Source organism: Kitasatospora sp. NPDC002965 (assembly GCF_040611255.1).
Lineage (GTDB): Bacteria > Actinomycetota > Actinomycetes > Streptomycetales > Streptomycetaceae > Kitasatospora.
In genome coordinates, this window is record NZ_JBEXNT010000067.1 from 1 (window position 1) to 50,105 (window position 50,105).

Annotated in this window: 36 protein-coding genes and 1 pseudogene; 23 read left to right on the top strand and 14 right to left on the bottom strand. The window is 73.8% G+C overall.

Going from position 1 to position 50,105, the window contains the following annotated elements; genetic code table 11:
* Positions 1-380 precede the first annotated feature (380 nt).
* A complete protein-coding gene (locus ABZY91_RS24260) occupies positions 381-1,598 on the top strand; it encodes an acetyl-CoA C-acyltransferase (protein ID WP_329882069.1) in 1,218 nt (405 codons plus the stop codon).
* 2 nt (positions 1,599-1,600) lie between these two features.
* Complete coding sequence (locus ABZY91_RS24265) at positions 1,601-3,730, top strand: 3-hydroxyacyl-CoA dehydrogenase NAD-binding domain-containing protein (RefSeq protein ID WP_355405207.1); 2,130 nt, start codon at positions 1,601-1,603, stop codon at positions 3,728-3,730.
* A gap of 168 nt (positions 3,731-3,898) precedes the next feature.
* On the opposite strand, the gene ABZY91_RS24270 is transcribed toward ABZY91_RS24265, so the two are convergent.
* From ABZY91_RS24270 to ABZY91_RS24280, 3 genes are all read right to left on the bottom strand, one after another.
* Entirely contained in the window at positions 3,899-5,440 is a 1,542-nt protein-coding gene (locus tag ABZY91_RS24270) for a glycosyltransferase family 39 protein (protein ID WP_329882067.1), read from the bottom strand.
* Between the two features lie 216 nt (positions 5,441-5,656).
* Positions 5,657-7,576 (bottom strand): 1-deoxy-D-xylulose-5-phosphate synthase, encoded by a 1,920-nt coding sequence (gene dxs / locus ABZY91_RS24275; protein WP_355405208.1) that lies wholly within the window; start codon positions 7,574-7,576, stop codon positions 5,657-5,659.
* Positions 7,577-7,959: 383 nt separating this feature from the next.
* Positions 7,960-9,162 (bottom strand): ROK family transcriptional regulator, encoded by a 1,203-nt coding sequence (locus tag ABZY91_RS24280; RefSeq protein ID WP_329882065.1) that lies wholly within the window; start codon positions 9,160-9,162, stop codon positions 7,960-7,962.
* Between the two features lie 420 nt (positions 9,163-9,582).
* Between ABZY91_RS24280 and ABZY91_RS24285 the strand changes: the two genes are divergently transcribed.
* Positions 9,583-11,433 carry a PQQ-binding-like beta-propeller repeat protein gene (locus ABZY91_RS24285; RefSeq protein WP_355405209.1) on the top strand — a complete coding sequence of 617 codons (1,851 nt, stop codon included), beginning with the start codon at positions 9,583-9,585 and terminating at the stop codon, positions 11,431-11,433.
* A 308-nt stretch (positions 11,434-11,741) separates the two neighbouring features.
* Complete coding sequence (pepN, locus tag ABZY91_RS24290; protein WP_355405210.1) at positions 11,742-14,324, top strand: aminopeptidase N; 2,583 nt, start codon at positions 11,742-11,744, stop codon at positions 14,322-14,324.
* A 253-nt stretch (positions 14,325-14,577) separates the two neighbouring features.
* Here pepN and ABZY91_RS24295 read toward each other — a convergent pair whose 3' ends face one another.
* Together ABZY91_RS24295 and malQ are read right to left on the bottom strand one after the other, a co-directional pair.
* On the bottom strand, positions 14,578-14,808 hold the full coding sequence (locus ABZY91_RS24295) for a hypothetical protein (RefSeq protein WP_329948611.1): 231 nt from the start codon (positions 14,806-14,808) through the stop codon (positions 14,578-14,580).
* Between the two features lie 20 nt (positions 14,809-14,828).
* Positions 14,829-16,919, bottom strand: a complete 2,091-nt coding sequence (gene malQ, locus ABZY91_RS24300) for a 4-alpha-glucanotransferase (protein ID WP_329882071.1) — start codon at positions 16,917-16,919, stop codon at positions 14,829-14,831.
* 428 nt (positions 16,920-17,347) lie between these two features.
* Here malQ and ABZY91_RS24305 point away from each other — a divergent pair, with 428 nt between their 5' ends.
* Positions 17,348-21,460, top strand: coding sequence for a beta-N-acetylglucosaminidase domain-containing protein (locus ABZY91_RS24305; RefSeq protein ID WP_355405211.1), 4,113 nt, complete (start codon positions 17,348-17,350; stop codon positions 21,458-21,460).
* Between the two features lie 398 nt (positions 21,461-21,858).
* On the opposite strand, the pseudogene ABZY91_RS24310 reads toward ABZY91_RS24305, so the two are convergent.
* Positions 21,859-22,353, bottom strand: a pseudogene (locus tag ABZY91_RS24310) (HNH endonuclease); the annotation flags it as partial.
* A 599-nt stretch (positions 22,354-22,952) separates the two neighbouring features.
* On the opposite strand from ABZY91_RS24310, the gene ABZY91_RS24315 reads away from it, so the two are divergent.
* The 12 genes from ABZY91_RS24315 (at position 22,953) to ABZY91_RS24370 (ending at position 37,450) form a co-directional block, all read left to right on the top strand.
* Positions 22,953-24,179 (top strand): mechanosensitive ion channel family protein, encoded by a 1,227-nt coding sequence (locus ABZY91_RS24315; protein WP_329948609.1) that lies wholly within the window; start codon positions 22,953-22,955, stop codon positions 24,177-24,179.
* A 244-nt stretch (positions 24,180-24,423) separates the two neighbouring features.
* Positions 24,424-25,614: an ROK family transcriptional regulator gene (locus tag ABZY91_RS24320; RefSeq protein WP_329882059.1), complete on the top strand. Its 1,191-nt coding sequence runs from the start codon at positions 24,424-24,426 to the stop codon at positions 25,612-25,614.
* Positions 25,615-25,912: 298 nt separating this feature from the next.
* Complete coding sequence (locus ABZY91_RS24325; RefSeq protein ID WP_355405212.1) at positions 25,913-27,268, top strand: ABC transporter substrate-binding protein; 1,356 nt, start codon at positions 25,913-25,915, stop codon at positions 27,266-27,268.
* Between the two features lie 24 nt (positions 27,269-27,292).
* Positions 27,293-28,291: a sugar ABC transporter permease gene (locus tag ABZY91_RS24330; RefSeq protein WP_329948607.1), complete on the top strand. Its 999-nt coding sequence runs from the start codon at positions 27,293-27,295 to the stop codon at positions 28,289-28,291.
* Positions 28,292-28,312: 21 nt separating this feature from the next.
* Complete coding sequence (locus tag ABZY91_RS24335) at positions 28,313-29,227, top strand: carbohydrate ABC transporter permease (RefSeq protein WP_329948606.1); 915 nt, start codon at positions 28,313-28,315, stop codon at positions 29,225-29,227.
* The gene (locus tag ABZY91_RS24340) at positions 29,227-30,516 is read left to right on the top strand and encodes a 6-phospho-beta-glucosidase (protein ID WP_355405213.1); all 1,290 of its coding nucleotides are present in this window, start codon (positions 29,227-29,229) and stop codon (positions 30,514-30,516) included. Before ABZY91_RS24335 ends, ABZY91_RS24340 begins: the two co-directional genes overlap by 1 nt.
* Positions 30,517-30,668: 152 nt before the next feature.
* Positions 30,669-31,688 carry a BadF/BadG/BcrA/BcrD ATPase family protein gene (locus ABZY91_RS24345; protein WP_355405214.1) on the top strand — a complete coding sequence of 340 codons (1,020 nt, stop codon included), beginning with the start codon at positions 30,669-30,671 and terminating at the stop codon, positions 31,686-31,688.
* A gap of 438 nt (positions 31,689-32,126) precedes the next feature.
* On the top strand, positions 32,127-33,575 hold the full coding sequence (locus ABZY91_RS24350) for a DNRLRE domain-containing protein (protein ID WP_355405215.1): 1,449 nt from the start codon (positions 32,127-32,129) through the stop codon (positions 33,573-33,575).
* A gap of 198 nt (positions 33,576-33,773) precedes the next feature.
* Entirely contained in the window at positions 33,774-35,090 is a 1,317-nt protein-coding gene (locus ABZY91_RS24355; RefSeq protein ID WP_355405216.1) for an MFS transporter, read from the top strand.
* Positions 35,087-36,112 (top strand): hypothetical protein, encoded by a 1,026-nt coding sequence (locus tag ABZY91_RS24360; protein ID WP_355405217.1) that lies wholly within the window; start codon positions 35,087-35,089, stop codon positions 36,110-36,112. Before ABZY91_RS24355 ends, ABZY91_RS24360 begins: the two co-directional genes overlap by 4 nt.
* Before the next feature lie 136 nt (positions 36,113-36,248).
* A complete protein-coding gene (locus tag ABZY91_RS24365) occupies positions 36,249-36,845 on the top strand; it encodes a hypothetical protein (protein ID WP_355405218.1) in 597 nt (198 codons plus the stop codon).
* Positions 36,846-37,015: 170 nt separating this feature from the next.
* Positions 37,016-37,450: an SgcJ/EcaC family oxidoreductase gene (locus ABZY91_RS24370; RefSeq protein ID WP_355405219.1), complete on the top strand. Its 435-nt coding sequence runs from the start codon at positions 37,016-37,018 to the stop codon at positions 37,448-37,450.
* A gap of 78 nt (positions 37,451-37,528) precedes the next feature.
* Here ABZY91_RS24370 and tuf read toward each other — a convergent pair whose 3' ends face one another.
* The 4 genes from tuf to ABZY91_RS24390 all read right to left on the bottom strand — a co-directional run bounded on the left by tuf (position 37,529) and on the right by ABZY91_RS24390 (position 41,734).
* On the bottom strand, positions 37,529-38,722 hold the full coding sequence (gene tuf / locus ABZY91_RS24375; protein WP_329948598.1) for an elongation factor Tu: 1,194 nt from the start codon (positions 38,720-38,722) through the stop codon (positions 37,529-37,531).
* A gap of 298 nt (positions 38,723-39,020) precedes the next feature.
* Positions 39,021-39,944 carry a zinc-binding dehydrogenase gene (locus ABZY91_RS24380; protein ID WP_355405220.1) on the bottom strand — a complete coding sequence of 308 codons (924 nt, stop codon included), beginning with the start codon at positions 39,942-39,944 and terminating at the stop codon, positions 39,021-39,023.
* Positions 39,945-40,054: 110 nt separating this feature from the next.
* Entirely contained in the window at positions 40,055-40,492 is a 438-nt protein-coding gene (locus tag ABZY91_RS24385) for a RidA family protein (protein WP_329882047.1), read from the bottom strand.
* Between the two features lie 201 nt (positions 40,493-40,693).
* The gene (locus ABZY91_RS24390) at positions 40,694-41,734 is read right to left on the bottom strand and encodes an NADP-dependent oxidoreductase (RefSeq protein ID WP_355405221.1); all 1,041 of its coding nucleotides are present in this window, start codon (positions 41,732-41,734) and stop codon (positions 40,694-40,696) included.
* Positions 41,735-42,032: 298 nt separating this feature from the next.
* Here ABZY91_RS24390 and ABZY91_RS24395 point away from each other — a divergent pair, with 298 nt between their 5' ends.
* Positions 42,033-42,968 (top strand): GNAT family N-acetyltransferase, encoded by a 936-nt coding sequence (locus ABZY91_RS24395; RefSeq protein ID WP_355405222.1) that lies wholly within the window; start codon positions 42,033-42,035, stop codon positions 42,966-42,968.
* Positions 42,969-43,210: 242 nt separating this feature from the next.
* Here the strand turns inward: ABZY91_RS24395 and ABZY91_RS24400 are convergent, their stop codons facing one another.
* Positions 43,211-43,576, bottom strand: a complete 366-nt coding sequence (locus tag ABZY91_RS24400) for a hypothetical protein (protein WP_329882044.1) — start codon at positions 43,574-43,576, stop codon at positions 43,211-43,213.
* Between the two features lie 142 nt (positions 43,577-43,718).
* Between ABZY91_RS24400 and ABZY91_RS24405 the strand changes: the two genes are divergently transcribed.
* From ABZY91_RS24405 to ABZY91_RS24415, 3 genes are read left to right on the top strand one after another with little or no spacing between them, the layout of a single operon-like run.
* Positions 43,719-44,078 carry a hypothetical protein gene (locus ABZY91_RS24405; RefSeq protein ID WP_329882043.1) on the top strand — a complete coding sequence of 120 codons (360 nt, stop codon included), beginning with the start codon at positions 43,719-43,721 and terminating at the stop codon, positions 44,076-44,078.
* Positions 44,075-45,112, top strand: coding sequence for a DUF4388 domain-containing protein (locus tag ABZY91_RS24410; RefSeq protein ID WP_355405223.1), 1,038 nt, complete (start codon positions 44,075-44,077; stop codon positions 45,110-45,112). Before ABZY91_RS24405 ends, ABZY91_RS24410 begins: the two co-directional genes overlap by 4 nt.
* Positions 45,109-45,498, top strand: a complete 390-nt coding sequence (locus ABZY91_RS24415) for a roadblock/LC7 domain-containing protein (protein WP_329882041.1) — start codon at positions 45,109-45,111, stop codon at positions 45,496-45,498. The genes ABZY91_RS24410 and ABZY91_RS24415 overlap by 4 nt, the downstream gene beginning before the upstream one ends.
* Before the next feature lie 99 nt (positions 45,499-45,597).
* Here ABZY91_RS24415 and ABZY91_RS24420 read toward each other — a convergent pair whose 3' ends face one another.
* Both ABZY91_RS24420 and ABZY91_RS24425 read right to left on the bottom strand, forming a co-directional pair.
* Positions 45,598-46,062 (bottom strand): hypothetical protein, encoded by a 465-nt coding sequence (locus tag ABZY91_RS24420; RefSeq protein ID WP_355405224.1) that lies wholly within the window; start codon positions 46,060-46,062, stop codon positions 45,598-45,600.
* 379 nt (positions 46,063-46,441) lie between these two features.
* A complete protein-coding gene (locus ABZY91_RS24425) occupies positions 46,442-46,837 on the bottom strand; it encodes a VOC family protein (RefSeq protein ID WP_355405228.1) in 396 nt (131 codons plus the stop codon).
* A 236-nt stretch (positions 46,838-47,073) separates the two neighbouring features.
* Between ABZY91_RS24425 and ABZY91_RS24430 the strand changes: the two genes are divergently transcribed.
* Complete coding sequence (locus ABZY91_RS24430; RefSeq protein ID WP_355405225.1) at positions 47,074-47,655, top strand: TetR/AcrR family transcriptional regulator; 582 nt, start codon at positions 47,074-47,076, stop codon at positions 47,653-47,655.
* Positions 47,656-47,859: 204 nt separating this feature from the next.
* Here ABZY91_RS24430 and ABZY91_RS24435 read toward each other — a convergent pair whose 3' ends face one another.
* On the bottom strand, positions 47,860-49,167 hold the full coding sequence (locus ABZY91_RS24435; RefSeq protein WP_355405226.1) for an alpha/beta fold hydrolase: 1,308 nt from the start codon (positions 49,165-49,167) through the stop codon (positions 47,860-47,862).
* Between the two features lie 438 nt (positions 49,168-49,605).
* Between ABZY91_RS24435 and ABZY91_RS24440 the strand changes: the two genes are divergently transcribed.
* Positions 49,606-50,055, top strand: coding sequence for a hypothetical protein (locus ABZY91_RS24440; protein WP_355405227.1), 450 nt, complete (start codon positions 49,606-49,608; stop codon positions 50,053-50,055).
* Positions 50,056-50,105 lie beyond the last annotated feature (50 nt).

The window sequence follows — 50,105 nt, forward strand, 5'->3', positions numbered from 1 at the left end:
GGTGCCGAGAGGGAGAAGCGAGGAAGCGACGAAGGAGCGCGGGAGCGCCGACCGTCGGCACCGGACCGAAGCGGCCCGGAGGCGAGCGGGCGACACCCGCCCCGAGCCGAAGGACCGCGCCGGTGCCGAGAGGGAGAAGCGAGGAAGCGACGAAGGAGCGCGGGAGCGCCGACCGTCGGCACCGGACCGAAGCGGCCCGGAGGCGAGCGGGCGACAGCACGTGTTGCGGGACACACGGGGAGATGCACCCGTCGGGCCTGGGCAGGCTGGTTACCGGCGGGTAGCATGACGGTGAAGCAGCGCCGCTCACGTCCCCTCGTGCGACGGACGGCGGCAGCCTGCCCACCTCAACCTGTTGGTCCCTGGGAGGAGAAGCCCCCGTGCCTCGTACCGCGAGGGACGTCGTCTTCGTCGATGGCGTCCGCACCCCGTTCGGCAAGGCCGGCCCGAAGGGCATCTACCACGAGACGCGCGCCGACGACCTGGTCGTCAAGTGCATCCGGGAGCTCGTGCGCCGGAACCCGAACCTGCCCGTCGAGCGCATCGACGAGGTCGCCGTCGCGGCCACCACGCAGATCGGCGACCAGGGTCTGACGATCGGCCGCACCGCCGCGCTGCTGGCCGGCCTGCCGAAGTCCGTCCCCGGCTACTCGATCGACCGCATGTGTGCCGGCGCGCTGACCGCCGTCACCGCGACCGCCGGCGGTATCGCCTTCGGCGCGTACGACATCGTCGTGGCCGGTGGCGTCGAGCACATGGGCCGCCACCCCATGGGCGAGGGCGTCGACCCGAACCCGCGCTTCGTCTCCGAGAAGCTCGTCGACGAGTCCGCCCTGTTCATGGGGATGACCGCGGAGAACCTGCACGACCGGTTCCCGCACATCACCAAGGAGCGCTGCGACGCCTACGCCGTGCGCTCGCAGGAGAAGGCCGCCAAGGCGTACGCCAACGGCGACATCCAGCCCGACCTGGTGCCGATCTCGATCCGCAACACCAACCCCGAGGTCGGCGAGACCGGCTGGGGCCTGGCCACCGTGGACGAGCCGCTGCGCCCGGGCACCACGATGGAGAGCCTGGCGGGTCTGAAGACCCCGTTCCGCCCGCACGGCAACATCACCGCGGGCAACTCGGCCGGTCTGAACGACGGCGCCACCGCCTCGCTGCTGGCCGCCGAGGACGTGGCCGAGGAGCTCGGCCTGCCGGTCAAGATGCGTATGGTCTCCTACGCCTTCGCGGGCGTCGAGCCCGAGGTGATGGGCATCGGCCCGGTGCCGGCCACCGAGAAGGCGCTGGCCAAGGCCGGTCTGACCATCGACGACATCCAGGCCTTCGAGGTCAACGAGGCCTTCGCCGTCCAGGTGCTGGCCTTCCTGGACCACTACGGGATCGCGGACGACGACGAGCGGGTCAACCCGTACGGCGGCGCGATCGCCTTCGGCCACCCGCTGGCCTCCTCCGGCGTGCGCCTGATGAACCAGCTGGCCCGCCGCTTCGAGCAGCGCCCGGACGTCCGTTACGGCCTCACCACGATGTGCATCGGCTTCGGCATGGGCGGCACCATCATCTGGGAGAACCCGCACTTCGAGGGTGGTAAGTGACCATGAGCACCACGACTGAGCTGCTGACCCGCGGCGCCGAACTCTTCCCCGGCGAGGTCGTCACCACCGCGCACGTCCGCCACCTGGACCTGCCGCTGCAGGCCGGCCGGCTGGCCCTGATCACCCTGGACAACGGCTTCGACCACACCAAGCCGACCACCTTCGGCCCGGGCTCGCTGCTCAAGCTGAGTGCGGCGCTGGACCAGGTCGAGGCGGAGGCCGCCGAGGGCACCGTCGTCGGTGCGGCGATCACCGGCAAGCCGTTCATCTTCGCGGTCGGCGCCGACCTCAAGGGCGTCGAGCTGCTCAAGGAGCACGCGGACGCGCTGGCCATCGGCAAGGGCGGCCACGAGGTCTTCAAGCGGATCGCCGCACTGCCCGTCCCGACCTTCGCGTTCTACAACGGCGCGGCGATGGGCGGCGGCGTCGAGGTCGGCCTGCACTGCGACTACCGCACGGTGTCCGCGGGCGTCCCGGCGTTCTCGCTGCCGGAGGTCTTCCTCGGCCTCGTCCCCGGCTGGGGCGGCTGTACCGTCCTGCCGAACCTGATCGGCCCGGCGAAGGCCGTCAAGGTCATCATCGAGAACTCGATGGCGCAGAACAAGCAGCTCAAGGGCAAGGACGTGTTCGAGCTGGGGATCGCCGACGCGATCTTCGAGCCGGCCGACTTCCTGGAGCAGTCGCTGCTCTGGGCGGCCCGTGTCCTCAAGGGCGACGTGACCGTCGAGCGCGAGGAGATCGACCGCGGCAAGGCCTGGGACGACGCCGTCGCCTGGGGCCGTCTGGTCGCCGACGCCAAGGTCCACGGTGCGGCCCCCGCCGCCTACCGGGCGCTGGACATCATCGCCCAGGTGAAGGACCAGGACCTCCAGGCCGGTTTCGACGCCGAGGACGCGGCCCTGGCCGACCTCATCATGGGCGGCGAGCTGCGCAGCGGCATCTACGCCTTCAACCTGGTGCAGCGCCGGGCCAAGCGCCCCGTCGGCGCGCCGGACAAGTCGCTGGCCCGCCCGGTCACCAAGGTCGGCGTCGTCGGCGCCGGTCTGATGGCCTCGCAGCTGGCGCTGCTGTTCGCCCGCCGTCTGGAGGTGCCGGTGGTCCTCACCGACATCGACCAGGAGCGCATCGACAAGGGCGTCGGCTACGTCCACGCCGAGATCGACAAGCTGCTCGGCAAGGGCCGGATCGGCCAGGACAAGGCCAACCGTCTCAAGGGCCTGGTCACCGGCTCGCTCGACAAGGCCGCCGGCTTCGCCGACGCGGACTTCGTGATCGAGGCCGTGTTCGAGGAGATGGGCGTCAAGCAGACCGTCTTCGCGGACCTGGAGAACGTGGTCTCGCCGACCTGCGTGCTGGCGACCAACACCTCCTCCCTGTCGGTCACCGAGATGGCCTCGAAGCTGAAGCACCCCGAGCGGGTCGTCGGCTTCCACTTCTTCAACCCGGTCGCGATCCTGCCGCTGCTGGAGATCGTCCGCGGCGAGCAGACCGACGACGTCGCGCTGGCCACGGCCTTCGGCGTCTCGAAGAAGCTGCGGAAGACCTCGGTGCTGGTCAAGGACGCCCCGGCGTTCGTGGTGAACCGGATCCTGACCCGCTTCATGGGCGAGATCCAGAACATCATCGACGAGGGCACCCCGATCGCCACCGTCGAGAAGGGCGTCGAGCCGCTCGGCCTGCCGATGTCCCCGATCGTGCTGCTGGAGCTGGTCGGCCCGGCCATCGCGCTGCACGTCTCGGAGACCCTGCACGGGGCCTTCCCGGAGCGCTTCACCGTCTCCGAGAACCTCGGCAAGGTGGTGAAGGCCGGCAAGCGCGGCTTCTACACCTGGGTCGACGGCAAGCAGATCCTCGACCCCGAGGTGCTGGAGCTGCTCTCCTTCGGCGACAGCGTGCTGACCGAGGAGCAGGTGCTCTCGCGGTCGCTGGAGGCCGTCGCGCAGGAGATCGGCCTGATGCTGGAGGAGGGTGTCGTCGCCGAGGCGCAGGACATCGACCTCTGCATGATCACCGGCGCCGGCTGGCCCTTCCACCTGGGCGGGATCACCCCGTACCTGGACCGTGAGGGCATCTCGGAGCGCGTGAACGGCAAGCCCTTCCTCGCCCCCGGTGTGGCCTCGGTGCCCGCCTGAGGAGTGCACGACGGAGCCCCGGTGACCGACGGATCGGTCACCGGGGCTCTTCCGCGTGCCGGGGCTCCTCCGCGTGCCGGGGCTCCTCCGCGTGCCGGCGCTCCTTCCCGTGCCGGGACTGCCGGACCGGGCGGCTGCCGGGCGGGCCCCGCCCCGACCGCCGGGGCGTCAGCGCTTGAGGCGGTAGACCACCGTGTCGGCGAAGACGCCGACCATCTCGTAGTGGGTGTCCAGCAGCGCCTCGATCTTCGGGATCATGCCGGGCTGGTACGGCGCGAGGCCGGAGTCGTCGACCACGACCTCGGGCAGGCCCTTGGCGATCTCCTGGTCGAAGGTCTGCCAGGCGTTGTCCACGGAGAACTGCTCGCCGACGTTGAGGCTGCTGTCCTTGCCGCCGCTGTAGTTGGTGAGGAATCCGGCGGTCAGGTACCGGGTGGCGGGCTTGCGGTCCGCGAGCCAGTACAGCTCCGGGTGCATGCCCCAGACCAGCACGGTGTCCTTGGGCGAGGTCTGGGCGGCGACCGCCGTGGCGACCTCGGTGGTGCGGCTGAGCCGCTCCCCCGGCCAGGCCAGCGCCAGGCCCCAGAAGACCGTGGCGGCGGCCGTGGTGTACACCAGGACCGGCTTCCAGCGGACCGCCGAGGTGGCGACCGCCCCGGTGCCCAGCAGCACCAGCGGGGGCATCAGCTGCAGGTAGTAGTGGCCGAAGAAGTGGAAGCCGACGCTGACCGCGATCACCGAGGACAGCAGCCAGACCCAGAGGTCCGTGGTGGAGCCGTGCTCCTCCCCGGCGACGGGTAGCGGGCGGTGGCGGTACTTCAGCCAGAGCCGTCGGCCGACCGGCAGCAGGAAGCCGAGCCCGGCCCCGAGCAGGATCGCCGAGTTGCCGAGCGCCCGGCCGACCATCTGCAGCAGGGCGCCGCCCGCCGAGGCGTAGTCGCCGCTGCCGGTGACCACCCAGAAGAGGAAGCCCTTGGGCTTGGTGAGGATGACCGCGACCAGCGCTATCGGCAGCGTGAAGCCGAACCCGATCTTGAACAGGGCGGGCGGCCACCGGACGCCGCGCCGGCGGGCGTCCTGGTAGAGCATCCAGAGCACGGCCAGCAGCACCGCGCCGCCGGTCTGCTTGGTCAGCGAGCAGAGCGCCACCGCGATGCCCGCCGCCAGCCAGCGGCGCCGCTCGGCGTACCGGAAGGCGGCCACCATGGCGGGCAGCATGAAGACCTCGAAGGTCGCCGCCTGGGTGTCCTCCGGGGAGAGCCCGATGGAGACCAGCAGGTAGAGCAGCCCGGCGCCGGCGCCGGCCCGGTTGCCCCAGCGGCCGCGGGCGATCGAGGCCAGCAGGATCGCGGTGACCAGGTGGGCGCCCACCGCCAGCGTGCGCAGCGGCCAGAGCGAGGCGGAGCCGAAGACCGCGAACGAGGCCTGGTAGAGCCAGGGCAGGAGCGGCGGCTTGCGGTCGACCACGGTGTCGTACAGGACGCCGCCGTCGGCGAGCATCCGGGCCTGGGTGGCCAGGAAGCCCTCGTCGGGGCTCCAGACCGGCCGGACGAAGGACGGGATGTGGGTGACGAGCGCGACCAGGGCCAGCAACGGCACCAGCCGCGTCCAGTAGCCGACGCGGACGCGCTCCCAGCCCTCGGCCGGGGGTACCCCCAAGGGCAGGCGCTCGGCGAGCGCGGTCAGGCGGGATCGGGTGGGGGTCGGCACGGATGACAACCTACCGGGCGGGATCGGCGCCGGAAGCGCCGGTCCCGCCTTTCGGTGCGATTATCAGCCCGATCCGTACCCGATCCGTGCCTGATCCGTACCGAACTGTTGCCGAGCCGTCGACGTCGGACGGCCGGGACGGCCCCGGAGGGCCCGGCCGACCCGCACCGCCCCGATCGGCCGGGCGGGTGACCCGGCCGGGTCGGCGGAGGTCGGTCAGGCCTCGACGGCGGCCACGTCCAGCTTGGAGACCAGCGCCGTCACCTGACGGGCGACGTCCGGGGCGGTGAGACCGATCTCGGCGAGGATCTCCGGCCGCGAGGCGTGGTCCAGGAACTGCTGCGGAATGCCGAAGTCGCGCAGCGGCAGGTCCACGCCGGCGTCGCGCAGCGCCTGGGCGATCGCGGCGCCGACACCGCCGACCCGGCCGTTGTCCTCGACCGTGACGACCACCCGGTGCTCGGCGGCCAGGCCCGGCAGGGCCGGGTCGACCGGCTTGACCCAGCGCGGGTCCACCACGGTGGCGGTGACGCCCTGGGCGGCCAGCAGGTCGGCCACCTCCAGGCACATCGGGGCCAGCGCGCCGACCGAGACGATCAGCACGTCGGCGCGTCGGCCGTCGGCCGTCGGCCCGGCGGCGTCCGGCGCCGCCTCGCGCAGCACGTCCATGCCGCCGATCCGGCCGACCGCCGGGACGGCCGGACCGACCGAGCCCTTCGAGTAGCGGACCACGGTCGGGGCGTCCTTGACGTCGACCGCCTCGCGCAGCTGGGCGCGCACCTGGTCGGCGTCGCGCGGCGCGGCGAGCCGCAGGCCGGGGACGACCTGGAGGATCGACATGTCCCACATGCCGTTGTGCGAGGCGCCGTCGGTGCCGGTGACGCCGGCCCGGTCCAGCACGAAGGTGACGCCCAGCTTGTGCAGCGCGACGTCCATCAGCACCTGGTCGAAGGCACGGTTCAGGAAGGTCGCGTACACCGCGAAGACCGGGTGCAGGCCGCCGGTGGCCAGGCCGGCGGCGCTGGTGACGGCGTGCTGCTCGGCGATGCCGACGTCGAAGATCCGGTCCGGGAACGCCTGCGCGAACGGGGCCAGGCCGACCGGGTGGAGCATCGCGGCGGTGATGCCGACGATGTCCTCGCGCTCGTGCCCGAGCGCCACCATCTCCTCGGCGAAGACCGAGGTCCAGTCCTTGCCCGCGCTCTTGATCGGCAGGCCGGTCTCCGGGTGGATCACGCCGACCGCGTGGAAGCGGTCCTCGTCGTTGTTCTCGGCGGCGTGGTAGCCGCGGCCCTTCTCGGTGAGGCAGTGCACGATCACCGGGCCGCCGAAGCCGCGCGCCTTGGTCAGCGCGGACTCCAGGGCGGTGAGGTCGTGGCCGTCGATCGGGCCGATGTACTTGAGGCCGAGGTCCTCGAACATGCCCTGCGGCGCGATGAAGTCCTTCAGGCCCTTCTTGGCGCCGTGCAGGGTCTCGAACAGCTGCTGGCCGACCACCGGGGTGCGCTGCAGCGCGTCCTTGCCCCAGGAGAGGAACCGCTCGTAGCCCTGGGTGGTGCGCAGGGTGGCGAGGTGGTTGGCCAGGCCGCCGATGGTCGGCGAGTAGGAGCGCTCGTTGTCGTTGACGACGATGACGACCGGGCGGTCCTTGGAGTCGGCGATGTTGTTGAGCGCCTCCCAGGCCATGCCGCCGGTGAGCGCGCCGTCACCGATCACGGCCACCACCGGGTCGTGCTTGCCCAGCAGCTCGTTGGCCTTCGCCAGGCCGTCGGCGTAGGAGAGCACGGTGGAGGCGTGCGAGTTCTCGATCACGTCGTGCTCGGACTCGGCGCGGGAGGGGTAGCCGGAGAGGCCGCCCTTGATCCGCAGCTGCGAGAAGTCCTGGCGGCCGGTGAGCAGCTTGTGGACGTAGCTCTGGTGGCCGGTGTCGAAGAGGATGCGGTCGCGTGGCGAGTCGAAGACCCGGTGCAGCGCGATGGTGAGTTCCACCACGCCGAGGTTGGGGCCGAGGTGGCCGCCCGTCTTGGAGACCTCCGTCACCAGGAAGGTCCGGATCTCCTGGGCCAGGGTGGCCAGCTGTCCGGGCGTGAGCCGGTCGAGATCGCGCGGTCCCCGAATGCGGGTCAGCAGGGCCACCCGTTCCTCCTCGTTCAGTGTTCGCGGACCGCGAGGTCCGACGGGCGTCGCTGCCCGGTGCGGCGGCACTCCCCGCCGCCTCGCGGTCGGTGCCGACCGGTCGAGTCTAATCTCCGGCCGCCGGACACCGGGCGGGGCGTCCGGTGCCACCGGCCGGTACACGCCAGTCACCTCGACGGTCACTCTTTCGGGTGAATCGCAGAAACCGGCGTGTCGGCGCGCCCGGACGGGCCCGGGGCGCACCGCGCCCGGGACGGCCGTGACCCGGCCGCCGACGGGGAGGGGCGGGCCCGGGGGCGGCCGTCCGCGGCCCGAGGGCTCCGGGGCTCAGGGGCTCCGGGGCTCAGGGGCTCCGGGGCTCAGGGGCTCAGGGGCTCCGGGGCTCAGGGGCGGGCGGTGGCGGCCGGGGTCGGGCGGCCGAGTGCGCCGGACTCCCCCATCTCGCTCATCACCAGCGCGAGCGCGCCCAGCACCTCGGCGCGGCCGCCCAGGGTGCCGGGGACGACCGAGAGCTGGCGGGCGGCGCTGGGGATGGCGTAGCGGGCCACCGAGTCGCGGATCGGGGCGAGCACCAGCTCACCGGCCTCCGCGAGGTCACCGCCGAGGATCACGCGGCGCGGGTTGAGCAGGTTGCAGAGGGTCGCCACACCGGTGCCGATCTGCCGGCCGGCGTCGGCGATCACCCGGCGGCACCCGAGGTCGCCCTGGTGGGCCAGCTCGACCACCCGGGGCAGCGAGAGCTCCGGGCCGAGGGTCGGCACGAGCAGGTTGAGCAGGTAGCGCGAACCGACGAAGGTCTCCAGACAGCCCCGGTTGCCGCAGCGGCAGACCGGGCCGGCCTCGTCCAGGGTGATGTGACCGATCTCGCCCGCGGTGCCGCCCGGGCCGCGGTAGATCTGCCCGTTGACCACCAGCCCGGCGCCGACGCCGCTCGCCACCTTGATATAGGCGAGGTCGCTCAGCCCGCGTCCCGCGCCCCAGACCAGCTCGCCGAGCGCGCCGAGGTTGGCGTCGTTGTCGACGTGCACCGGCATGCCGAGCCGCTGGGCCAGCTCGCGCCCGGGGGCGATCCCGGTCCAGCCGGGCAGGATCGCGGTCGAACCCAGCGCGCCGGTCTCCACGTCGATCGGGCCGGGGACGCCCAGGCCCACGCCGATCACCTTCTCCGGCCGGAACCCGGCCTCGGCGAGGAGCCGTTCGACCAGGGCCTCGGCCCGGTCGAAGCCCTGCGCGGCCGAGACGTCGACGTCGATCGGGGCGCTCTCCTCGGCGAGCACCCGGTGCGCGAGGTTGCCGACCGCGACCCTCAGGTGGGTGTGGCCGAAATCGATCCCCACCACGATGCCCGCGTCCCCGCTGAGCGAGACGCTGCGGGCGCGCCGCCCGCCGGAGGAGGTGTCGGCGACCACGACGGTGCCGCTCTCCTTCAGTTCCCGGACGATGTTGGACACGGTGGCCGCCGAGAGACCGGTGCCGCGGGCGATCTCGGCCTGCGTCAGCGAGCCGGCCATCCGCACCGCGCGGAGCACCCGTTCCAGGTTGGCCCGGTGCAGTGAGGACTGCGAGCCCGGTGTGTCCGTGGACATGATCCACCCTCCCAAGGGCGCGGGGACCCCTCCGCCGGGCGTCCCCTTTCAAGTCCTGAAGCCTAGGGCCTGCGGCGAGGGGAGGGCGCGGTCATCCGTGAACGGGAGGAGCGGCGCCGGGGCGGTGGCGGCCCGGGGACGGGTGAGGACTCCGGACAGAAACCGGAGCGGGACCGGGGAGAGGCTGGGGAGAGAGCGGGGAGAACGGGGGCGCAGGGCGCCCCGGCACCGGCCCGCCGGGCCCTGCGGGCGGGCAACCGGCCGGTCCGACCCCAGGTCAGGGCCGCGGTGCACGGCGATACGGGCGCCAGGGACCGTCCGAAAACCGTCCCCCCGTACGATGGTGCCCAATCTCACCCGTCCCACCGGCCGCGGACGTGAACCGGCCGGGGGACGCTTCCAGACATGACGGGGCATCAGATGGCAGGGGATCACCCTACGCCGGGGGCGGGCGACACGCCCGGCGGCGGTCAGGACAACCGGGGCGTCTCGCTCGGGCGCAAGCCCGGTGGCGTGGACCCGGCGGCCGTGGCGGACCAGCAGACACAGCTCGACGGGTCGGCGGTGCCCGGGCAGGCGGCGCCGCCCGCACCGGCCGGCTCACCCCCGGCACCGGGCACGCCGCCGGCCCAGCCCCCGGCCGCGGGCCAGGGCTACGCCTACGCGCCCACCGCCCCCGCCTTCCCCGCGCAGGGTCCGCCCCCGGGCGCCCCGGTCGGCCCGTACGACCCGAACGCGGGCCAGCAGTTCGGCGCCCCGAACGCGGGCCAGCCCTACGGCTACGCGGCCCCGCCGCCCGCCGACGGCGGCGCCGGGTACGGCTACCCGCAGCAGGGCGGCTACGGCTTCCCCGGTGCGCCGGTGCCGGCCGCGCCCAAGCAGCGCAACCCCGTGATGATCTGGGGCGGCATCATCGGCGGTGTGCTGGCGATCGCCATCGTCGCCGCGCTGATCGTGCTGTTCACCGACGACAAGAAGAAGAACGACGACCCGCCGGCCGCGACCGGCGGCACCAGCGGCGAGGTCACCGGCGGTTCCACCAGCGGCACGACCACCGCACCCACCACCGGGGCCACCAGCAGCCCGACCACGGGCGGCGGCGGTGGCAAGGCCGGTGCCTACAACCTCGCGTGGGCCGCCGAGAAGCCGGCCGCCGGGGGCAGCAGCTCGCGGCTGCTCGCCATCTGGGGCGCCGAGAAGACCGCGGTGCGCGTCGACACCACCAGCGTCCGGGGCATCAGCACGGTCGACGGCAAGGAGGCCTGGAACATCCCGGTGCCGGCCGGCACCAAGGAGTTCTGCTCCGCCTCGTACAGCACCAACGCCAAGCACATCGCCGCGATCTCGCTGAACACCGGTGACAGCGACTGCTCCACCATCGCCGCGGTCGACGTCGCCGCCGGCAAGCTGCTCTGGACGGTCAAGGTCGGCCAGCAGCGGATGTCCTCCCCGTCGCTGACCGTCACCGACAAGGTCGTCGGCATCGGCGCCAACACGGCCGCCGCGATCAACATCACGGACGGCACCCCGGTCTGGGCGTTCCAGCCGCGCGAGAAGGACTGCAGCGTCTACGGCACCGCCGCCGGCGCCCAGATCGTCGTCACCGACCGCTGCTACGGCCTCAACACCACCGTCAAGTCGCAGCTGGTGGTCGTGGAGACGGACAGCGGCAAGGTCACCTCGCCCGCGCCGATCACGCTCGGCGGCACCATCGAGCGGGTCGACAAGGTCCTCTCGGACCAGCCGCTGGTGCTGCTGGTGACGAACGGTCCGAACGGCGACTACATCCTGCCGTTCGACAAGACCAACAAGGCCGGCAACCAGATGTCGGTCAAGGAGCCCGGCTACGACAGCCTGCGGCTCAGCGGCCAGGCCGACGCGTTCAGCCTGAACGTGATCAGCGGCACGACGCTGTACGTGCAGACCAACCCGACCAAGCCGGCGATCAACGCGTACGACCTGAACACCGGCAAGCGGCTCTGGTCGACCACCGGTGACGCCAAGGACGGGCTGCGGCTGGTCTCCGGCACCGACAAGGACGGCAAGGTCCGGGCCATCCTGGACATGGGCTACGGCAAGGACGCCAAGCTGGTGACCCTCTCGCCGACCGACGGTGCGGCGACCGAGCTCGGCGCCATCATCGAGAGCAAGAACGTCGACCTCAACATCGGCCTCAGCCTCACCGAGTTCGTGATGCAGTCGGACGGGTCGCTGTACGGCTTCGGGCGCAGCAGCTCCGACGCGCCGGTGGCCAAGTACGTCAAGAAGTGACGCCGCAACGGTGATCCCGCCGGACACCCGGCGGGACGGGCGGGGCGGGGGGGGGGGGACCCCCCCCCCCCCCCCCCCCCCCCCCCCCCCCCCCCCCCCCCCCCCCCCCCCCCCCCCCCCCCCCCCGCACCCCCGGGGGCCGGGGGGGGGGGGGGGGGGTCCCCGGACCACCCCCGCCCCGCCTTCGTCGTCCCCCCCCTCCGGCCCGGCCCGCCCCTCCCGTCCGACGGCCGCGGGCATATTCCTCCGGACCCGGCGGGCGGGCATGGCAGGATGCCAGGCATCAGCCTGACGAAGGAGTCCAGCGAGTGCCCGGCACCAACCTGACCCGTGACGAGGCCCGCACCCGGGCCGACCTCCTGCACGTGGACGCGTACGAGATCGAGCTCGACCTGAGCTCCGCCCGAGAGGGGGGCACGTTCCGGTCCACCACCGTGGTCCGGTTCACCGCCCGCACCCCCGGCGCGGCCACCTTCATCGACCTGGTCGCGCCGAGCGTGGAGGAGATCGTCCTCAACGGCGAGCGGCTCGACAACGCCAACTTCGCCGACAGCCGGATCGCTCTCCCGGGGCTCGCCGCCGAGAACGAGCTGCGGATCGTCGCCGACTGCGCCTACACCAACACGGGTGAGGGCCTGCACCGGTTCGTCGACCCCGTCGACGGCGAGACCTACCTGTACACCCAGTTCGAGGTGCCGGACGCCCGCCGGGTCTTCGCCTCCTTCGAGCAGCCCGACCTCAAGGCCGCCTTCACGTTCACCGTGACCGCGCCCACCGGCTGGGTGGTGGTCTCCAACTCGCCCCCCCCGACGCCTGAGGGCGAGGGCGACAGCCAGGTCTGGCGGTTCGAGCCGACCGGCCGGATCTCCACCTACATCACCGCGCTGATCGCCGGCCCGTACGTCGGTGTCTTCGACGCGTACCGGAACGGCGACCAGGAGGTGCCGCTGGGCATCTACTGCCGTCCCTCGCTGCGCGAGTTCCTGGACGCCGAGGCGATCTTCGAGGTCACCCGGCAGGGCTTCGACTACTTCCAGGAGAAGTTCGACTTCCCCTACCCCTTCGCCAAGTACGACCAGCTGTTCGTCCCGGAGTTCAACGCCGGCGCGATGGAGAACGCGGGCGCCGTCACCCTGCGCGACCAGTACGTGTTCCGGTCCAAGGTGACCGACGCCGCGTACGAGGCACGCGCCGCGACGATCCTGCACGAGCTCGCCCACATGTGGTTCGGCGACCTCGTCACCATGGAGTGGTGGAACGACCTCTGGCTCAACGAGTCGTTCGCGACCTTCGCCGAGGCCGTCTGCCAGGCCGAGGCCCCCGGCTCCAAGTGGCCCAACTCCTGGACCACCTTCGCCAACCAGATGAAGACCTGGGCGTACCGGCAGGACCAGCTGCCGTCCACCCACCCGATCATGGCCGACATCAACGACCTGGAGGACGTCCAGGTCAACTTCGACGGCATCACCTACGCCAAGGGCGCCTCGGTGCTCAAGCAGCTGGTGGCGTACGTCGGCCAGGACGCGTTCTTCGAGGGCGTGCGGGCCTACTTCAAGCGGCACGCCTGGGGCAACACCCGGCTCAGCGACCTGCTCGGCGCCCTGGAGGAGGCCAGCGGCCGCGACCTCAAGGCCTGGTCCACCGCCTGGCTGGAGACCGCCGGCATCAACGTGCTCCGCCCCGCCCTCACGCTCAACACCGACGGCGAGATCGAGTCCTTCGCCGTCCTCCAGGAGGCCCCCGCGCTGCCCGCCGGCGCCAAGGGCCACGCCGTGCTCCGCCCGCACCGGATCGCCGTGGGCCTCTACGAGCTGAACGACGGCGCCCTGATCCGCACCGACCGGATCGAGCTGGACGTCGACGGCCCGCGCACCGAGGTGCCCGAGCTCACCGGCCGGCACCGCCCGGCCGTCATCCTGCTCAACGACGACGACCTCTCCTACGCCAAGGTCCGGCTCGACGAGGACTCGCTGGCCGTCGTCACCGAGCACCTCGGCGGCTTCCCCGACTCGCTGCCGCGCGCCCTGTGCTGGGCCTCCGCCTGGGACATGACGCGGGACGGCGAGCTGGCCGCCCGCGACTACCTGACGCTGGCCCTCTCCGGCCTGCGGCGGGAGTCCGACATCGGTGTCGTCCAGTCGGTGCAGCGCCAGGTGCGGCTCGCCCTCGACGCCTACGCCGACCCGGCCTGGCGCGAGCAGGGCCTGTCCCGCTGGGCCGAGGCCGCCGAGGACCGGCTGCGCACCGCCGAGGCGGGCAGCGACCACCAGCTGGCCTGGGCCCGCGTCCTGGCCTCCGTCGCCCGGACCGACGGTCAGCTCGGCCTGATCGCCGGCCTGCTGGACGGCTCCGTCGAGATCGCCGGCCTGGCCGTCGACACCGAGCTGCGCTGGACCCTGCTGGGCCGGCTCGCCGCCACCGGGCGCGCCGACGAGGCCGCGATCGCGGCCGAGCTCGCCCGCGACAACACCGCGGCCGGCCAGGAGCACGCCGCCAGCTGCCGGGCCGCCCGGCCGACCGCCGAGGCCAAGGCGGAGGCCTGGGCCTCGGTCGTCGAGTCGGACACGCTCACCAACTACGTGCAGGCGGCGGTGATCGGCGGCTTCCAGCAGACCGACCAGCGCGAGCTGCTGGCGCCGTACGTGGCGAAGTACTTCGCGGCGGTCAAGGACGTCTGGGAGTCCCGCAGCCACGAGATCTCGCAGCAGATCATCGGCGGGCTCTACCCGGGCCTGCTGGTCGAGCAGGCCACGCTGGACGCCACCGACGCGTGGCTGGACTCGGCCGACCCGGCGCCGTCGCTGCGGCGTCAGGTCGTCGAGGCGCGGGCCGGGATCGAGCGGGCGCTCAAGGCGCAGGCCGCCGACCGGGCGGCGGGCGCACGGGGCTGAGGTCCCGGCGCGGCCGACCGCCGTCCCCCTGCCTCCCGCCGCCGGGACTTCCCGGTGGCGGGAAGCGGGGGGCGGGGCCGGGGCGGGAATGCCCGAGGGGGGGGCGGGCGGGGGGCGGCGCCCCCCGCGGGGGGGGGGGGGGGGGGGGGGGGGGGGGGGGGGGGGGCCCGGGGGCCCGGGGGGGGGGGGGGCCCGCCCCCCCCCCCCCCCCTCGGGGTCTTGCTGGGCTCTGTGGCCGGAAGGCCTGCGGCCGCTACTTCTTCTCCTTGCCGCCGCCGTACGGCAGCGCGGCCAGAGCGGCGATGATCACGAAGGACGCGATCGGGAGCACCACGAACAGACCGAGGGTCTGGGCGACGCTCAGGCCGCTACCCGGGTCGTCGCCGTCGTCCCTGGTGAGGGCCATGGCGGGCGACGACAGCAGCATCATCAGCGTGACCGTTGCGGTGACCGCGCCGGCTCGCAAAGCGTTCCTCTTGTCCACGATGCCAACTTACCCGCCACTTACGAGGGGCCGCTCGGCGGGGTCGGCCTTTCGGGCCGGGGCCCGGTCTGCTGCCCGACGGTCCGCAGCAGGTCAGCCAGGGCACCCGCGGCCGGAGCGGCGGCCAGCGCGTCCAGCGTGACCGGCCGGCCGGAGCCGTCCGCGACCGGAAGCCGCCAGTTCGGGTACTGGTCCCAGGTGCCCGGCAGGTTCTGCGGGCGCGGATCGCCCACCACGTCCGGCAGCCAGACCCCGACCAGCTCGGCCGGGGTGTCCGCCAGGAAGCGGTACAGCGCGGTCGCCGAGAGCGGCTCGTCCTCCCCCAGCAGGCCCAGCCGGGCCAGCTCGGCCCGCCAGTCGGCCAGCTCGGCCGCCGCCTCCGCCTGCTCGTCGCCGAGCGCCCTGGCCAGCAGGCCGAGCCGGTGCCGCAGCTCCACGTGCTCGCCCGACAGCCGGGCGGCCGTCGACGGCAGGTCGTGCGTGGTCAGCGTCGCCAGGCTGCCCGGGCGCCAGCGCCCGGGCGGCAGGATCTCGCCCTTCGCCTGCCAGTCCCGTTCGAACCAGAGCACCGAGGTGCCCAGCACCCCGCGGGCCGCCAGTTCCTCGCGCACACCCGGCTCCACCGTGCCCAGGTCCTCGCCGATCACCGCCGTGCCGGCCCGGTGCGCCTCCAGCGCCAGCACCCCGAGCATCGCCTCGGCGTCGTAGCGGACGTAGGCGCCCTCGATCGGCGCGTGCCCGGCCGGCACCCACCAGAGCCGGAACAGGCCCATGACGTGGTCGATCCGGATCGCGCCGGCGTGCCGGGCGGCGGCGCGGATCAGCTCGGCGAACGGCGCGTAGCCGGCCTCCGCCAGCGCGTCCGGGCGCCAGGGCGGCAGGCCCCAGTCCTGGCCGTGCGCGTTGAAGGCGTCCGGGGGCGCGCCGACCGAGATGCCGGTGGCGAGGACGTCCTGCAAGGCCCACGCGTCGGCGCCGTCCGGGTGGACACCGACCGCGAGGTCGTGGACCAGGCCCACCGGCATGCCGGCGGTGCGGGCCGCCTGCTGGGCGTGCGCGAGCTGCCGGTCGACCTGCCAGGCCAGCCAGCGGTGGAAGCCGACCCGGTCGGCCGACTCGGCGGCCTCGCGGGCGACGTGCGGGGAGTCCGGGTGGCGCAGCCCCTTCGGCCAGGCGTGCCGGTCGGCGCCGTGCTTCTCGGCCAGGGCGTTCCAGACCGCGTACCGCTCCAGCCACGCGCCCTCGCGGGCCCGGTACGCCTCGAAGGCGGCCCGCCGGACCGCGCCGTGCTCCGCCGCGTACCGCTCGAACCGCGCGTACAGCAGCTCCAGCGCGCGGCGCTTGAGCGCCCACACCCCGTCGCGGTCGATCAGGCCGTCGTGCTGCAGCACCTCGGCCCGCAGGCGGGCGGCGCGCAGGACCAGCCCGTCGGCCTCGGCGCGGTCCTCACCGGTCAGGTAGGCGTACTCGGGGACCGCCTCGACCCGCAGGTGGACGGGGTCGGCGAAGCGGCGGGACGACGGGCGGTAGGGCGACGGGTCGGACGGGACGGCGGGCAGGGCCGCGTGCAGCGGGTTGATCTGCAGGAAGCCCGCGCCCAGGCCGGCGCCGGCCCACTGGGCGAGGTCGGCGAGGTCCGCGAGGTCGCCCATGCCCCAGGAGCGGTCCGAGAGCACGGAGTACAGCTGGGCGAGGAAGCCCCAGCTGCGGCCGGGCAGCGCGGGGAGCCGCTCGGGGGCGACGATCAGGTGGGCGGTGCCGGTCCGCCGCTCGTCCCCGGTCCGCCCGGGGACCTCGGCCCGCAGGACGTGACGGCCGAGCGGCAGGTCGGCGGGGAGCCAGTGGGCGTGGCCGCGCGGGAGGTCCCAGCGGCCGCCGTCCTCCAGCTCGACGGTCAGCCGCGCGTCGGCGGGCACGTCCAGTGCGGTCCGCCGGCCCGCCCGGACCACCACGGTCGGGGGCAGCAGGCGGGCGCGCTGTTCGGTGCGGTGGTGCTCCAGCGCGGCCCGGGCGGCGTCGGGGGTGGCCGCGTCCACGCCGAGCGCGGCCAGCACCGCGACCAGCGTCCGTGCGCCCGCCGGCACTCCTCCGGGCCCGTACCGGGCATCCACTCCGTACGCCTGGGCCAGCGCCACCAGCTCCGGCGGAGGGGGCGGCGCGTCCTGCGCCGGCACCTCCAGGCCGTCGGCTCCGTCACGGTCGAGATAAGCGGCCACTCGCGGCTCCTGCGATGTCTCGGCAACGCCCAGTCAGGACAGCCACAGTCCTACCCGCGTGACGCCCCGGCGACCCTGCGCGACACACGGACCCGGGGGTGGCACGGGAGCACCGGGTCCGCCGGGGGCGCGCGCACGGGACGTCGGCCGGGCCCGCGTCCCGCTCCGGCGAGCGCGTTCGCGACCGGGGCTTTCGGTGCGGGGGCGAAGGGTTGGAGTCCGGGGTAAATCGGACAAAGTAGTCATACCCGTCGGCGACGTTGACACCGGGAGGGGTAGCTGGTGGGCTTTGGCGCGATGTGGTTCCTGGCGAGGAGGCTCCTGTGCAAGCCCGAGTGTCCGAGGTAGCCGGGCGGCGGCTGCGTCAGCAGCTGGAGCAGAGCCCGGCGCTGCGTGACGTGTTGCAGCACCCGGCGGCCCTCGCGGCGCGGCGGGCGACAGCACGGACCTGCCGTCAGCTGGCGCCGAGGACGGCGGACCGGCTGATCGCCGATCTCAAGGGGACGTCTCCGCTGCTGCCGTCGGTGCGCGCCGAGCGCGCGCTGGCCGCGCGGCCCGGGGCACCGAGCCGGCGGACCCTCCAGGTGGCGGCGACGCTGTCGGCGGCGGCCGTGGTCGGCGGACTGCTGGTGAGCGGTCCGGCCGCGTACGCGTACTCGCCGGGACCGGACGTGGTGAGCACCGCGAGCAACGCGGCGCAGACGCCGCTGGGCAACGTGAGCAACCCTCAGGTGTTCCCGCGTCCGCAGGAGATGGGCGTGGCCGGGAAGCCGGTCACCGTGCCGACCGGCGTCACCCTGGTGGTCTCGCCGAAGGCGGACCACGGTGCGGTGGACGCGGTGCACGAGGTGCTGGGCGTGGCCGGGGCCACCGTGATCACCCCGCGGTCGGAGCCCGGCACGCCGGTCGCCGGCGACCTGGTGGTGTACGTCGGCGGGCCCGCCGAGGGCGCGGGCGGCGCGACCGACCGGGTGCTGCGGGAGCTGACCGCGGCCGCGGGCGGCAAGGACACCGCGGCGCCGACCACGGCCGGGATGCCGGCCGGCGGGTACGTGCTGTCGGCCGGTCAGCTGCCGGTGCAGGGCGGCGGGACGTACGGCGTGGTGGTGCTGGCCGGCACCGACGCGGCGGGCACCTTCTACGCCGCGCAGTCGCTGCGCCAGCTGCTGGCCGTCGTCCCGGCCGGGCAGGGGCAGGCGCCGGGTGCGGCCGGTCTCGGACTGCCGGGCGTCACGCTGCGGGACTGGCCGTCCGGCGCGCCGGTGCGCGGCACCGCCGAGGCGTTCTACGGCACCCCGTGGACCCAGCAGCAGCGGCTCGACCAGCTGGACTTCCTCGGCCGGGCCAAGCAGAACCTCTACCTCTACGCGCCGGGCGACGACCCGTACCGGCTCTCCCGCTGGCGGGACGCCTACCCGCAGGGGAAGGCCGACGACCTGCGGGCCCTGGCCGCCCGGGCCGCGCACAACCACGTGACGGCCGGGTACGCGATCGACCCCGGTCAGTCCTTCTGCTACAGCTCCGCGAAGGACGCGGACGCGCTGGTGGCCAAGCTGGACGGGCTGCGGAAGCTCGGCTTCGGCGCGTTCCAGCTGCAGTTCCTGGACGTCTCCTACGACGAGTGGCACTGCTCCGAGGACCGCGCCAAGTACGGCACCGGGCCGGCCGCCGCCGCCAAGGCGCAGGCCGAACTGGCCGGCCGGGTGCAGGACCGGCTGATCGCCCGCAACCCCGGGCTGGCCGCGCTCTCGGTGGTGCCCACCGAGTACCACCAGCAGGGCGCCACCCCGTACCGGACCGCGCTGGCCGCGGCGCTGCCGGCGGGCGTCCAGGTCGCCTGGAGCGGGGTCGGCGTGATCCCGGAGCGGATCACCGGCACCCAGGCCGCCGACACCGCGAGCCTGTACGGGCACCCGCTGGTCACCATGGACAACTACCCGGTCAACGACGCCACCCCGGACCGGCTCTTCCTGGGGGCCTACACCGGGCGCGACACCGAGGTGGCGACCCGTTCGGCCGTCATGCTGACGGGCGCGATGCAGCAGCCGGTCGCCTCCCGGATCGCGCTGGCCACCGCCGGTGACTTCGCCTGGAACCCCGCCGGGTACAAGCCGGAGGAGTCCTGGCAGGCCGCGCTGCGCTCGCTGGCCGGTCCGACCGCCTCGGCCGCGACGCCCGCCGGCGCGGCCCTGGCCGCCGTCACCGCGCTGGCCGGCAACAGCGCCTCGTCGCCGCTCGCCAAGCAGGAGTCCGGCTACCTGCTGCCGCTGCTGGAGCGGTTCTGGGCCACCGCCGAGCCGACCTCCGGCGTGGCGCCCGACCTCGCCCGGCTGATCGAGGCGGCCGCCCCGCTGCGGGAATCCTTCGCCGCGATGGCCGGCGCGCAGCAGACCCTCGCCTCGGCGCCGGCCACCGCCCAGCTGGCCGCCGAGTCCGCCTCCTGGCTCGCTCCGCTGCGCGACTACGGCCTGGCCGGACAGGCGGCCGTGGACATGCTGGTGGCCCAGCGGGGCGGCGACGGCGGGGCCGCCTGGAAGGCCCGGGTCGAGCTGAACAAGCTCCGCGAGCAGCTCGGCCAGAGCCCGGCGACGGTCGGCGCAGGCGTGCTCGGCCCGTTCCTGGAGCGGGCGCTGCGGGCCGCCGACACCTGGGCCGGCGTGCTCGACGGCGGCGTCACCCCGACCACCACCCTGGGCACCGCGCACGACCACCTCCCCGCGCTGATGACCGACGGTGTCGCCGACACGTTCTACTGGAGCTCGGCGCCGCCGCAGCCCGGCGACTCGGTCGGTCTGGACCTCGGCGACGGCCGCCCGGTCGGCAGCGTCACCGTGCTGATGGGCTCCTGGGGCAACGGCCCGGACGGCCAGAACGCACTCGACGACTACCTGCGCGAGGGCGTGCTGGAGTACTCCACCGGCGAGGGCGGCTGGAAGCGGCTGGCCCAGGTGAAGAACCAGAAGTCCGTCTCCGCCCAGCTGCCCGCCGGGACCGTCGTCCGGGCGGTCCGGCTGCGTGCCACCTCGGCGCAGAAGACCGCGGTCGCGGTGCGCGAGTTCTCGGTCACCGCGCCGGACGAGGCCCCGGCCAGCGTCTCCGGCGGCCCGGCCGCACTGCCCGGCTCCTCGGCCGCCGCGGTGCTGGACGGCAACCCGGACACCGCCTACCGGGCGGCCACCGCGCCGACCTCGCTGGACGAGCCGCTCACCGTCGAGCTGGGCGCCGCCCGCCCGCTGGACCGGCTGACCATCCTCACCGACCCGAACGTGCGTGCCTCCGCCGCCGTCGCGGTCCGGCGCGCGGACGGCAGCTGGGCGGAGATCGGCACCATACAGCCGGGCTGGAACGAGCTGTCGGCCGGCGGGCTGCCCGCCGACGCGTTCCGCCTGGCCTGGAAGCCGGGCGGGCAGCCTCCGGTGGTCAACCAGGTGATCCCCTGGTACGCGGACGCCCCGGCGGCCCGGCTCAGCCTGGCCGACACGGCGGTCGACGCGGTCATCGGGGCCGGCGCGCCCGTCCAGGCCCGGGCCACCGTCGAGGCCGGCCGGCCGGAGGGGGTGACCGGCGAGCTGCGGACGGAGGTGCCGGCCGTCGCCAAGGGGCTGACCGTGACGCCCGCGACCGGTGTGAGCGTGCCGCGCGGCGGCCGGGTCGGCGTCCCGCTGCTGGTCACCGCGGGGCCGGACACGCCGTCGGGCACCTACCAGGTGCCGGTGGTGTTCGTGACCGGGCAGACCAGCGTGCGGCAGGTGCTCCAGGTGCACGTGGTGCCGCCGACCGGCGGACCGGACCTGGCGATCACCGCCGAGGCGACCTCGTCGGCCGACGAGACGCCGCACTTCCCCGCCTCGGCCGTGGCCGACCAGGATCCGAAGAGCCGGTGGTCGTCGCCGGCCGCCGACGACGCCTGGGTGCAGCTGGAGCTGCCGCGGGCCGTCCACCTGGGCTCGGCGGTGCTGCACTGGCAGGCGGCGTACGCCGCCGCGTACAAGATCCAGGCCTCGGCGGACGGCCGTTCCTGGACCACCGTGGCGACGGTGGAGGACGGCAGGGGCGGCAACGAGACGGTGCGGTTCGACGCGCCGGGGGCGAAGTACCTGCGGGTGCAGGGCGTGGCCCGGGCCACCAAGTACGGCTACTCGCTCTGGGGCGTCGAGCTGTACGCCGTCGCCGCGGCGGCGGGGGCGACCCCGCCGGTGACACCGCCCGTCACGCCGCCGGTGACGCCTCCGGGCGGGCAGCCCGGCGGTGGCGGACAGCCGGGCGGCGGACAGCAGGGTGGCGCGCAGCAGGGCGGCGGACAGGCCGGCGGACAGCCGACCACGGTGCCGACCGCCCCGGCGACCACCCCGGCGCCGTCGGCCACGCCCACCGGGCCGACTCCGGCCCCGTCCGGCTCGACCGGCGCTCCGACGGGTCCGCCGGCGAAGCCGTAGCGGGGGTGCCGGACCGGGCGCGGGATCCTGCGCCCGGTCCGCCGTCCCCGCGGGCGCGCACGGCCGCACGGGCCCGGGCACGGGCACGCGGGACCTGCGTGCGCACGGTGGGCGGGAGGGCGGCCGGGCCCGGCAACGCGGCGGGCCGCCGCGCTCCCCGTCTGCGGGGTGCGTGGCGGCCCATGAGGCGTACCGGGAAATCTGTCGGGCAAGCCCTTGTGGAGCGGTGGTCAGGCGGAGAGCGGTTCGGGCTGCTCACCGCGGCGGACGGGTGCGGAGTGGGCTGAGTGGGCGGAGTGGGCCGAGTGCGCCCGGCCGAGCGGCACCGGATGGGTGGCCTCGGTATGGTCGTGGTGTTCGTACTCGCCCCACTGCGGGGCGCGCAGCTGGTCACCGCCGCCGTACGGCTCCAGGTAGGGCCGCCAGCGCGGATCCTTGATCCCGGTGCCGATGATCCGCCAGGCCAGGCCGGACGGCGGGGCCGGCGGGCGCTTCATCCGCCAGCCGAGTTCGGTGAGGTGGCGGTCGGCCTTGGTGTGGTTGCAGCGGCGGCAGGCGGCCACCACGTTGTCCCACCGGTGCTGGCCTCCCCGGCTGCGCGGGATGACGTGGTCGACGCTGGTGGCGGCGGCCCCGCAGTAGACGCAACGGCCGTGGTCGCGGGCGAACAGCGCCCGACGGGTGAGCGGGACGGGCCCGCAGAACGGGACCCGGACGAAGCGGGTCAGTCGGACGACGGACGGCGCCGGAAGGGCGCTGGTGGCGCTGTGCAGAGTGACACCCGAGTCCTCAAGGCTGACTGCCTTGTGATTGAGGACGAGGATGAGTGCGCGGCGCATCGATACGACGCCGAGTGGCTCGTAGGACGCGTTGAGGACCAGGACATGCGGCACGGATGCCTCCTTGGACGCCTGCGGCGCGTGGCTCGCGCCGGGACGAGCGGTTGGATCACACAGCGGGTGCGTGATCTCCCCCAGTGTCGCCTTACGCCTTTGTACGGCGCCACCACTCCTGTGTAACGGACCTGACGTGAACTCCGGATGTGGCTTCTGTCATACCCGGTATGCCCGGGGGAAGGGCGGGTTGCACCCCGGTGCCCGGAGGGTGCTCCGGGGCGCCCTCGCGGGGGAAGGCTGGGCCGGTCGGAGCAGCGGGGCGCACGGGGCGGGAACCGGTCGGACCCCGTCGGAGCAGCACGGACGGCGGGCCGGCCGGTGGGGGCGGCGGGGGTGAACCGCGGGGCGGGCGGGGCTGCGGGCAGCGCGCCGGGGCGTTGACGGGGCGTCCGTCCGGCCGCCGCGCGCCCTCGGAAGAGCGGTGGCCGGACCGTGGGAGAGCCGTGGGAGGGCGGTGCAGAGGCCGTCGGCGTGTCAGGGTGCCGGGTGGGCGGCGGATAGGGTAGAGCGGACGGTCCGCAGGCCAGGGGCGTGCCTCCCGGGTGTGCCTCCGCGGCGGCGGGCTGTGCCACGCACCCTGCAGGAAGGTCCCGCACGTGTTCAGGTCCGGTGCCGCCGGCCTCCTCGCCGACGCGTCCGTCACGCCGTCGGCCTCGACGCCGAACCCGTCCCCCAGTCCCACGGCCCCGGGGCTGCCGCAGCTCGACCTCAGAATCCCGACCAGCGCGCAGGAGGTCTCCGACACCACCCGGCAGGCCGCCAGCTGGTTCGACTCGCACTGGCAGGAGTGGCTGGCGAGCGGGGTCCGGATCGTCTTCATCGTCGTGCTGGCCCTGGTGCTGCGCGCGATGGTCCGCAAGCTGATCTCCCAGCTGATCGCGCGGATGGTCAAGCCCGGCGAGGGCGAGGACGAGCCCGGACGGCTGGGCGGGCTGCTGGCCAACACCGGGGTGGTCAACCCCGAGCGGCGGCAGCAGCGCTCGGAGGCGATCGGCTCGGTGCTGCGCAGCGTCGCGTCCTTCAGCATCCTGGGGACGGCCGCGCTGATGGTGCTGTCGGCGCTCGGGGTGAACCTGGCCCCGCTGCTGGCCAGTGCCGGTGTGGCCGGTGTGGCGATCGGTTTCGGCGCCCGCAACCTGGTCACCGACTTCCTCTCCGGGGTCTTCATGATCATGGAGGACCAGTACGGCGTCGGCGACGAGATCGACACCGGGGTGGCCACCGGCACGGTGCTGGAGGTCGGCCTGCGGGTGACCAAGCTGCGCGGCGCGGGCGGCGAGATCTGGTACATCCGCAACGGCGAGGTGAAGCGGATCGCCAACATGAGCCAGGGCTGGTCGACCGCCTCGGTGGACGTCCAGGTCGGGTACAAGGAGGACCTGCTGCGGGTCGAGGCGCTGATCCAGGAGACGGCGGAGGCCCTGGCCAAGGAGGCGCCGTTCGACGAGCTGGTCTGGGCGCCGTTCTCGATCCTGGGCGTGGAGTCGGTGGCCGTGGACTCGGTGGTGCTGCGGGTCGAGGCGCGGACGGCCCCGGGCAAGTCGCTGAGCGTGGCGCGGGCCCTGCGGCAGCGCCTGAAGGTCGCGTTCGACCAGGCCGGGATCAAGGTCAAGGAGGAGGTCGCGCCGGTCGCCGCCGATGCGGGCGCGGCTACCGGAACGGCCACCGCCGGAGTGGTGCTGACCACCGCGTCGGCGGCCTCGCCGGGCGCCGACCCGGCACCGCCGTCGGCGCTGGCCGACCCGAACTCGCCCCGCTACCAGGCGACGGCGCCGATACCGGCTCCCGTGAAGCCGGTCGACGACGCGGCCAAGGCGCCCTGACCGGGTAGCGGGCCGCCGCCCCGGCAGAGCCCGTGAACGAACGAGAGCCCCGTCTCCGCGCACGCCGGAGGCGGGGCTCACTGCTGCCCGGTAACGCTTCGGCATCCACCGGGGGAAGGGCCATTGACACCCTCGTGACGGGGACCGTACGGTCCTGTCTCAAGCGACTGGAAAGTTTCCTAACAGTTCGCCCGGGCCCGTCCGCCGGGCAGCCGACCAGCAGGAAGAGGAGGAGGATCTCCGCGTGACCAGGACCACCGCCAAGGCCCCCCTCGCCGGCACCCCCAGCCTGCTGCGCGCGATCAACGACCGCGCCGCCCTCGAACTGCTGCTGGAGAACGGCCCGCTCTCCCGTACCCAGATCGGCACGTTGACCGGACTCTCCAAGCCCACCGCCTCCCAGCTGCTGGCCCGTCTGGAGGCGGCCGGGCTGGTCCTGCCGGTGGGCACCACGGCGGGCGGACCGGGCCCCAACGCGCAGCTGTACCAGGTGAATCCGGCCGCCGGCCACGTCGCCGGGCTGGACGTCACCAACAGCCACGTCCGGGTCGCCGTCGCCGACATCACCGGCTCCACGCTCACCGAGGACGTCGTCCCCACCAAGGGGTGGACGGCCGCCGAGACCGTCCCCCGGGTCGCCCGGGTGGTCGCCGACGCGACCCGGTCCGCCGGGCTGGCCGAGGGCAGCCTGCACACCGTCGTGATCGGCGTCGGCGGGGCGCCCGACCCCGGCACCGGCAAGCTCAGGTACGCCTCCCACCTGCCCGGCTGGCACGCGCCGCGGCTGGTCGAGGAGCTGTCCGGGGCGATCGGCGCGCCGGTGTCGATCGAGAACGACGTGAACCTGGCCGCCGTCGCCGAGCAGGCCTCCGGCGCGGCGCACGGGTTCGAGGACTTCGTCCTGCTCTGGGCCGGCGAGGGCACCGGCGCCGCGATCGTGATCGCCGGCCGCCTGCACCGCGGCTTCACCGGCGGCGCCGGCGAGGTCGGCTACATGCCGGTGCCCGGCGCCCCGGTGCTGCGGGACGTGCGCCGCCGCAACTCCGGCGGGTTCCAGGAGCTGGTCGGCGCCCCCGCCGTCCGGGCCCTGGCCCGGGAGCACGGACTCGGCGCGCCGACCGCGGAGGAGACGCTCGCCAAGGCGCTGCGGACCCCGGGCGCCGGCGACGCGTTCCTCACCGAGCTGGCGGGCCGGCTGGCCGTCGGACTGGCCGTGATCGTCGCCGTCGTCGACCCCCAGCTCGTGGTGGTCTCCGGCGGTGTGCCGACCGCGGGCGGCGAACGGCTGCGGGCGCTGGTCGAGGAGGAGCTGGCCCGGATCTCGATCGCCCGCCCGGAGGTCCGCAGCAGCACCCTGTCCGGTTCGCCCGTCCTGCTGGGCGCGCTGCAACGCGCGCTGGCGGCCGCCCGCGAGGCGGTCTTCTCCACCCACTGAGGTCCACCCGCCCACCGAAGTTCACACCAGCGACGCTCCCACCACGGACGCTTCCACCACCGGCGTCAGAACCACCGGTTCAGAACCACCGGCGTCCGACCCATCGGCGCCCGAGTCACCGGCGCTCCCACCGAGCACCGCCTGGACCACCTGAACCACCTGGCTCCACCCGCACCAGCCACCACCCGCACCACCCGCACCACCCGCACCGCTCGATCCCTGCACCCACTCTCCCCAACCCCCTACGCGGGACCCGAGGCAATGACGCCTGCCCGCGCACCCCCAGGAGGACCTCGAAGTGCACTCCACCACCTCCCGCAGAGGCCGCCGTACGATCGCCGCCGTCACCGGCAGCGCCGTCCTGGCCCTGCTGGCCACCGCCTGCACCGGATCCAGCGACGGCAGCGGCAGCGACGACTCGGCCAGCGGCAAGGACGTCACCATCACCTTCTGGCACGGCTGGAACCAGCCCGCCGAGGTGAAGGCGATCAACGACAACATCGCCGCCTTCGAGAAGGCCCACCCGAACATCCACGTCAAGACGACCGAGAACATCGGTGACGACAAGGTCAACCAGGCACTGCGGGCCGGTGGCGACGCTGCCCCGGACGTGGTCTCCTCGTTCACCACCAACAACGTCGGCATGTTCTGTTCGACCAAGGCGTTCGCCGACCTCAAGCCCTTCCTGGCGAAGGACAACATCGACCCGGCCAAGACCTTCCCGGCCGCGATGCTCAACTACACGCAGTTCCAGGGCAACCAGTGCTCCCTGCCGCTGCTCGGCGACGCCTTCGGCCTGTACTACAACAAGAAGGCCTTCGCCGACGCCGGGATCGCCGGCCCGCCGAAGACCTTCAGCGAGTTCGCCGAGACCGCCACCAAGCTCACCCTCGCCGAGGGCGACAGCTACAAGCAGCTCGGCTTCATGCCGCTGTACCACGGCTACGAGTCGACCACCGAGCACTTCCTCGGCCAGTACGGCCCGAGCTACTTCGACGCCTCCGGCAAGTCCAGCATCGCCGCCGACCCGAAGATCGCGGCGATGATGAACTGGCAGAAGGGCCTGGTCGACAAGCTCGGCGGCTACGACAAGCTGGACAAGTTCCGGGCCACCTTCGGCGAGGAGTTCAGCGCCAAGAACCCCTTCCACACCGGCCAGGTCGCGATGGCCATCGACGGTGAGTGGCGCACCGCCTCGCTCGCCGAGAACAAGCCGGACTTCGAGTGGGCGACCGCGCCGTTCCCGGTGCCGGACGACCAGGCCTCCACCTGGGGCCGCGGCTACCAGACCGGCACCATCATCGGCATCGCCAGCACCAGCAAGAAGCAGGCCGCCGCCTGGGAGCTGACGAAGTTCCTCACCACCGACACCGACGCGGTGGTCTCGTTCGCCAACGCGATCCACAACGTGCCCAGCACCTTCGCGGCGCTCGACTCGCCGAAGCTGATCAGCGACCCGAACTTCAAGACCTTCCTGGACATCGCGAAGAACGCGAACTCCAGCACCACGCCGGCCAGCGTCAACGGCGGCGGCTACATCGTCTCGGTGCAGAACCTCGGCTACGAGTTCGAGTCCGGCAGGCAGACCGATCTCGCGGCCGGTCTCGCGGCCACCGCCAAGGAGATCGACGCCGCCATCGCCCAGGCCAAGTAGCGCGGAACGGTTCACGGAGCTCCCATGTCACTCGCGTCCGACACCCGCAGGGGCACCGGACCGACCGACCCGGCGGCGCCCTCCACGCAGCACCTGCTGCGCCGGAAGCGCCGCCGGGAGGCGGCCCGCACCCTGGCCTTCCTCTCCCCCTGGCTGATCGGCTTCGCGGTCTTCTTCCTGTACCCGCTGATCTCCACGGTCTACTTCTCGTTCACCAAGTACAACGGCTTCGGCGCACCCGCCTTCAACGGCCTGAAGAACTGGGACTACGTCTTCAACGACCTCCCGGCCTTCTGGAAGGGCCTGCGCAACACCGTGTGGCTGGTCTTCATCATGGTGAGCCTGCGGGTGGCGTTCGGCCTCGGCATCGGGCTGCTGATCACCAAGGTCAAGACCGGTGCCGGACTCTTCCGCACCGCGTTCTACCTGCCGTACCTGGCACCGCCGGTGGCCGCGACCGTCGCCTTCGCCTTCCTGCTCAACCCCGGCACCGGACCGGTCAACCACTTCCTCGGCGAGATCGGACTGCCCCAGCCGGGCTGGTTCGCCGACCCGACGTGGTCGAAGCCCGCCCTCACCATGCTCGCCATGTGGGGCATCGGCGACCTGATGGTCATCTTCATGGCGTCCCTGCTGGACGTCCCGAGGGACCAGTACGAGGCCGCCGAACTCGACGGCGCCGGGCCGTTCCAGCGGTTCCGGTTCGTCACCCTGCCGAACATCTCGCCGATCATCATGTTCGCGGTGGTCACCGGCGTCATCCAGACCATGCAGTACTACACCCAGGCGATCGTCGCCGCGAAGGTCACCAGCGGCAACGCGGGCAACTCCGGGCAGCAGTTCGAACCGGGCTACCCGCAGGGATCCACCTGGACCCTGCCGCAGATGGTCTACAACCTCGGCTTCCAGCGCTTCAACTACGGCGCGGCGTGCGTCGTCGCCCTGGTGCTGTTCGCCATCTCGATGGCCGTCACCTCGCTCCTGCTCCGCCGCAAGTCCGGCTTCATGGCGAGCGACGACTAGCGGCCCAGTGAGGACACGATCATGACTCTCAGCTCCACCCTCACGGCGAAGGCCCCCGCGGAGGGGCCCGCCCGGCGCGGCGCCCCCGGCGCCGCGGCCCGCGCCGCCCGCCGCCGCGCGCTGCTCAACTGGGTGGCCGTGCACTCGCTGGCCGTCGCCGCCGCGCTGTTCTTCCTGCTCCCGCTCGTCTTCGCCTTCCTCACGTCGGTGATGACGGACAGCCAGGCGCTCACCACCGACTACTGGCCCACCTCCTGGGAGTGGGGCAACTACGCCAAGGTGTGGGACACCCCCGGCTTCCTCACCTGGTGGCGCAACACCCTGCTGTACGCCGGCCTCGGCACCCTGCTGACCATCGTCTCCAGCCTTCCGGTGGCCTACGCGCTCGCCAAGTTCCGCTTCCGCGGCCGCAATCTGGCGCTGATGGCGGTCATCTCGATGATGATGCTGCCGCCCCAGGTCACCATCATCCCGATGTACCTGTTCTGGGCGAAGGAGCTCGGGCTCAGCGGCTCGCTCTGGCCGCTGATCATCCCGATGGCCTTCGGCGACGCCTTCTCGATCTTCCTGCTGCGGCAGTTCCTGCTGACCATCCCCAAGGAGTACATCGAGGCGGCCCGGATCGACGGCTGCGGCGACCTGCGCACCCTCCTCAAGGTCGTCCTGCCGATGGCCAAGCCGGCCATCGCCGCCGTCGCCCTCTTCCAGTTCTTCTACTGCTGGAACGACTACTTCGGCCCGCAGATCTACGCCAGCAACAAGCCCGGCGCCTGGACGCTCTCCTACGGCCTGGAGTCCTTCAAGGGTGCCCACCACACCAACTGGAACCTCACCATGGCCGCCACGCTGCTGGTGATGGCCCCGGTGATCCTCCTCTTCTTCTTCGCACAGAAGGCCTTCATCGAAGGCGTGACACTGACAGGGGTCAAGGGCTGATGTCCACACTCAAGCTGGCCATCGTCGGCGGCGGTTCGACGTACACCCCGGAGCTGATCGACGGCTTCGCCCGGCTGCGGGACACCCTGCCGATCGGCGAGCTCGTCCTGATCGACCCGGCCGCGGACCGCCTGGAGCTGATCGGCGGGCTGGCCCGGCGGATCTTCGCCAAGCAGGGGCACGGCGCCGTGGTGACCACCACGACCGACGTCGAGGCGGGGGTCGCGGACGCGGACGCCGTCCTGCTCCAGCTGCGGGTCGGCGGGCAGGCGGCCCGCAACCAGGACGAGACCTGGCCGCTGGAGTGCGGCTGCGTCGGCCAGGAGACCACCGGCGCGGGCGGGCTCGCCAAGGCGCTGCGGACCGTCCCGGTGGTGCTCGACATCGCCGAGAAGGTCCGGCGCACCAACCCCGACGCCTGGATCGTCGACTTCACCAACCCGGTCGGCATCGTCACCCGGGCCCTGCGGGAGGCCGGCCACAAGGCCGTGGGCCTCTGCAACGTCGCCATCGGCTTCCAGCGGCGGTTCGCCAAGCACCTGGGCGTCGACCCGGAGCTGATCCGGCTCGACCACGTCGGCCTCAACCACCTCACCTGGGAGCGCGGCGTCACCCTGCTCGACGCGCCCGGCGCCGCCGGTGGCCGGGAGGTGCTGCCGGAGCTGCTCGCCGGCTTCGGCCAGGAGATCGCCGACGACCTGCTCCTGCCCCGGCGGGTGATCGAGCGGCTCGGCGTCGTCCCCTCCTACTACCTGCGGTACTTCTACCAGCACGACCAGGTGGTGGAGGAGCTCAAGGTCAAGGGCTCCCGCGCCGCCGAGGTCGCCGAGATCGAGCGGCAGCTGCTGGAGATGTACGCCGACCCCGCGCTCGACACCAAGCCCGAACTGCTCGGCAAGCGCGGCGGCGCGTTCTACTCCGAAGCGGCCGTGCAGCTCATCGCGGCGCTGCTCGGCACCGACGGCGCCACCTCGGTCCAGGTGGTGAACACCCGCAACGACGGCGTCCTGCCGTTCCTGCCGGACGACGCCGTCATCGAGGTGCCGGCCGAGGTCGACGCGGCGGGCGTACGGGCCCTGCCGCAGCGGCCGGTCGAGCCGCTCTACGCCGGCCTGATCGCCTCCGTCACCGCGTACGAGAACCTCGCCCTGGACGCCGCCCTGCGCGGCGGCCGAGACCGGGTCTTCGACGCCCTGCTCGCCCACCCGCTGGTCGGCCAGATCGACCTCGCCGACCGGCTGACGGACCGGCTGCTCGCCCACAACCGCGAGCACCTCGCCTGGGCCTGACCCGCCCGGCCGAACTCCGGCCCGCACTCCGTGGGGGGTGCGGGCCGGGCCGCCGAGGGCCCACCGGCCCTCCGCGAGGAGGCCGCGAGGAGACCTCCCACCCCCGGCCGGGACCAACCACGGCCGGGCCACGTACGAGCCGCGGGGACCTGATGACCCACCAGCCCGAACCACACCTGCCCGGCGTCCTCGCCATCGACGCGGGTAACTCCAAGACCGACGTCGCCCTCATCGGCGCCGACGGCACCGTCCTCGGCTCCGCCCGGGGTGGCGGCTTCACCCCGCAGAAGGTCGGCGGCGCCGCCGCCGTCGCCGGCCTCGCGCCGCTGGTCGAGCAGGCCGCCGCGGCGGCCGGGATCACCGCCTGGAACGGCACGCTGACCAGTCACGTCAGCGCCTGCCTCGCCAACGCCGACCTCCCGGTCGAGGAGGACGCGCTGCGCGTGGCCCTGGAGTCCCACCCGTGGGGCGCCAGCAACACCGTCGTCAACGACACCTTCGGCCTGCTGCGCGCCGGGACCGACGGCCCGCGCGGCGTCGCCGTCGTCTGCGGCGCCGGCATCAACTGCGTCGGCCTGCTGCCCGACGGCCGCACCGCCCGGTTCCCCGCCCTCGGCGAACTGACCGGCGACTGGGGCGGCGGCGCCGGCCTCGCGCTCACCAGCATGTGGCACGCCGTCCGCGCGGAGGACGGCCGCGGCGGGCCGACCGTCCTGGCCCCGGCCATCGCCGAGCACTTCGGCCTGCCCAGCGCCGGCGCCGTCGCCGAGGCCGTCCACCTGGACCACCTGCCGTACGGCCGGCTGCACGAGATCGTCCGGGTGCTGTTCGCGGTCGCGGAGGGCGGCGACCGGGTCGCGCTGGAGCTGATCGACCGGCAGGCCGACGAGATCACCCGGCTCGCGGTCGTCGCCCTGCGCCGGCTGGAACTCCTGGAGGAACCCACCCCGCTGGTGCTCGGTGGCGGCGTGCTCGCCTCGCGGCAGCCGCTGCTGATCGACAACCTCACCGCCCGGCTGGCGGAGGCCGCGCCGCTCGCCGAGCCGCGCGTCGTCGTCGCACCGCCGGTGCTGGGCGCGGCGCTGCTCGGCCTCGACCACCTGGCGGCGGGCGCCGAGGCGCAGGCCCGGGTGCGGGAGGCGTACGACACCGACCGGCCGGTGGCGGCGTAGCGCCCGGTCCCGACGCTTCCGCCCCCGCCCCCGCCGCACCGCTTCCGCCCCCGCCGTTTCCGCCCCCACAGGTTCCGCCCCCGCCGGGTCCGCACACCCGGCGGGGGCGGTCGTGCGTTCACGGCCGGGCGGCGCGGGATCGGGTGGGTCAGATCGGCCGGGCGGGTGGCGACGGGAGGGGTGGACGGGACGCTACGGCGCGGTAACCTGACGGACAGTCAGTTTCTCGGACCGGTCGACGGACCGGTCGAGCAAGGCGGCGCGGAGGCCGACGGCCGGGGCGGGGTGGGACCGGAGAGGCCGGTGGGACGACGGCACCAGGCGTTCACCGACCGGCCATCGGTCCAGGGGAAGTCCATCACCCGGGAGAAGGCTGCCGTCCCTAGCGTCTCCCGACGCACCGCCGACCGTCCCCCTCCTCTCACGAAGGGTCACCCCATGCCCGGACGCAGAGTCGTCGCCGCGGCCACCCTCGGCGCCATGACCGCCGGCGCGCTGGCCGTCACCGCCTTTTCCGGTGCCGCCACCGCGGCGGTCGGGACCACCACGTTCACCCCGGTGGCCGACACCTACGCGTACAGCAGCAACCCGAGCACCAACTACGGAACGTCCGGCCAGCTCGGGGTGGACAACAGCCCGGCCAAGCGGACCTTCCTGAAGTTCACCGTCTCCGGCCTCACCGCACCGGTGACCGGCGCCAAGCTGCGCATCCACACCGACGACGTGTCCGGTGCCGAGAGCGGCAGCGGCGGCACCTTCCGCTCGCTGAGCAGCACCACCTGGTCCGAGACCGGCCTGACCTGGAACAACCAGCCGGCCGTGGACGGCCCGGTGCTGGGCTCGATCGGCTCCGTCTCCCGCAACGCCTGGTACGAGGTGGACGTCACCTCCTACGTCCAGGGGAACGGCACCTTCGCCATCGGCGTGACCTCCGCGTCCAGCGACGGCGCCGACTACGACTCGCGCGAATCCGGCTCCACCGCACCGCAGTTGGTGATCACCACCGACACCGGCACGCCCTCCCCGTCGCCGACCGTGACCTCGTCGCCGACCGCCACGCCCACCGCCACCCCGACCCCCACCACCTCCCCGACCGGCGGCGCGGACCCGGTGCTGGTCGGCGCCGGCGACATCGCCAACTCCGGGAACGGCGACGAGGCCACCGCCAAGCTGCTCGACGGCATCCCCGGCACGGTGTTCAACGCGGGCGACAACGCCTACCCCGACGGCAGCGCCTCGGACTACACCAACTACTACGCACCGACCTGGGGCCGCCACAAGGCACGCACCAAGCCGGCGCCGGGCAACCACGAGTACAACACCTCGGGCGCCACCGGCTACTACAACTACTTCGGCGCCGCGGCCGGCACCGCCGGCCAGGGCTACTACTCCTACGACCTGGGCAACTGGCACGTCGTGGCGCTCAACTCGAACATCTCCACCAGCACCGGCTCCGCCCAGGAGCAGTGGCTCCGCGCCGACCTCGCCGCGAGCAACAAGCCCTGCACGCTGGCGTACTGGCACCACCCGCGGTTCACGTCCGGCTCCAACCACGGCCCGAGCACGTCCGTCGGCCCGCTGGTGCAGGCCCTGTACGACTACAACGCCGACGTGATCGTCACCGGCCACAACCACCAGTACGAGCGGTTCGCGCCGATGAACCCGGGCGGCGCGCTCGACACCACCCGCGGCATCCGGCACTTCGTGGCCGGGATGGGCGGCGCCAGCCACTACAGCTTCGGCACCATCCAGGCCAACAGCGAGGCGCGCAACAGCGACACCTACGGCGTGCTGAAGTTCACGCTGCACAACAACGGCTACACCTGGCAGTTCGTCCCCGAGGCGGGCAAGACGTACAACGACAGCGGCACCACCGCCTGCCACTGACGCCCGGCGCACCCCCCGAGCGACGACGCGGCCGGGACCTCCCCCGGCCGCGTCCCGCCGATCCGCCGACCCCGCGCGGACCACCCCGCACCGCCGTCCCGCGCCGCCACCCCGCACCGCCGTCCCGCGCCGCCACCCCGCGCCGCCGTCCCGCGCCGACCGTCCCCGTGCCGAGCTCGCACCGGCGAAAGGCCACCCGTGTACCTGTCCACCATCGGCCGCCCGGCCGCCGCCGATCCCCCCACCGATCCCCCCGCCGGCCCGAGGAAGCGCCGCTGGGCCCTGGTGGGCGGCAACGTCGTCGCCCTCGGGACGGTCAGCCTGGTGACCGACGTCTCCTCCGAGATGGTCACCGCCGTCCTCCCGCTCTACCTGACCGCCGCCCTGCACCTCGGCCCGGCCGCGTACGGGGTGATCGACGGTCTCTACGGCGGCGCGACCGTGCTGCTGCGCCTGGTCGGCGGCTTCGTCGCCGACCGGATCCAGCGCCGCAAGGTCGTCGCCGGGGCCGGCTACGCGATCTCCGCCGTCGCCAAGCTCGGCCTGCTCGCCGCCGGCTCCGCACCGGCCGCGCTCGGCCTGGTGATCACCGCCGACCGGGCCGGCAAGGGCCTGCGCAGCGCCCCGCGGGACGCCCTGATCACCCTCTCCGCCCCGGAGGGCTCGCTGGGCCGGGCGTTCGGCCTGCACCGCACCATGGACGCGGCCGGCGCCTTCGCCGGCCCGCTGCTCGCGCTGGCGGTCCTGGCCGCCGCCGGACAGGCCTTCGACGCGGTCTTCGTCACCAGCTTCTGCGTCGCCGCCTTCGGCGTCCTGATCCTGGTGCTGTTCGTCCGCGACCACCGCACCCCGATGCCCGCGGCCGGCGCGATCTCCGCCCGCGCCGCGCTGGGCCTGCTGCGGCAGGGCCCGGTGCTGCGGCTGGTGCTGGCCGCCGCGCTGCTCGGGCTGGCCACGATCGGCGACGGCTTCGTCTACCTGCTGCTGCAGCGGCGTTCGGACCTCTCGCTGGGCTGGTTCCCGCTGCTGGCGGTCGGCACCAGCCTGACGTACCTGCTGCTGGCCGCACCGCTGGGCGCGCTCGCCGACCGGATCGGCCGCCTCCCGGTGCTGCTGGGCGGCTACGCGGCCCTGGCCGGCGCGTACCTGCTGCTGTACGGGCCGCTCGACGGGACGGGCGCGACGGTGGCGGTGCTGGCGCTGCACGGCCTCTTCTACGCGGCCACCGACGGCGTGCTGATGGCCCTGGCCGGGCCCCGGCTGCCCGAGGCGCTGCGGACCACCGGCATCGCCCTGGTGCAGAGCGGACAGGCCCTGGCCTACCTGGCCTCCTCGGTGCTGTTCGGGCTGGCCTGGCAGTACTGGGGGCCGGCCACCGCCAGCCGGGCGGCCGCGGCGGCCGTCGTGGTGGCGCTGCTGGGGACCGTCGTCCTGCTGTCCGGCGGTCCGCGCCGCCCCGCCGGCCCGGCCGCTCCCGTGACCACCCCCGACACCCCTGCGAAGGACCCCCGTTGAACCTCACCCCGCGCGCCCGGCTGCTGGCGATAGCCACCGCCGCCCTGCTGCTCGGCGGCGCCGCCACGACGTACACGCTGACCGCCGGCTCCGCACCGGGCACCGCCGCGACGGCCCCGGGCCGCGGCTCCGCCCCCGACTCCGACTCCGACTCCGATCCCGACGGCGACCCCGGCGGCACGGCGGCCGGTCCGCGCATCCAGGTCCTGAGCAACGGCCTGCTCTCGTCCGTCTCCCGCCAGGACCCGGGCGGCAGCCGCGAGGTCGGCAGCCGCCGCTGCGAGCGCGCGTACGCCGCCGCCGGGACGGTCGCCTGCCTCGCCCCGGCCGGCGCCCTGGAGGGGCCCGAACTCGTCGTGCTGGACCGGGCGTCGAACGAGCGCAGGAAGGTCTCGCTGACCGGCCTCCCGAACCGGCTCCGGGTCTCCGCCAGCGGCCGGATGGTCTCCTGGACGCTCTTCGTCGGCGGCGACTCCTACGCGGGCAACTCCTTCTCCACCCGGACCGGCGTCCTCGACACCTCCGGGGGGCAACTCCTCAACACTCTGGAGGAGTTCACGATCACCCGGGACGGCCGGCCGTACCGCGCCGCCGACGTGAACTACTGGGGGGTGACCTTCACCGCGGACGACAACCGGTTCTACGCGACCCTCGCCACCGACGGCCACCGCTACCTGGTGGAGGGCGACCTCGCCGCCCGGACCGTCCGCACGCTCGCCGACAACGTCGAGTGCCCGTCGCTCTCCCCCGACGGCCGCCGGATCGCGTTCAAGCAGGCCGTCGACGGCGACCCCGCCAAGGGCTGGCGCCCCGCCGTGCTGGACCTCGCCACGATGGCCGCCACCCGGCTGCCCGAGCAGCGCTCGGTGGACGACCAGCCCGCCTGGCTCGACGACGCCACCGTCGCGTACGCGATCCAGCGCTCGGACGGGGTCAACGACGTCTGGGGGGTACCGGCCGACGGTTCGGCGGCGCCCGCGCTGCTCGTCCCCGAGGCCAACTCCCCCGCCCCGCTGTCCTGACCGTGCGCCGTCCGCCCGCCTGCCCGCCGCCGTCCGGTTCCGCCGGACCGGCGGAACCGGCGGAGCGGAACCGGGTGTACGGATTCCGCGTGTACGGGGGTGCCGTGTCCGGTCGTCTTCCTGGGAGACTCGCCCCATGACCGCCCCCCGTCGCCTCCTCCTCGCCGTGCTGCTCTGCTGTACCGTCACCGCCGGCCTGGCCGCCTGCACCCCGATCGACGAGGACCCGACGGTGGCGATGGCCTCGGACGACGACGAGGACACGGCCGACGCCGAGGACCTCGACGACGCGGCCCCGTGGGAGGACGGCACGGAGGAGGCGTACGGCGCCGCGACCGACTCCGCGCCGACGGCCCCCTCGCCCGAGTGCACCGACCTCTCGCTGAGCCCCGGCCACCAGGTCGTCCGGGTCGTCGGCGAGATCGAGGGCCGCCTCACCGCCCTCCCCACCCGGTACGTCTGCGACTCCGACGCCCCCGACGACGGCTCCTACGACCCGGTCGGCATCCCCACCGCCTACCCGCTCGCCGCCCGGGTGACCGCCACCCTCGTCGCCCTTGAGGACGGTGAGCCCGCCAAGGAGGTCCAGCTCCCCGTCCTCCTGGAGCACCTCGGCGACTGCCTGGCCGACCGTGAGCCCGACCCGCCGTACGGCTGCTACGGCGACACCTACGACATCGTCCTCGACGCCCGCGGTCGCATCACCCGCATCACGGAGCTGTACCGCCCCTGAGGCCCTGGGCGCCGGGGCGCTTCCCCTCCGCCCCGGACGGCGCCGGCCTCCCGCGGCGGCCCGTACCGGCCTCCGCCCACCGGGCTTGACCTCAAGTGGGGTTCACGTTGTCGGATAGGGCCCAGGCGGTGATCACCACCGCCGGCACGGCACGTGAGGAGGGGTTCGCCATGGCGAACGACGTACTGGTGGTGGGGGCCGTTCCGGCCGAGGTCAGGAACGCGGTGACCGGGGTGGTCGCCGCCCTGGAGAAGGCGTTCAACACCAAGGACGCGACCGCGCTGGGCGAGCAGTTCGGCGAGCAGGCCTCGTGGACCAACGCCCGCGGCCTGCGGCTCGACGGACGGACGGCGATCGCCGAGTTCAGCGGGCCGGCGATGGAGACCTTCCTGCGGGACTCCTACGCCCGGTACGACGTGGTGAAGATCCTGGCGATCGCGGAGGACGTGGTCGCGGTGAACGTCGCCCAGACGCCCACCGACGCCGCGGGCGAACCCGTGGAGGGGGCGCACGGCGCCGCCCTCTACGTGGTGGCCCGCCAGGCGGACGGCTGGAAGATCGTGGCCGGTCAGAACAACGCGGTCGATGCCCCGTCCGCCGGGTGAGTGACGACCGGTCCCGAGCCGGGGGCCGCCTCCGATCCTTCGATCGTGCCAGGAGGCGGCCCCCTTCTCCCTCTTCTCCTACTTGGTGATCCTCGTGACCTGGCCCGCGCCGACGGTCCGGCCGCCCTCGCGGATGGTGAACCGCAGACCCTCCTCCATCGCGACGGGCTGGATCAGGGTGACGGTGATCTCGACGTTGTCCCCGGGCATGACCAGTTCGGTGCCCTCCTTGAGGGTCACCACGCCGGTGACGTCGGTGGTGCGGAAGTAGAACTGGGGCCGGTAGTTGTTGAAGAACGGGGTGTGCCGGCCGCCCTCGTCCTTGGACAGGATGTAGGCCGTCGCCTCGAACTCGGTGTGCGGGGTCACCGATCCGGGCTTGATGATGCACTGGCCGCGCTCGACGTCCTCGCGCTTGATGCCGCGCAGCAGCAGGCCGACGTTCTCGCCGGCCCGCCCCTCGTCGAGCAGCTTGCGGAACATCTCGATGCCGGTGACCGTGGTCGTGGTCTTCTCCGGCTTGATGCCGATGATGTCGACGGTCTCGTTGACCTTCAGCACCCCGCGCTCGATCCGGCCGGTCACCACGGTGCCGCGGCCGGTGATGGTGAAGACGTCCTCGACCGGCATCAGGAAGGGGTGGTCGATGTCCCGCGTGGGCTGCGGGATGCTCTCGTCGACGGCCTTCATCAGACCCAGCAGCTTCTCGCCCCACTCCTTGTCGCCCTCCAGGGCCTTGAGGGCGGAGACCTGGACCACCGGGGTGTTGTCGCCGTCGAACTCGTACTCGGAGAGGAGCTCGCGGACCTCCAGCTCGACGAGCTCCAGGATCTCCTCGTCGTCCACCATGTCGGCCTTGTTCAGGGCGACGACGATGTACGGGACCCCTGACTGGCGGGCCAGCAGGACGTGCTCCTTGGTCTGCGGCATCGGGCCGTCGGTGGCGGCGACGACGAGGATCGCCCCGTCCATCTGGGCGGCGCCGGTGATCATGTTCTTGATGTAGTCCGCGTGACCCGGGCAGTCGACGTGGGCGTAGTGACGCGCCTCGGTCTGGTACTCGACGTGCGCGATCGAGATCGTGATGCCGCGCTGCCGCTCCTCCGGCGCCTTGTCGATCTCGTCGAACGGCGTGAAAGGGTTCAGGTCCGGATAGGCGTCGTGCAGGACCTTGGTGATCGCCGCCGTCAGCGTCGTCTTCCCGTGGTCGACATGGCCGATGGTGCCGATGTTGACATGCGGCTTCGTCCGCTCGAACTTCGCCTTCGCCACGCGCTCCTCCTCAGATGTCGGACCGGGGCGGAGAGCCATCGGCCGACCGCCTGCCCGCGCTGCTCATGGAAAGCGCGGGGCGCGGCCGTCGCACGCGGGGAGGGCGTGCCCCCGCCGCCGCGACCAGGAGTGACCGACCCCGCGCAGAGGGTAACCATAGCGGGCCGGGGGTGCGGCGGAGCCGGGACCACGCCCTCCGGCGGGCCCGGCCCCGCGGGCGCGGCGGTCCCGGCCCGGCCGTCCGGGCCAGTCGTCCGGGCCAGTCGTCCGGGCTAGTCGTCCGGGCTAGTCGTCCGGGCTAGTCGTCCGGGCCCAGGTCCAGGACGGCCTTGCCGAGGACCCGGCGCCCGACGAGCGCGTCCGCCGCCTCGTGGGCCCTGGCCCAGGAGCCGCGCCAGCCGATCTGCGGGGAGAGCCGGTCCGTCGCCACCAGGTGGAGCAGGTGACCGAGGTCGGCACCGACGGGCGTGCTGACGTTGAAGTTCTCCAGCCGACCGTTCGGGCTCTCGACGCGGGCCCGCTCGAAGTCGATGACGGTCGGCTCGCCGGAGGCCTTCCCGATCGCCTGGACGACGCCGCCGCGTTCGAGGCGGTAGAACGCCTCGGCCAGCTGGCTGCCGCCGACGTTGTCGAGCACGCCGTACACCGGCGAGGTCAGCTCCTCCGGGCCGTGCACGATCTCGGCCGCGCCCAGCTCCCGCAGGCCCTCCGCACGGGCCGGGCCGCCGACCGAGGCGACGACGTGCGCACCCCCCAGCGCGAGGAGCTGGACGGCGAAGCGCCCCACCCCGCCCGAGGCGCCGGTGACCAGGACCCGACGGCCGAGGACGGAGCCCAGGCGGCGGACCGCCTGGAGCGCCGTGACCCCGGCCACCGGGAGGGCGCTCGCCGTCCCCAGGTCGACGGCGTCGGGCACGACCGCCAGCTCGGCGGTGTCCACCGCCCGCAGCCGCGCCCAGGCGCCGCCCCACCCGAAGGTGACCACCCGGGCCCCGACGGGTGGACCCGATCCGTCGTCGGCCGACCGGACGACGACACCCGCCGCGTCCCAGCCCGGCACCGTGCCGGGTGGGGTGTCCGGCGACCGGTAGACGATCTCACCGAAGTTGAAGGAGACCGCGCCGACCTCGATCAGCGCCTGTCCGGGCCCGGGTTTCGGATCCGGCACCTCGGCGAAGCTCAGCTGCCGGGGGGCGTTCGGGTCGTGGACGAGTGCCTTCATGGCGGGCCCTTCAGTGCGGAGGATCGGAGGAGGAGGTGCCGCGGAGGAGGTGCCGCGGAGGAGGCCGCCACGATCGGCGGCCCCCTGGAGTGGCGCCGGGCGCCGCGGGGTCAGCGGGTGGCGCTCTCCGCGCCGTCGACCGGGCGCACCGCGACCGCGTCTATCTCGAAGAGCATCCCGGGCAGCGCCAGCGACGCGACGCCGCTGAGCGTCTGGGCGGGCAGCCGGTCGCCCCAGGCGGCGTGCAGGGCCTTCCCCAGCACACCCAGCTTCTCCAGGTCGTGGTCGACGACGTACGAGCCGAGCCGGACGACGTGCTCGAAGCCGAGGCCGACGCCGGCCAGCGCGGTGCGCAGGTTGTCGAAGGACCGCTCGACCTGGGCGGCGAAGTCGCCGGGGACGACCTGGCCGCTCTCGTCGGAGGCGTACTGCCCGCCGATGAAGACCGGTTCGCCGGGCGCGGAGGCGGCGTGGCTGTAGCCGAACGGCGTGGGGTCGTGCAGGCCGGCGGGGTTGGTGAGGGTGCGGTGGTCGTGGAGGTCACTCATGGTCGACGGTTCCTTCGGTTGTGGTGCGGTGGGTGCGACGGGTCGTTGTCGTGACGTCAGGTGCGGTGCTGCGCACGCCTTCCGGCGGTTCGGCGTCGACCCGGATCCCTCCGGTGGCAACGCTCCGCGCGGCGGCGATCATCCCGGCGGGCGGTCCCCCCGCCCGCCGGGCTTCCTTCCGGCGGTCCTCCTCCGGGCCGGTCATCCCTCCAGGCGGACGAGCATCTTGCCGGTGTTGGCGCCGCGCATCACGCCGAGGAAGGCGGCCGGCGCCTGCTCGATGCCCTCGACGACGGTCTGCTCGGTCCGCAGGCTCCCGTCGGCGAGCCAGCCGGCGGCCCGGCCGATCCACTCGGGGAAGAGGTGGAAGTAGCTGCTGACCAGCATCCCGCGCAGGTTCAGCTCCTTGGCCGCCGCCTGGAACAGGTTGTCGGGACCCGGGGCCGGGCTGGTCGCGTTGTAGGTGCTGATCGCGCCGACGAGGGCGATCCGGCCGCCGGTGCGCATCGCGCCGATGGCGGCCCGCAGGTGGTCGCCGCCGACGCTGTCGAGGTAGACGTCGATGCCCTCCGGGGCGGCTGCGGCGAGCTGTTCGTCCAGCGAGCCGGCCCGGTAGTCGATCGCGGCGTCGTAACCGAAGTCCGTCACCAGCTTCGCGGCCTTCTCCGGGCCGCCGGCCGAACCGATCACCTTCGAGGCGCCGAGCCTGCGGGCCAGCTGCCCGGCGACGCTGCCCACCGCCCCGGCGGCGGCGGAGACGAAGACGACGTCGCCCTCGCGGACCGGGGCGATCTCGGTGAGCGCCGCGTAGGCGGTGAGGCCGGTGGTGCCCAGCACCCCCAGGTAGGCGGAGGCCGGGGCGAGGCCGGTGTCGACGACGGTCGCGGCGGCGGCGTCCAGGACGGCGTACTCGCGCCAGCCGAGGAAGTGGGAGACGGTCGCGCCGACCGGCACGGCGTCGGAGCGGGAGGCGACCACCACGCCGACCGCGCTGCCGTCCAGGGCCGCGCCGAGCTCGAACGGCGGGATGTAGGACGGCGCGTCGTCCATCCGGCCCCGCATGTACGGGTCCACCGACATCCAGGTGTTGCGGACGACGATCTCGCCCTCGGCCGGCTCGGGGACTGCGGTGCGGACCAGCTCGAAGGTCTCGGCGGTGGGCGACCCGACCGGGCGGGAGGCGAGCCGGACCTCGGCGGAGAAGGTGGTGGCGGGGGTCACGGTGGTCTGCTGGGTGCTCATGGCGGGCTTCCTCGTTCTTCGTCCGGTGCTGCCGTTTCCTGCTGACGAGGAAGACTCTGCCGGGGGCCTCGCACGATCGGCTGACGGTCCGCGCACGGCCGCCCGGCCCGTACGCACAGGGCCGCCCGGCGGGCGTGCGCACGGGACGTCGGACCGGCCGACTTCCGGTGCGGGAACCCTCGGCCCGGACGCCGGCCCGGACGCCGTCGCGGACGCCCGCACGTCCGCCGGTGCGTAGGACGCCGGTGCGGCGAAACCGGTCGACAGGAGCGGCCCGGGTGGCGGAGAGTCGGGAAGCATGACCGTGCTCCCCGAACTGCCGCCGCTCCCCGCCCGCTACCGGAGCCGGCCGGCCGCCGTCGCCGACGCCCCGGCCGTCCACCGGCTGGTCGGCGCCTGCGAGCGCGACCTGCTGGGCCGGGCCGAGACCGGGTCCGACGACATCGCCGCCGACCTGGCCCTCCCCGACCTCGACCCGGCCCGCGACGCGCTGCTCGTGCAGGACGGCGACGGCGAGGTGGCCGGCTGGGCGTGGGTCCGCGGGGGCCGCCGGAGCCGGATCGACGTCCACCCGACCCACCGGGGCGCCGGGTTGGGCGGATGGCTGCTCGACTGGACCGAGGCGCAGGCCCGGCGTGCGGGCGGCGTACGGCTCGCCCAGGCCGTGGAGGACGGCGACCGGGCCGCCGTGGCACTGCTGCGCTCGCGCGGGTACCGGCCGTTCGTCTCCCAGTGGCAGCTGGGGATCGCGCTGCCCGCCCGCCCGGCGGCGGCCGGGCCGCCGGACGGGATCACGGTGCGGCCCTTCGCCCCCGGCGACGAGCGGGCGGCCTACCTGCTCACCGAGGACGCGTTCGACGAGTGGCAGGTGCGGCGCAGCTCCTACGAGGAGTGGGCCCTGCGGACCGTCGGACGGGAGGCGTTCGCGCCCGCGCTCTCGCGGGTGGCCCTCGCGGACGGGGAGATGGTGGGCGCGGCGCTGTCGCTCGACGTGCCGGGCGGGAGCGAGGGCTACGTGGAACGGCTGGCCGTCCGCCTCGACCACCGGAACCGGGGCATCGCACGGCTGCTGCTGGGCGAGGTGTTCGGCGCGTTCCACCGGCACGGGCGGGAGCTGTGCACCCTGTGGACGCACTCGAACACCGGCGCGCTGCCGCTGTACGAGCGGATCGGGATGACCGTCCGGCGCACCTCGTCGATGTACGGCAAGGTGCTCGACGAGGAGCCCCGGTAGGGCGGGGGGCGGTGCGGCGTTCCGGCGTTCGGCGTTCGGCGTTCGGCCGCTCCACGGTTCCGGGATTAGGGCTCGGCGCGGAACGCCGGGGGGAGAATATGACGCCCAGTCATCGGAAAGTCACGCATTTCCGTGATTGATGCGCACCTGCAATTTCCGCACCCCACCCCAACGGACGGAACGCCGTAGCCGGTTCATCACGCTTCGCATTCGCACCGGGAATTCCCGGTGCGGCGCGCACCCTAGACGTCGAGATCGGCCTCGATCCGCTTGAGACCGTGCCGGGCGAGCGCCAGGTTGGCGCGCGAGCGGTCCAGCGCCAGGTAGAGGAAGAGGGATCCGTGGCTGCGCGCCAGCGGGCGGATCAGGTGGTACTGGGTGCCGAGGGTGATCAGGATGTCCTCGATGACGTCGTCGATCGACAGCGCTGCCAGGGCCCGTATCTTGGCCCGGACGACCTCGGTGTTGGCGGCTGCCGCGACCTCCAGGTCGAGCTGCTGGCCCCCGCCGAGGAACCCGAGTGACATACCGCTCTCGTAGTCGGCCAGAGCCACGCCGATGGCGCCCTCGATGGCCATCGCGTCCTTGAGTGCGTTGTCAATGTTCATGCGCTGTTCGTCCTTTGCGTGACTTCCGGGCAGAACTCCCGTGTGCGGGAACAAAGTAGCAAGAAGCCACCCTCGGTGGTCACCCCGCGGAAATGGTGGAATAAAGTACGCTGCCAACAGTTCGGAACGTGAAGGGGTACTGGTGCGCGCACTCGAAGCTTCCCTCTCCGATGTGCTCGACTCCCCCGGAGTCGTCGGTGCCGCTCTCGTCGACGCCGTCACGGGCCTCAGCTACCACTCCGCCGGGGACCACCGGCTGCTCGGCAGCGGGGCCGAGCTCGCCGAGCTGACCAATCTGATCGGCGAGCGTCTGTACGAGGCCGGGGTGGAGAGCGAGTTGGAGAGCGTGGTGGTCACCAGCACCCGCCATCACCAGGTCGTCCAGGTGGTGCCCCGTCAGGGCGATCCCCTGCTGCTGGCCACCGTGCTGGACCGGGGTCGGACCAACCTGGCGCTGGCGATCCGCCAGACCGCCGACCGTGCGGGGGGCTTGCTGGCATGAGCGGCCCTTCCGACGAGCTGTCCCACGACCCGGCCCACCACCCTGCCCACCGACCGGCCGGCGGCCGGGCCCACGACCCGGCACCGCCCGTGCCGCCTGCGGCCCGTAACGTGCCCGCGCTGCTCCTCGCGCTGCACCGGACGGGCTTCACCGGCTCGGTCACCGTCTCCAGCGCACCGGGCGGCACCATCCACCTGGAACAGGGACTGGTCACGGCGATCGAGACCCCCGGGGCCCCGACCGCCGAGACCCTGCTGCTGAAGGCGCGGCGCGTCGGCGAGGCGGACTGGGCGACCGCCGAGACGGCCGCTTCCGCCGCCCGCCCGGTCGACGCTCCCGCGGCCTGGGGCGGCGACCTCGGCGCGGCCCTGATGGCCCAGGGGTCGATCGGCGCCACCGAACTCGAAGCCGTCTGCGCCGCCGCCGCCTTCGACGGAGCCTTCGCCCTGGTGCTCAGCCCGCCCGGCAGCTGGGAGATCGCCGAATCGGCGCCGCCCGCCCGGATCGCGCTGCGGCCGGGGATCGAGCCGCAGCGGCTCTTCGAGGAGACCGCCCGGCGGTTGGCGCTGCTGACCCGCCTCTGGGGCCCGCCCGGCGAGCTGGCCCGCACCCGGATCCGCCCTGCCGCCGCGGCCGAGTCCGCTGCGTCGCGGATCCCGGTCCGCTACCGGGAGGTCCTGGCCGCGGCCACCGGCCGCCGCACCCCGCGCGACATCGGATTCGCGCTGGGGCGCGGCGTGTTCTCGGTGCTGCTCGACGTCGTCCGGATGGACGCCCGACACCTTCTCCACCGCGAAACGGCGCTCCCGGCCGCCACGGCACCGAGCGTGGCTCCGCGAACACCGCCGAGCGGACCGCTGCCGACCGCGACCGGGCCGCTGCCGCGTCGCGTCCCCGGCGTACGCGGCGCAGGGAACGCGGGCGGCCACGGCCGGCCGGACTCCCGGCCCGAGGAAGCGGCGGGCGCTTCCGACGGTCCACCGAACGCACACCGCACCGAGACGACAGAGACGACCGAGAAGAGCAGACCATGAGCACCCAGACACCGACCGCCGTTCTCGTCGCCGAGTTGAAGTCCCTCCGCGAACGGGTCATGGGCATCTCCGAGAGTGTCATCTCCACCGCCGACGGCCTGCTGGTGGCCGCCGACACGGCCGCCGTCCACCCCGAGTCGGCCGCCGCCCTGTCGGCCGCCATGCTCGGCCTCGGCCGGCGCACCGCGGCCGAGGTCGGCGTGGGCGGCCTGCGCGACGTGGTCACCCGCTGCAACGGCGGCTACGTCGTGGTGCTGGCGATCGGGGACCAGGCACTGCTGATGGTCCTGGGCGACGAGGGCCTCGACATCGCCGGCCTGCACCGCGAGTCGCCCGCCTCGATCCGGCGGCTGAGCGAGCTGCTCGGGATGGTCCCCGCGGCCTAGCGCAGGCCCCGGCGACGGACGGGGGTGTCCGGGATCCGCGCGACGCCGGACGCCGGGCGCCGGAGGCCGGGCGCCGGCCGGGGCGGCTCCCGGCCGCGGCTACCGGAACCAGCCGGTCCAGACGCCGTTGGTCTGGCGGTTGTTGAACCAGTGCCTGCCGTCCGTGCCCTTCGCGGTCAGCTGCACGAAGTAGCCGTTCATGGCCCCGATGCTCACCGGGCCGGCGACCGGGCCGCCGAGCGAGACCCACTGGCTCAGGGACCCGTTCGGGTTCTCCCAGCGGGTCCACACCGCGTAGTCCGTTCCGACGACGAAGAGCTGCACCGTGCCGTCGGCGAACGCGGCCAGCCAGAGGGTCTCCCCGAACCCTCCCCCGCAGAGGAACCTGCCCCCGTAGACGTTGAGGGTCTCGTGGGTGATCGCCGCCTTCTTGCAGCCGGGTTGAGGGTAGGTGACCACGGCGGAGTCGGCGGCCTGGGCGGTGCCGGCCGTCCCGGCCACGCCGCCCGCCAGCGTGCCGACGACCACCGCCGCCGAGGCGACGGCCCTCCTGAGTTTCTGCATCCCCATCACGAACCTCCGGGTCACGGACCGTGCTCGCCTGCCGGACGGCAGGCGGGCGGGGCCCGGCCGCCCGACACGGCGGTCGGTCACGGCACGCCCGTAGACGCGTCCGCATCCGCGTACGCAGGCACCGGCCCCTCCCGGACAGCGTCGCCGACCGCCTGACATGTCGTCACCGCAACCGGTCGGTAAGGGCCGCGCGGACCGACCCGCCTGCCTCAACGGACGGCCCCACGGGAGGACTTGGGCTGCGAAGGCCGCCGCAGCGCCCCAGCTGGAGGGGCGCACCGCACTCCGGGGCCCGGGCGGACCGGACCGGATCGGCGTCGCCTTCGTGCCCCATGGGGCACGCCGCGGATTCCGCGAGGCCGGCCGCGGGTCAGGCGCCCGTGTACTGGGCGGCGTACTCCTCGCTGGGCGGGACGACGGTGATGACGTCGATCAGCACGCCGTCCGGGGCGGCGACGATGAAGTGACGCTGGCCGAACTCCTCCGTGCGCAGCGGCAGCACCTCGGGCAGGCCGGCCCCGGCGACGAGCCGCCGGTGCTCGGCGTCCACGTCGTCCACCTCGAAGTTCAGCAGCAGGCCGCCCCGGAGTGGGGTCCGGTGACCCTCGGGGAGGGTCGGGTGGGTGTGGTCCAGCAGGGCCAGCTCGTACTGCGGGGCGTCGGGGCGGCGCAGGCTCACGTACCAGTCGGCGTCGAAGGTGACCTCGAAGCCGAGGTGGCGGGTGTAGAAGGCGCGGGAGGCGGCCACGTCCCGGGTGGCGATCACCGGGTAGAAGCCACCGAGCCCGGCCGCGGGCGCGTTCGCGGTCCCGTTCGCAGTTCCGTTCGCAGCTCCGTTAGCAGTTCCGTTCGCGGGCTCGGCCCCGAGGCCGGTCCCGAGGTCGCTCCTGAGGTCGTTCGTCATGGCGGAGGCCCTTCGCGTCCATTTCACATACCCGGGGTATGTGAACCTTGGAGTTAGCATACCCGGGGTACGCGAAATGGAAAGGGCGGTGCGACGCGATGGCGGTCAACCGGGCGGAGCAGCGGGCAGCCACCCGGCGGGCGCTGCTGACCGAAGGGCGGCAGCGGTTCGCCGCCGACGGCTACCACCAGGTGGTGCTGGCCGAGGTGGCACGGGCCGCCGGGGTCACCAAGGGGGCCGCCTACCACCACTTCGACAGCAAGGCCGGGCTCTTCCGGGCCGTCGTCGCCGAGGTGCAGCAGGAGCTGGGCGAGCGGGTCGCGGCGGAGGCCGAGCGGCACGAGGACCTCTGGGAGCAGCTCCGGGCCGGCTGCCGCGCCTTCCTCGCCTCGGGGACGGACCCGGCCGTGCGACGGATCCTGCTGGTCGACGCGCCGACCGTCCTGGGCTGGGACGAGTGGCGGGCGCTGGACGAGGAGTCGTCCGCCCGGCACCTGGCGGAGGCCCTGACAGCACTCGTGGCGGCCGGGACCGTCGCCGAGCAGCCGGTGGAGCCGCTGGCCCGGCTGCTCTCGGGGGCGATGAACGAGGCCGCGCTCTGGATCGCACGGGGCGGGGACTCCCGGGCCGCGGAGCAGGCGCTCGACCGGCTCCTGTCGGGACTGCGCACGTCGGCCTGATCGCCGGGCCCCGGTGATCGGGCCCCGGCGCCGGGTCGGGCACCCGCACGGACACACACCCCGCCGGCGAGGGGCCGCCCCCACAGCGGTCCCTCGCCGGCGCCGCCGCCCGCGCCGGAGCACGCGGACGGCGGCAGGCCCGGGGACGGCGAAGGCCCGGGGAGGGACGGCCGGTGTGCGGCCGACCCGCCCCGGTCTCGCGGGTCAACCCCGCGGGTCGGTGAGGTAGGCGTTGAACGCCCCCTTCGTCGGCTCGGAGGAGTAGAGCCAGTGGCCCACGACGTCCCGGGTGAGCAGGGTGGCCCTCGGGAAGGACTGCGTCATCCGGCGCGCACCCGGCAGCGGCGTCCGCTGGTCGAGGGTGGCGTTCGCCACCAGGACGCGCGGGAGGTCGCCCGCCACCCGGGCGGGCCGGGCCTTCGGCGGGATGGTCCAGCCCTGGCAGCCGAGGACGATGTCCAGGCCCTGGGTGCTGACGCGGACGTGCGGCGCGGCCCGGGCGACCCGCTCCCGGATGGCCCGGTACTCGGCGTGGTCGCGGATCCGGAGGTCGTAGTCCCGGCAGAGCACGAGCTGCATGTCACGGGTGGGGCCCTGGTACTGGGGCCAGTGGACCGTGCCCGTCCCGGTGTACACGGCGGCCAGCTCCCGCGTCGCCCGCTCCGGGTCCCACCCCCAGGTCAGGAACGTGAGGAAGTCGGACAGGCCGTCGGCGTCGGCCACGGCCTGCGTCGGCCCGTCCGGTCCCGGGACGCGGAGCGTGCCGGCCTCGGCGCGGGCGAACAGTTCGGCGGCGACGGCCGCCAGGTCCCGGCCGCTCAACGCACAGGACGGCGCCGTCGAGCACCAGGCCGCCAGGCGCTTGAAGGTGTCGTCGGCGGTGACGCTGGCGTCGGTGAGGAAGCGCTCCGCGTTCGGCCGGTCCGGGTCCATCACGCTGTCGAGGGCGAGCGCGCGGAGCCGCTCCGGGAACAGGCGCGCGTAGCGCTCGCCGAGGAGCGTGCCGTAGGAGTGGCCGAGGAAGCTGATCCGGCGCTCGCCGAGGGCGGCGCGGATCGCGTCCATGTCCCGCGCCACGCTCTCGGTGTCCATGTGCGCGGCGAGCGGGCCCGTGAGCCGCAGGCAGCCGGCCGCGAGCCGGCCGTTCAGGGTGCGCATCTGCTCGAAGGCCGCCGCGTCGCGCGGGCGGGACGTGATCCCGCCCGCGATCGACTCGTCGCAGCGGGCCTGCTGGCTGCGGTGGCTGCCCCTCGGGTCGAAGCCGACGATGTCGAACCGCTGCAGCATCTCCGGCGTGTAGACGCCCTTCTGGGGGTGACCGGCGTGCAGCGCGTCGTCGGCCCCGGGGGCCCAGGGGCCGCCCGGGTTCGAGATCAGGACGCCGATGCGCCGGGCCGGGTCGGCGGCCCGCAGGCGGGCGACGAAGATGCCGGTCTTCGGGCCGTGCGGCTTCGACCAGTCCACCGGCACCTCGACCGTCGCGCACTGCGCGGCGGGGTTCGGGTCCGGCATGGGCGGTTCGCTCCTGGGGCAGGAGCCCCACCTGATCGGCGCCGCGGAGGTACTCGGCTCGGACTGGTTCTGGGCGGCGGCCGGTCCGGTCAGCGCGAGGGTCGCGACTGAGGCGGAGAGCGCCAGGAGGGCGGACAGTACGCGCCGCCCTCGGTTCGGATGGGTCTTCCCACGCATGCTCATGCCCGTGAACAACCCGCCGCCGGCCCAGCCGGGTTGCTTCCGGTCGTGACGAACGCCGATTCCGTGCCCGATGAGGCACCGCAGCCGGTCCTTCAAGTCCCTTACTTTCAAGGTTGGTTGACGGATCATCGGCAGACTCCGGAGGGTTCTCGGTGAGGCCGGACACCCGCTGCCCCGGTCCTTCGACCGCGGGTGTCCGGCCCCGCCCGCCCCGCCGTCCGGCGGAGTGGACCGACTCGTCACCCGGAGACACGGATGAAGAGGATCAAGAAGGCCGCCGCCACGGCGGTGGCCGTCATGGCACTGGCCATGGGCGGCGCGGCGGGCACGGCCGGTACGGCCCACGCCCGGAGCACCGGGGAGACGCTCCAGTGCGACTACCACAACACCGAGATCAGGTTCCTCCCCACCTTCGGGGGGCCGATCAAGTGCGGCGGCAAGTACACCCAGCCGCGGTACTTCACGTTCCACGACGGGACGTTCCAGGTCTTCGCCGTCGGGACGGACAACGCCATGTGGACCAGGTGGCTTCTCCCGGACGGGAGCATCAGCACCTGGCGCTCGCTCGGCGGCGTCCTCGACTCCGGGATCCGCATGGGGTGGCACGGCGAGGAGCTGATCTTCGACGCCGTCGGCACCGACGGGAACTGGTGGCGGCAGATCCGCTACACGAGCGGTGCGTGGAGCGGCTGGTTCAAGAGCTAGGAGCGGGTCGGCTCCCGGGTCGTGTGGCCGGAGCGGCGCTCCGGCCACAC

Excerpts from the sequence above, each read along its gene's own strand:
- ABZY91_RS24265 (WP_355405207.1), top strand. The coding sequence starts at position 1,601 with ATGAGCACCACGACTGAGCTGCTGACCCGCGGCGCCGAACTCTTCCCC.
- ABZY91_RS24280 (WP_329882065.1), bottom strand. The coding sequence starts at position 9,162 with ATGTCCACGGACACACCGGGCTCGCAGTCCTCACTGCACCGGGCCAAC.
- ABZY91_RS24285 (WP_355405209.1), top strand. The coding sequence starts at position 9,583 with ATGGCAGGGGATCACCCTACGCCGGGGGCGGGCGACACGCCCGGCGGC.
- ABZY91_RS24330 (WP_329948607.1), top strand. The coding sequence starts at position 27,293 with ATGTCACTCGCGTCCGACACCCGCAGGGGCACCGGACCGACCGACCCG.
- ABZY91_RS24335 (WP_329948606.1), top strand. The coding sequence starts at position 28,313 with ATGACTCTCAGCTCCACCCTCACGGCGAAGGCCCCCGCGGAGGGGCCC.
- ABZY91_RS24340 (WP_355405213.1), top strand. The coding sequence starts at position 29,227 with ATGTCCACACTCAAGCTGGCCATCGTCGGCGGCGGTTCGACGTACACC.
- ABZY91_RS24345 (WP_355405214.1), top strand. The coding sequence starts at position 30,669 with ATGACCCACCAGCCCGAACCACACCTGCCCGGCGTCCTCGCCATCGAC.
- ABZY91_RS24350 (WP_355405215.1), top strand. The coding sequence starts at position 32,127 with ATGCCCGGACGCAGAGTCGTCGCCGCGGCCACCCTCGGCGCCATGACC.
- ABZY91_RS24365 (WP_355405218.1), top strand. The coding sequence starts at position 36,249 with ATGACCGCCCCCCGTCGCCTCCTCCTCGCCGTGCTGCTCTGCTGTACC.
- ABZY91_RS24370 (WP_355405219.1), top strand. The coding sequence starts at position 37,016 with ATGGCGAACGACGTACTGGTGGTGGGGGCCGTTCCGGCCGAGGTCAGG.
- ABZY91_RS24380 (WP_355405220.1), bottom strand. The coding sequence starts at position 39,944 with ATGAAGGCACTCGTCCACGACCCGAACGCCCCCCGGCAGCTGAGCTTC.
- ABZY91_RS24385 (WP_329882047.1), bottom strand. The coding sequence starts at position 40,492 with ATGAGTGACCTCCACGACCACCGCACCCTCACCAACCCCGCCGGCCTG.
- ABZY91_RS24390 (WP_355405221.1), bottom strand. The coding sequence starts at position 41,734 with ATGAGCACCCAGCAGACCACCGTGACCCCCGCCACCACCTTCTCCGCC.
- ABZY91_RS24395 (WP_355405222.1), top strand. The coding sequence starts at position 42,033 with ATGACCGTGCTCCCCGAACTGCCGCCGCTCCCCGCCCGCTACCGGAGC.
- ABZY91_RS24400 (WP_329882044.1), bottom strand. The coding sequence starts at position 43,576 with ATGAACATTGACAACGCACTCAAGGACGCGATGGCCATCGAGGGCGCC.
- ABZY91_RS24410 (WP_355405223.1), top strand. The coding sequence starts at position 44,075 with ATGAGCGGCCCTTCCGACGAGCTGTCCCACGACCCGGCCCACCACCCT.
- ABZY91_RS24415 (WP_329882041.1), top strand. The coding sequence starts at position 45,109 with ATGAGCACCCAGACACCGACCGCCGTTCTCGTCGCCGAGTTGAAGTCC.
- ABZY91_RS24420 (WP_355405224.1), bottom strand. The coding sequence starts at position 46,062 with ATGCAGAAACTCAGGAGGGCCGTCGCCTCGGCGGCGGTGGTCGTCGGC.
- ABZY91_RS24430 (WP_355405225.1), top strand. The coding sequence starts at position 47,074 with ATGGCGGTCAACCGGGCGGAGCAGCGGGCAGCCACCCGGCGGGCGCTG.
- ABZY91_RS24435 (WP_355405226.1), bottom strand. The coding sequence starts at position 49,167 with ATGCCGGACCCGAACCCCGCCGCGCAGTGCGCGACGGTCGAGGTGCCG.
- ABZY91_RS24440 (WP_355405227.1), top strand. The coding sequence starts at position 49,606 with ATGAAGAGGATCAAGAAGGCCGCCGCCACGGCGGTGGCCGTCATGGCA.